Source organism: Flavobacterium bizetiae (assembly GCF_902804475.1).
Lineage (GTDB): Bacteria > Bacteroidota > Bacteroidia > Flavobacteriales > Flavobacteriaceae > Flavobacterium > Flavobacterium bizetiae.
Window position 1 is genome coordinate 1 of sequence record NZ_CADCSU010000030.1, and the last position, 42,564, is coordinate 42,564.

At 37.4% G+C, this 42,564-nt stretch carries 37 protein-coding genes and 1 rRNA gene; 20 read left to right on the forward strand and 18 right to left on the reverse strand.

Features of this window, described 5'->3' with window-relative positions; all coding sequences use genetic code 11:
* Window positions 1–122: 122 nt before the first annotated feature.
* Entirely contained in the window at window positions 123–344 is a 222-nt protein-coding gene (locus tag FLACOL7796_RS01780; RefSeq protein ID WP_173969133.1) for a helix-turn-helix domain-containing protein, read from the reverse strand.
* A gap of 522 nt (window positions 345–866) precedes the next feature.
* Between FLACOL7796_RS01780 and FLACOL7796_RS01785 the strand changes: the two genes are divergently transcribed.
* The 3 genes from FLACOL7796_RS01785 to FLACOL7796_RS01795 are packed head-to-tail and all read left to right on the forward strand — an operon-like array spanning window position 867 to window position 7,986.
* Window positions 867–3,884 (forward strand): SusC/RagA family TonB-linked outer membrane protein, encoded by a 3,018-nt coding sequence (locus FLACOL7796_RS01785; RefSeq protein WP_173969134.1) that lies wholly within the window; start codon window positions 867–869, stop codon window positions 3,882–3,884.
* A gap of 10 nt (window positions 3,885–3,894) precedes the next feature.
* A complete protein-coding gene (locus FLACOL7796_RS01790; protein ID WP_173969135.1) occupies window positions 3,895–5,301 on the forward strand; it encodes a RagB/SusD family nutrient uptake outer membrane protein in 1,407 nt (468 codons plus the stop codon).
* 27 nt (window positions 5,302–5,328) lie between these two features.
* Window positions 5,329–7,986 carry a S9 family peptidase gene (locus FLACOL7796_RS01795; protein ID WP_173969136.1) on the forward strand — a complete coding sequence of 886 codons (2,658 nt, stop codon included), beginning with the start codon at window positions 5,329–5,331 and terminating at the stop codon, window positions 7,984–7,986.
* A 446-nt stretch (window positions 7,987–8,432) separates the two neighbouring features.
* On the opposite strand, the gene FLACOL7796_RS01800 is transcribed toward FLACOL7796_RS01795, so the two are convergent.
* Window positions 8,433–9,941, reverse strand: coding sequence for a DoxX family protein (locus FLACOL7796_RS01800; RefSeq protein ID WP_173969137.1), 1,509 nt, complete (start codon window positions 9,939–9,941; stop codon window positions 8,433–8,435).
* A 389-nt stretch (window positions 9,942–10,330) separates the two neighbouring features.
* Complete coding sequence (katG, locus tag FLACOL7796_RS01805; protein ID WP_173969166.1) at window positions 10,331–12,604, reverse strand: catalase/peroxidase HPI; 2,274 nt, start codon at window positions 12,602–12,604, stop codon at window positions 10,331–10,333.
* Between the two features lie 861 nt (window positions 12,605–13,465).
* Between katG and FLACOL7796_RS01810 the strand changes: the two genes are divergently transcribed.
* The 3 genes from FLACOL7796_RS01810 (at window position 13,466) to FLACOL7796_RS24875 (ending at window position 15,223) form a co-directional block, all read left to right on the forward strand.
* Complete coding sequence (locus tag FLACOL7796_RS01810) at window positions 13,466–14,005, forward strand: NAD(P)-binding domain-containing protein (RefSeq protein WP_173969138.1); 540 nt, start codon at window positions 13,466–13,468, stop codon at window positions 14,003–14,005.
* A 322-nt stretch (window positions 14,006–14,327) separates the two neighbouring features.
* Window positions 14,328–14,657, forward strand: a complete 330-nt coding sequence (locus FLACOL7796_RS01815; RefSeq protein ID WP_173969139.1) for a YegP family protein — start codon at window positions 14,328–14,330, stop codon at window positions 14,655–14,657.
* Between the two features lie 332 nt (window positions 14,658–14,989).
* Complete coding sequence (locus FLACOL7796_RS24875; protein WP_394367903.1) at window positions 14,990–15,223, forward strand: DUF6965 family protein; 234 nt, start codon at window positions 14,990–14,992, stop codon at window positions 15,221–15,223.
* Window positions 15,224–15,484: 261 nt separating this feature from the next.
* Here FLACOL7796_RS24875 and xseB read toward each other — a convergent pair whose 3' ends face one another.
* The 3 genes from xseB to FLACOL7796_RS01830 form a co-directional block, all read right to left on the reverse strand.
* The gene (gene xseB / locus FLACOL7796_RS01820; RefSeq protein ID WP_173969140.1) at window positions 15,485–15,697 is read right to left on the reverse strand and encodes an exodeoxyribonuclease VII small subunit; all 213 of its coding nucleotides are present in this window, start codon (window positions 15,695–15,697) and stop codon (window positions 15,485–15,487) included.
* The gene (xseA, locus tag FLACOL7796_RS01825) at window positions 15,675–17,111 is read right to left on the reverse strand and encodes an exodeoxyribonuclease VII large subunit (protein ID WP_173969141.1); all 1,437 of its coding nucleotides are present in this window, start codon (window positions 17,109–17,111) and stop codon (window positions 15,675–15,677) included. The genes xseB and xseA overlap by 23 nt, the downstream gene beginning before the upstream one ends.
* A 114-nt stretch (window positions 17,112–17,225) precedes the next feature.
* Entirely contained in the window at window positions 17,226–17,483 is a 258-nt protein-coding gene (locus FLACOL7796_RS01830) for a hypothetical protein (RefSeq protein WP_173969142.1), read from the reverse strand.
* A 531-nt stretch (window positions 17,484–18,014) separates the two neighbouring features.
* On the opposite strand from FLACOL7796_RS01830, the gene FLACOL7796_RS01835 reads away from it, so the two are divergent.
* Window positions 18,015–18,467, forward strand: coding sequence for a hypothetical protein (locus FLACOL7796_RS01835; protein WP_173969143.1), 453 nt, complete (start codon window positions 18,015–18,017; stop codon window positions 18,465–18,467).
* A 349-nt stretch (window positions 18,468–18,816) separates the two neighbouring features.
* Here FLACOL7796_RS01835 and FLACOL7796_RS01840 read toward each other — a convergent pair whose 3' ends face one another.
* Complete coding sequence (locus FLACOL7796_RS01840; RefSeq protein WP_173969144.1) at window positions 18,817–19,245, reverse strand: hypothetical protein; 429 nt, start codon at window positions 19,243–19,245, stop codon at window positions 18,817–18,819.
* Window positions 19,246–19,425: 180 nt separating this feature from the next.
* Here FLACOL7796_RS01840 and FLACOL7796_RS01845 point away from each other — a divergent pair, with 180 nt between their 5' ends.
* From FLACOL7796_RS01845 to FLACOL7796_RS01875, 7 genes are all read left to right on the forward strand, one after another.
* Window positions 19,426–19,821 carry a hypothetical protein gene (locus tag FLACOL7796_RS01845; RefSeq protein WP_173969145.1) on the forward strand — a complete coding sequence of 132 codons (396 nt, stop codon included), beginning with the start codon at window positions 19,426–19,428 and terminating at the stop codon, window positions 19,819–19,821.
* A 9-nt stretch (window positions 19,822–19,830) separates the two neighbouring features.
* The gene (locus tag FLACOL7796_RS01850; RefSeq protein WP_173969146.1) at window positions 19,831–20,520 is read left to right on the forward strand and encodes a VIT1/CCC1 transporter family protein; all 690 of its coding nucleotides are present in this window, start codon (window positions 19,831–19,833) and stop codon (window positions 20,518–20,520) included.
* Between the two features lie 113 nt (window positions 20,521–20,633).
* Window positions 20,634–21,068 (forward strand): thioredoxin family protein, encoded by a 435-nt coding sequence (locus FLACOL7796_RS01855; protein ID WP_173969147.1) that lies wholly within the window; start codon window positions 20,634–20,636, stop codon window positions 21,066–21,068.
* A 40-nt stretch (window positions 21,069–21,108) separates the two neighbouring features.
* Window positions 21,109–22,002 carry an FAD:protein FMN transferase gene (locus FLACOL7796_RS01860; protein WP_173969148.1) on the forward strand — a complete coding sequence of 298 codons (894 nt, stop codon included), beginning with the start codon at window positions 21,109–21,111 and terminating at the stop codon, window positions 22,000–22,002.
* Window positions 21,999–22,232 carry a DUF4266 domain-containing protein gene (locus tag FLACOL7796_RS01865; RefSeq protein ID WP_173969149.1) on the forward strand — a complete coding sequence of 78 codons (234 nt, stop codon included), beginning with the start codon at window positions 21,999–22,001 and terminating at the stop codon, window positions 22,230–22,232. The genes FLACOL7796_RS01860 and FLACOL7796_RS01865 overlap by 4 nt, the downstream gene beginning before the upstream one ends.
* An 18-nt stretch (window positions 22,233–22,250) precedes the next feature.
* Entirely contained in the window at window positions 22,251–23,435 is a 1,185-nt protein-coding gene (locus FLACOL7796_RS01870) for a DUF3570 domain-containing protein (protein ID WP_173969150.1), read from the forward strand.
* 88 nt (window positions 23,436–23,523) lie between these two features.
* Complete coding sequence (locus FLACOL7796_RS01875; RefSeq protein WP_173969151.1) at window positions 23,524–23,997, forward strand: hypothetical protein; 474 nt, start codon at window positions 23,524–23,526, stop codon at window positions 23,995–23,997.
* A gap of 548 nt (window positions 23,998–24,545) precedes the next feature.
* On the opposite strand, the gene FLACOL7796_RS01880 is transcribed toward FLACOL7796_RS01875, so the two are convergent.
* The 5 genes from FLACOL7796_RS01880 to FLACOL7796_RS01900 all read right to left on the reverse strand — a co-directional run bounded on the left by FLACOL7796_RS01880 (window position 24,546) and on the right by FLACOL7796_RS01900 (window position 28,449).
* Window positions 24,546–24,923 carry a histidine kinase gene (locus FLACOL7796_RS01880; protein ID WP_173969152.1) on the reverse strand — a complete coding sequence of 126 codons (378 nt, stop codon included), beginning with the start codon at window positions 24,921–24,923 and terminating at the stop codon, window positions 24,546–24,548.
* 696 nt (window positions 24,924–25,619) lie between these two features.
* Window positions 25,620–27,047 (reverse strand): cryptochrome/deoxyribodipyrimidine photo-lyase family protein, encoded by a 1,428-nt coding sequence (locus FLACOL7796_RS01885; protein WP_173969153.1) that lies wholly within the window; start codon window positions 27,045–27,047, stop codon window positions 25,620–25,622.
* Window positions 27,044–27,694 (reverse strand): flavin reductase family protein, encoded by a 651-nt coding sequence (locus tag FLACOL7796_RS01890; RefSeq protein WP_232067268.1) that lies wholly within the window; start codon window positions 27,692–27,694, stop codon window positions 27,044–27,046. Before FLACOL7796_RS01890 ends, FLACOL7796_RS01885 begins: the two co-directional genes overlap by 4 nt.
* Window positions 27,695–27,717: 23 nt before the next feature.
* The gene (locus FLACOL7796_RS01895) at window positions 27,718–28,128 is read right to left on the reverse strand and encodes a DUF2452 domain-containing protein (RefSeq protein WP_317168309.1); all 411 of its coding nucleotides are present in this window, start codon (window positions 28,126–28,128) and stop codon (window positions 27,718–27,720) included.
* Window positions 28,129–28,143: 15 nt separating this feature from the next.
* Window positions 28,144–28,449, reverse strand: coding sequence for a TIGR03643 family protein (locus FLACOL7796_RS01900; protein ID WP_173969154.1), 306 nt, complete (start codon window positions 28,447–28,449; stop codon window positions 28,144–28,146).
* 521 nt (window positions 28,450–28,970) lie between these two features.
* Here FLACOL7796_RS01900 and FLACOL7796_RS01905 point away from each other — a divergent pair.
* Both FLACOL7796_RS01905 and FLACOL7796_RS01910 read left to right on the forward strand, forming a co-directional pair.
* Window positions 28,971–30,488 (forward strand): amidohydrolase family protein, encoded by a 1,518-nt coding sequence (locus FLACOL7796_RS01905; RefSeq protein WP_173969155.1) that lies wholly within the window; start codon window positions 28,971–28,973, stop codon window positions 30,486–30,488.
* Window positions 30,489–30,870: 382 nt separating this feature from the next.
* Window positions 30,871–32,139 carry a TCR/Tet family MFS transporter gene (locus tag FLACOL7796_RS01910; protein ID WP_173969156.1) on the forward strand — a complete coding sequence of 423 codons (1,269 nt, stop codon included), beginning with the start codon at window positions 30,871–30,873 and terminating at the stop codon, window positions 32,137–32,139.
* Window positions 32,140–32,421: 282 nt separating this feature from the next.
* Here FLACOL7796_RS01910 and FLACOL7796_RS01915 read toward each other — a convergent pair whose 3' ends face one another.
* Together FLACOL7796_RS01915 and rrf are read right to left on the reverse strand one after the other, a co-directional pair.
* Window positions 32,422–32,712 (reverse strand): hypothetical protein, encoded by a 291-nt coding sequence (locus FLACOL7796_RS01915; protein ID WP_173969157.1) that lies wholly within the window; start codon window positions 32,710–32,712, stop codon window positions 32,422–32,424.
* A 215-nt stretch (window positions 32,713–32,927) separates the two neighbouring features.
* Window positions 32,928–33,037 (reverse strand): 5S ribosomal RNA (gene rrf / locus FLACOL7796_RS01920).
* Between the two features lie 244 nt (window positions 33,038–33,281).
* On the opposite strand from rrf, the gene FLACOL7796_RS01925 reads away from it, so the two are divergent.
* The 4 genes from FLACOL7796_RS01925 (at window position 33,282) to FLACOL7796_RS01940 (ending at window position 37,756) form a co-directional block, all read left to right on the forward strand.
* Window positions 33,282–34,181 carry a toprim domain-containing protein gene (locus FLACOL7796_RS01925; protein ID WP_173969158.1) on the forward strand — a complete coding sequence of 300 codons (900 nt, stop codon included), beginning with the start codon at window positions 33,282–33,284 and terminating at the stop codon, window positions 34,179–34,181.
* Between the two features lie 80 nt (window positions 34,182–34,261).
* The gene (gene mobC / locus FLACOL7796_RS01930) at window positions 34,262–36,244 is read left to right on the forward strand and encodes a conjugal transfer protein MobC (protein WP_173969159.1); all 1,983 of its coding nucleotides are present in this window, start codon (window positions 34,262–34,264) and stop codon (window positions 36,242–36,244) included.
* Between the two features lie 22 nt (window positions 36,245–36,266).
* Window positions 36,267–36,665: a hypothetical protein gene (locus FLACOL7796_RS01935; protein WP_173969160.1), complete on the forward strand. Its 399-nt coding sequence runs from the start codon at window positions 36,267–36,269 to the stop codon at window positions 36,663–36,665.
* Window positions 36,650–37,756 carry a relaxase/mobilization nuclease domain-containing protein gene (locus tag FLACOL7796_RS01940; RefSeq protein ID WP_173969161.1) on the forward strand — a complete coding sequence of 369 codons (1,107 nt, stop codon included), beginning with the start codon at window positions 36,650–36,652 and terminating at the stop codon, window positions 37,754–37,756. The genes FLACOL7796_RS01935 and FLACOL7796_RS01940 overlap by 16 nt, the downstream gene beginning before the upstream one ends.
* A 177-nt stretch (window positions 37,757–37,933) precedes the next feature.
* On the opposite strand, the gene FLACOL7796_RS01945 is transcribed toward FLACOL7796_RS01940, so the two are convergent.
* From FLACOL7796_RS01945 to FLACOL7796_RS01960, 4 genes are all read right to left on the reverse strand, one after another.
* Window positions 37,934–38,380 (reverse strand): hypothetical protein, encoded by a 447-nt coding sequence (locus FLACOL7796_RS01945; protein ID WP_173969162.1) that lies wholly within the window; start codon window positions 38,378–38,380, stop codon window positions 37,934–37,936.
* A gap of 176 nt (window positions 38,381–38,556) precedes the next feature.
* Window positions 38,557–39,099 (reverse strand): YcxB family protein, encoded by a 543-nt coding sequence (locus FLACOL7796_RS01950; protein ID WP_173969163.1) that lies wholly within the window; start codon window positions 39,097–39,099, stop codon window positions 38,557–38,559.
* A gap of 241 nt (window positions 39,100–39,340) precedes the next feature.
* Window positions 39,341–41,278: an OmpA family protein gene (locus FLACOL7796_RS01955; protein WP_173969164.1), complete on the reverse strand. Its 1,938-nt coding sequence runs from the start codon at window positions 41,276–41,278 to the stop codon at window positions 39,341–39,343.
* Window positions 41,279–41,290: 12 nt separating this feature from the next.
* The gene (locus FLACOL7796_RS01960) at window positions 41,291–42,208 is read right to left on the reverse strand and encodes a PorP/SprF family type IX secretion system membrane protein (protein ID WP_173969165.1); all 918 of its coding nucleotides are present in this window, start codon (window positions 42,206–42,208) and stop codon (window positions 41,291–41,293) included.
* Between the last annotated feature and the right edge of the window lie 356 nt (window positions 42,209–42,564).

Sequence of the window (42,564 nt, forward strand, 5' to 3'; positions counted from 1 at the left end):
ATTAAGACTATATAAGCTCAACTCATTCCAAGAAAAATTGGGCTGTTTCTGCATTGGAAATTTAATTAGACACCTGAGTGAAAATTAAATAAATTAAATGTTCATACTATTTTGTAGAATTATTATATATCCAATAATTTAAAAAAATCAGACAACTTAATTTCTCTAGCCTCACAAATTCTAATCAAGGTTTTTAAACTTATATTGTAACCTTTATTATACTTGATATTTCGAACAGTTTTTTCATCAATATTATGCTCACTAGCAAATGCACTTTGAGATTTGGCTTTTGCTGCCCATTCAAGCGCGATGTAGTCAACTATAATACGATTCCTATCTTTCATAATTAACAAAGTAACTTTTTATGTTTTAAAATATTTCGGATTTAAATCCGAAATTCAAGATATTTTGTTATATTTGTATTTGAATTAATATATTTGCGATTCTTCTAATAAAAATATTTGAAGCATTCGCTTGGAGTCTCGTTTCCGAAAACTGCTAATTTTTAATCACGCGAGATGACTAAGTGTAAATGCTCACGCCTTATAGTAAAGGGCGTGGGCTCACTTATTTATTCGTGTGAAAAAGGTTCCTAGCAGTACCTCGGAAGCGAATATGGTGAGTTCCGCGTCTCTTTACTTTTTTAAGATACTCTCATCAGCTTTATTCTAAGCGTATTCCTTCATAATGTTAGTCTTCGTAATTAATAATTGTTTAACCAATAAACCTTCTTATTTATGATCTGACAAAAATGGTAGCCTATACCATAATTTTATAGTATAAAAATGGCCCTCTATCACGTCGGCAAAACTGATATAGAGGACCGTAGCTAATCTAACTATCGTTAAACTAACCAATCCAATATTATGAATAATTTTTCATTTTACAAGGATGGGAAAGCTTTTTATTGCCTATTTTTTCTGGTTTTCTTCTTGTCTTTTCCCCCTGTATCCGCAAGTTCCATAGAACGGCGTAGCCTTTCTTTTTTTCAACAACATCAAGTTCAGGGCACTATCACCGATGGTACGAGTCCTCTCCCTGGAGTTACCATTGCAATTAAAAGCAAACTTCAGTCCTCTACCATCTCGGATTTTACTGGTCAATATTCCCTTTTGGCCTCGCCCTCCGACACGCTCGTTGTTTCTTTTATGGGTTTTAAAACAGCTTTTGTTCCCGTGAATGGAAGAACAACAGTGAATGTAAAACTTGGTTTTGATACCACTACCCTGCAGGAAGTCCGGGTGAATGCCGGGTATTATTCCACCAAACAAAGCGAGCGTACCGGAAGCATTGCCGGCATTACTTCCAAGGACATTGAAATCCAGCCCGTAACCAATGTTCTGGCTGCCATGCAGGGCAGAATGGCCGGGGTAAGTATCACCCAGACCACAGGGATTCCCGGAGGTAATTTTGAGATCAAAATCCGAGGACAGAACTCCCTGCGCGCCGAAGGCAATGCCCCGCTGTATATTATAGACGGGGTACCTTATGCTTCGGATCCTATTGGTAGCGCGCAGATCTCTACCCTATTTCCCTATGCCACCGGAGCCCTAAACGGTATCAATCCCGAGCAGATCCAGAGTATTGAGGTTCTCAAAGATGCCGATGCCACTTCTATCTACGGCTCACGCGGGGCTAATGGGGTGGTATTGATCACCACCAAGAAAGGTAAAAGCGGTAAAACCAAATTTACCCTGAGCGCTTCGAGTGGTACCGGCAAGGTGACCCAGTTTGTGAAAATGATGGATACAAATCAATACCTCTCTATGCGCCGGCGTGCCTTTGCCAATGACGGCATCACTGATTATCCAGAGTCGGCCTATGACATTAACGGCACCTGGGACCAGAACCGTAATACCAACTGGCAGAAAGAACTCCTGGGTGGTACCTCTCTTTTTACAGATATGCAGGGCAGCGTCTCTGGGGGATCTGCCAATACCAATTTCTATTTAAGTGGCAACTACCACAGCGAGTCTACTGTTTTTCCGGGAGATTTTCTATACAAAAAAGGCGGAGGTCAGTTTAATATGAATCACCAGTCAGAGTATCAGAAATTCAAAATACAGTTCTCTGCCGGCTATACCCTGCAGGACAATGACCAGCCCTCCTTTGATCTCACCACAGAAGCGCGCACTATTGCCCCTAACGCGCCAGAACTTTACAATCCTGACGGCACTCTGAACTGGGCCAACAGCACCTGGCAGAATCCACTTCGTTATCTCCCTGCCAAGTTCGAATCCAAAACTCACGATTTTCTGGCCAATACCGTGCTCTCTTATGAAATTCTTCCAGGGCTTTTGCTTAAAACCAGCATGGGCTACACCAATCTGCGCCACGGGGAAACACGCCTTAATCCTTCTACTATTTATGATCCGGCCTTTCATGTTGGGAGCTCCTCCTCCAGCCTTATTTTGGGCAGTACCAGTCGTAATTCCTGGATTATCGAGCCTCAGCTCAACTGGGAAAGAGCAATAGGGAATCACAAGTTAGGGCTATTGCTGGGTGGTACTTTCCAGCAGCAGTCCACCGCGCAGCTTGTGGAATCCGGCACCGGGTTTAGTTCCAACAGCCTTATCTATAATTTAGCGGCAGCATCCAGAATAAAGATACTCACCGATAATGCCATACTGTACAAATACCAGGCTTTTTTTGGACGCCTGAATTACAATTGGAAAGAGCGCTATATCGTAAATCTTACCGCAAGGCGTGATGGCTCAAGCCGTTTTGGCCCCGGAAACCAATTTGCCACTTTTGGCGCTATTGGTGCTGGGTGGCTTTTTTCAAAAGAATCTTTTCTTACTGAATTCTCCTGGCTCTCTTTTGGCAAACTGCGAGGCAGTTATGGTACCACGGGAAGTGACCAGATTGGGGACTACCAGTTCCTGGATACCTATGCCACTTCGGGAGTATTATATGGCGGGAAAAGCGGCCTGGCGCCCTCACGGCTTTATAATCCCAACTTTGCCTGGGAGACCAATAGAAAACTCGAGCTGGCCCTGGAGAGCGGATTTTTGCAGGACAGGATCTTTTTTACAGCAGCCTGGTACCGCAACCGCTCCTCCAATCAACTCGTTGGAATTCCTATGCCCGGCACCACAGGTTTTTCTTCACTGCAATCCAACCTTGAGGCCACGGTTCAAAACGCAGGCTGGGAATTTACCCTTCGCACTGTGAATCTCAGCAAAGGGTCCTTTGGGTGGACCTCGAGTCTTAACCTTAGTTTTTCGCGCAACAAACTCCTTCGTTTCCCGGGACTTGAAGGATCAACCTATAGTGAAAAATACCGCCTTAATGCGCCTTTAAATATCACCCTTTTATATGAATATACCGGTATCGATCCCAAAACGGGTCTCTATCAGTTCCGCGATATCAATAACGATGGAAAAATTTCTTTTCCCGATGACAAGCAAATTGTTATGGACCTTAATCCCCAATACTATGGAGGACTACAAAATCAGCTTTCTTACAAGGGATGGAGCCTTGATTTTCTATTTCAGTTTGTCAAACAAAAAAATGTTAATTACCCAGTGGGGGCTACAGGGGAGATGTACAACCAGCCAGAGGTAACTCAGCATGCCTGGCAGCAGCCCGGGGACCTTAGGCCGTATCAGATCCAGACCGCCGGCTACAACTTTGATGCCCTAAGTGCAGGGAGCCTCTACAGCGAGAGTACCGCCTCAATAAGTGATGCCTCCTTTATCCGGCTTAAGAACATTTCTCTCTGGTATGATCTTCCCTTAAAACAGACCAAGTGCAGGCTGATGATTCAGGGGCAGAACCTTTTGACCTTCACCGGCTACAGAGACGGAGATCCTGAATTTACAAGCTTTGGTTCTCTTCCTCCCCTGAGGGTAATCACCGCAGGGGTTCAATTCACTTTTTAACGCAACTATCATGAAAACAATAACACTTATACCTTTTCACTTGCGAAGTACCAGTCTTGGCATTTTATGTGCAACTGCTACCCTACTGCTTGTATCTTGTGATTCCTTTGTAGAGGTGGATCTTCCAAAATCACAGCTGACCAATAAAACGGTCTTTGAGGATTACCAGACTGCTGATGCTGCCCTTGCCGATCTTTATGCTAAAATTAGAGATGCGGGACTCCTGACAGGCAACAGTTCGGGGCTTTGCAACCAACTGGGCAATTACACCGATGAACTTACCTATTTTGGAAGTGCTACAGATCCGACCCTTTATTTTTATAACAACTCATTATTAGCCACCAATACAGCCATAGCACAGCTTTGGAATTTTACCTACAATCAGATTTATGCAGCAAATGCTATACTGGAAGGAAGCAGGAATTCTTCCGGGCTCTCTACAGCCGAAAAAAAGCAACTCGCGGGGGAAGCGCTTTTTATTCGGGCATTGCTGCATTTTTATCTGGTAAATCTCTTTGGTGATCTGCCTTATGTGACCACCACCGATTACAAAACCAACAGTTCCATCGGCAAGCTTTCTGTGGAGGATATATACAGACTGGTAGAGACTGACTTGAGCGATGCGGCGCTATTATTACCTGCTACACCTTTAAATGATATGCGGGTGCGTGTCCAGAGAACGGCTGTTTTTGCCCTGCAGGCAAGGGTATACCTGTATGGGGGACGCTGGGCCGAGGCGGCCAATAGCGCCTCTGCGGCACTCAATGAAACAGGCCTGTATAGGCTAGAAGGAATCGATACGGTTTTTTTAAAGGACTCCAAAGAAACCATCTGGCAACTCCAGCCTTCCCCGGCGGGTAAAAATACCGATCAGGCCATCACTTTTATTTTCTTTACTGGGCCTCCTGCTTCGGTATCCTTAAGCCCTGCGCTTATGGATTCCTTCGGGACCGATGATCTTCGCAAAACCCACTGGACAGCACGCGTTTCAAAAGGCACTTCTGCATGGTACCATGCCTTTAAATACAAACAAAATGATGCTACTGCTTCCTCGGTAGAGTATTCCATAGTACTGCGCCTGGCCGAGCAATACCTGATCCGCGCGGAGGCCCGGGCCCATCAAGGTGATATTATCGGTAGCAGGGAAGATCTCAACGAAATCCGTCATCGCGCTGGCCTTGCAGATACCTCTGCTCTTAGCTCCGAAGAACTCCTTGATGCCATCCAGGAGGAAAGAAGATGGGAATTCTTTACCGAATACGGACACCGTTTCTTTGACCTTAAGCGCTCAGGAAACCTGGATAAGGTATTATCAGGTGTAAAATCCGGATGGAACAGCACCGATGTTCTTTTTCCCCTTCCACAGGCCGAACTGAGCCTGAATCCAAAACTGCTGCCCCAAAACAAGGGCTATTAATCTTATACCTAAACTTCACAGCGTTCTATGAATTATATCACTAAAAAACAGGCCAATTTCTCCATATCACTCTCTTTAATTTTAGCTTTAATTTGTTTTTTTATTTTTATTTTGCCATTAGTAACCTGTCCCTTATGGGGGCAGGTGGTGCAAAAAAAACAGCTCACCCAGGCAGATTATAAACTCTTTGGAGAATTACAATTAAACCAGGCAGCACCTAATGGCCGCTGGGTTAGTTTTAACATGATCTACCCCTCTGGGGAAGATACCTTATTTGTTAAGAATACCTCCAATAAAAAAACCTATAGTTTTCCCGGCGCTTCAAATGGCCAGTTCATCGCAGGGGATCGTTTTGTCTGTGAAAGCCCTAAGGGTCTTCTGCTTTTGAATCTCAATACCCAAAAACAGCAATATATCCCATCAGTTGCCCAATATGCCTATGCGCCTGATTCAGATCAGTTAATCCTCATGATAAAGTCTACGGGATCTCAGGCCGATTTGCTACTGCTGGATGCTAAGGGTACAACCACTGAGCAAATAAAAGGCGTGATGAGTTTTTCCATGAGCCCCGATGGTCATAAAGTCCTCTACAGTACCACAGAGGATGGGTATAATTCCCTGGCACTGCTAGAGCTTGCAAAGCAAAATACCCGGCGCTGGATTATCCAAAAAAGCCGCCTTGTCTTTACCACGCCAACCTGGCATAAAAAAACAAAGGCGCTGGCTTTTTTTGCCACTGATCCTCACTTGTCCTCCAGGAGCCTGCTTTTTTACTACAGGCTAGACAAGCACTTGCTCTATGAGATGAACAGCGAGAAAATGAGCGGTTTCCCTGCTGATAAAACACTCAGAAGTGATCAATACCCCATCAGCATTAGTGAGGATCTCAGCAAGGTGTTTTTTGGCATAGGGCCAAAGACAGGAGTTAGGCAAGATCCTGTTTTACCCGATACTGATTCTTCGGTGGAGCTCTGGAATGCCAATGCCAAGTGGATTTATCCCATGGAGCGCAAAAGACCGCCATTGGAGCAGCAGAGCACCCTAGCGGTATGGTTTCCCCTAACAGATCAATTGCTAGAGCTGTCCTCTTCTGAATTGCCCCAGGTAATGCTTGGGGGAAATCAGCAGTATGCAATTCTCTCCAATGCGCAGTGCTATGAGCCTCAATTTGATTTAGAGGGACCTCGCGATTTTTATATCATGGATCTAAACACCGCAAAAAAAGAACTCCTTTTGGAAAAGCAGCCCACTGTTCCCTCCCAGGTATTACCCACAGCTTCCCCAAGTGGCCATTACATTACCTACTTTAAGGACAACAATTGGTGGATTTATGATCTGCGCTGCAAAGCGCACATCAATATTAGCGCCAAACTGCCATTAATGACCAGTATAGCGGAGCCCTATGGAGTGGCCGGCTGGACACTAAAAGACAAGGAAATTATACTCTATGACCAGTATGATTTATGGCGCATCGCCCCCGATGGGTCAAAAGCTACCCGGATGACCCATGGCCGTGAGCAAAAAATACAATTCAGGATCAATCGATCCGGATTTGAGCAGGATCTTCTAACCAATTATAACGGATGGACACACACTCTCATCGAGATGGAAAAAGGCCTTTTACTCCAAGCCAAAGGCGATGATGGAAAGACTGGCTATTTCAGATGGAAGGATAATGGCAGGGTAATCCCTATAGTGTATAGGGACAGTTATCTTACTAAATTACAAGCTATAGACCATGGAAAGAGCTTTATATACCAGGATCAGAAATTCAGTGAATCTCCAAGGGTAGTGTCTCTTGAGAACAAAAAGGCCAGAACCGTTTTTCAAAGTAATCCACAACAATCCAAGTACGGCTGGGGAACCAGCGAATTGCTGTTTTATTACAATGAAAAAGGAGAAAAATTAAAGTCTCTGCTGTATTATCCGGCCCATTATAATCCTGAGAAAAAATATCCCATGATTGTGCATATTTATGAGGAGCAGGCAAGTCAGCTTCATAAATTCATCAATCCATCGATGTTGGCTGAAGACGGTTACAACCCCACTGCACTGACCAGTCAGGGCTATTTTGTGCTATGTCCAGATATTATCCGAAAAGACCAGCACGAGGGGCAATCCGCCCTGGATTTCACCATGGCCGCCACAAGGGAAGTGATTTCCAGAAATCTGGTCTATCCCGATAAAATTGGACTCATGGGACATTCCTTCGGCGGGTACCAGACTACTTACATCATTACCCAAACCGGATTGTTTGCCGCGGCAGTAGCGGGATCTGCAGTAACCGATCTTACCAGCTATTATTTCACTGTAAATTGGAAGACAGGGCGTCCCACTATGAATTATTTTCAAAAAGGACAACTCAGGATGATGCAGTCCCCTTATGAAATACCCGAACTCTACAAGGACAATTCTCCCTTGGTGTATGCCGATAGGATTACCACGCCCCTGCTCTCTTTTACAGGTAAAGAGGACAATCATGTGGATTGGCATCAGTCAGTGGAGCTTTACCTGGCCATGCGAAGGCTCGGAAAAAAACACGTCATGCTGCTCTATCCCAAAGAGCCACATTCCTTACTTAATCCCTCCAATCAAAAAGACTTATCTCTTCGGATACAGCAATGGTTTGGCTATTATCTTAAAGGCCAAACACCCGCCCCATGGATTACAGAGGCAATTAAATAAAAGACAAAAAAAAACAATGCAGTTCTTCTTTAAGAACTGCATTGCCTTTACCTGCCGGGTCCAAAAATTAATTTCTTGGACGGTACAGAACCTCTGTACAATCACCATCAAACTTATCCTTGGCGATTTGTCCCGGAGGAGCGTAACTGGCGCGGCACACTACATTGAGGTCTGTGCTACATCTCACTGGAACCGTACAAGGTCCATCAGGCCCGTCAACATATCCAATCTTAGGAATTGGAGCGGACTTGGCATTTTGCATGGAAGTGGTCAGGAAAGCTCCCGAGATACCCAAACCCAGCACTACTACAAAAGGCACTGCCTTTTTTGAAAATATAGTTTTCATAATAATAAAATTAAGTTAAACGTGATCTACTTTTTTCTACAGGTTTTCGATCTTTTTCCTGATACTGGCCAGTATACTTTTATGCGTCAGGGAGGTCCTTTTACGCTTTTTTCATTTCTTTTTCAAGCAATCCACTTATTTTATAAATAATCAATTCAGTACCAATGATAACATATAGATAACCCGAGCTCACCCACAAAGCCTGGATTTTTTTATTTTCATTTCCATATACAGGAAAACTCAGCACATAACTTTTCTTTTTCAGGTCATAAACATCAATTATAGAGGACTGTTGCCAGACTTTTTCACGCTCGTATCTTCCCGGTACTTTGGAATTGACAAACAGTAAATGTTTTTTTGTAGCGGTCATTGCATTTACCATAAAGGGAGGAGCGGCCATTTGCCTTTCGGTATTATCTTTAAGGTAAGCTACTTTTATTTTGGCCTTGGTAATTGTATCGATAGTATGTCCGGTAAATTTGAGATTGCCTTTTATATCGGCCACAATAAATTGGTTTCTATAAAAATAATTGTAGAGCAATATTTTCAGCTCTGCGTTGTACTGCAGCATACCGTCAGTATCAAATATACCGTCAATTTGTGGGGTTAAAAGCCAGGGTGCATAAGCTACTTTTGGGTCAGTGCCTGCGTAAAAAATGCCCAATATATGTGCCCTGTTAGCGCCCGTATTATTGCGAAAGGCAATGGTGGTGCTATCCACAGGTTGGGCCAGGGTGAATCTGGGCATTCCTTTTAGTTGGGTGGTGATTCTCCAGTCCTTTGTATTTCCTCTAAAAATGCAGGGCACTGTTCCATCCATCAAATAAACATATTCTTGACGTATTGCAATTCTGATCGACTGAAAACCAAGGTTCTTGTGGTCAAAATGTAACCTGATTCTTTTTTGGCGTCCTTTCAGGTCAATTGCCAGCAGATGAAGAGGATCTGTGGAATTACCCAGGTATATCACATCTCCAACTGAGCCTGCAAAATAATAGGAGTTAAATTTTAGATCTACCTGCTGCAGTTCTTTAATCGAACTTTGCGGATAACGGCGTATAAAAGGATTTTTACGATGGATAATCTCCTCGGAAGATAAAAACAGTACAACAACCAGACATACGCTTCCCACTATCAAAAAGGCTATAGAACCAGCATATAATGGCAGGCTTCTTTTCATCAGGCCATCCTGTTTTGCAATAAGCAACAGGGCAATAATGGCAAGCAGGACAAAAACAAGATTAAAGATCAAATGTACATCCCAGCTCATTTTCTCGAGTATTCCTCCGCAGGAACAAGGCACGAAAGAGCTATAATGGAGTATGATAAAAATATAGGCCGTAAACATGCTCATAAGACCCAGCGCCCCAAATAAAGCCACAGTCCTGGTTCTGGAAAACAAAAGCAGCAAAGCAATAAAAAGCTCAATACTGATCACCATCCAGGAAATCCACCAAGCATATGCGCTCAATAATGGAGATTGCGCAAGCTGTACCTGAAATCTCTCAAAATCCAAGAGCTTGCTTACCGATGCATAAACAAATAATAAGCCATAGAGCAAACAAATACAGTCTACTAAAATCCTTTTTATATGAACTGATGTTTTCATAATCTAAATTTTTAAATTACTGTTTTTCAAAGAAATAATCTTTTCTATCAGAAAATTTAGAGGTGTTTTTTTATATAATTGTTACCCAAAAGATGCCAAAAGTTTTAAAAAACGTGCCAATTTCAATTCGCATTAGCCATTAAATAAAAAATGCCTAATAGAAATTAATCTATTAAGCATTTTATTGTTGTTTAATCTTCTAATAGGATTTATCAGTCCAGTTTCTCTTTTTAATTGAATTCTCTTTCATCAAAATCCTTTTTGCCAGATCATAAAATAAGCCCGATTGTAATCGGGCTTATAGTTTACTTAATTAGAACTATAGTAGATTTTCTTGCTGAAGTCCTTTACGGGCTTTTCTAGCCAGGAAAAGCTCTGAGTCAATAGAATTAAACCAGGTCGAATCGATCCAGATTCATTACCTTGTTCCATACCGAGATAAAGTCATTTACGAATTTCTCCTTGGCATCACTACTTGCATATACCTCGGCGATGGCTCTTAATTCTGAATTAGAGCCAAAAACAAGATCTGCGCGTGTTGCCATCCATTTGGGCTGGCCGCTGTTGCGATCGTTCCCTGTGTAGAGCTCCTGATCCTCAGAGACTGCCTGCCACTGGGTATTCATATCGAGAAGGTTTACAAAAAAATCATTGGTCAGCTGGCCAGGACGATGCGTGAAGACACCATTTTTACTTCCATCAGTATTAATATCCAAAACGCGAAGCCCTCCTAAAAGAGCAGTAAGCTCAGGGGCTGTAAGGGTTAATAAATTGGCCTTATCAATTAAGAGTTCCTCTGTGGAGACTTGTGATTTTGTTTTTCTGTAATTTCTAAAGCCATCAGCCTTGGGTTCCAGATATTCAAATGATTCTATATCTGTCTGTTCCAAAGAAGCGTCCATTCGTCCAGCAAAAAAAGGCACCTCCACTACATGTCCTGCATCTTTTGCTGCTTTCTCCACCCCTGCGCAGCCGGCAAGGACGATCAAATCAGCCAATGATACTTTTTTGCCCCCGTTTTCAGAGGCATTAAATTCTCTTTGAATATGCTCCAGCTTCTCCAGAACCTTTGCCAGTTTTGCAGGATTATTAACCTGCCAGTTGCTCTGAGGAGCGAATCGTATACGAGCGCCATTGGCACCACCACGTTTATCGGATCCCCTAAAGGTAGAGGCTGATGCCCAGGCTACCCCTACAAGCTCAGAGACGCTAAGGCCTGATAAGAGTGTTTTTTCTTTTAACTGGGTAATATCCTCCTTGTCTATTAGCTCATGGTTAAGACTCGGGATAGGATCCTGCCATAGGAGTTCCTCTGCGGGAACATCCCCTCCCAGATAACGAGAGCGTGGTCCCATATCGCGATGAGTTAGTTTAAACCAAGCGCGGGCAAAGGCATCGGCAAACTCATCTGGATTTTCTAGGAATCGGCGTGATATTTTCTCATAGGCTGGATCCAATCTTAACGATAAATCAGTGGTAAGCATAGTTGGGAGATGTTTTTTTGAACTATCAAAAGCATCAGGAATAATCGCCGGGGCATCTTTGGCTACCCACTGATGAGCACCTGCCGGACTTTTGGAGAGCTCCCATTCAAATCCAAATAAATTCTCAAAGAAGTTATTACTCCACTGGGTGGGTGTTGTTGTCCAGGTAACTTCCAGTCCACTTGTAATGGCATCAGGGCCTTTTCCTGAACCAAAACCGTTCTTCCAGCCCAATCCCTGCTGCTCGATACCGGCCGCTTCGGGTTCCTTGCCTACATTATCCGAAGGGGCTGCCCCATGGGTTTTCCCAAAGGTGTGGCCACCTGCTATTAAGGCTACGGTTTCCTCATCGTTCATGGCCATACGCCCAAAGGTATCTCTAATATCTTTTGCCGCTGCAATAGGATCAGGATTCCCATCAGGGCCTTCAGGGTTAACATATATAAGTCCCATCTGCACAGCGGCTAATGGTTTTTCCAGGTTTCTGCTATGAATATGACCATCGGCATTATCATCTGAAGATACTACCCCATGATCTTTTGGTACGCCTTCAGAGCCGTCGCTATAGCGCTCATCTCCGCCAAGCCAAGTGGTTTCCGATCCCCAGTAAACAGATTCATCTGGTTCCCAGACATCGGCGCGTCCTCCTGCAAAACCAAAGGTTTTAAAGCCCATTGATTCCAAGGCAATATTTCCTGTGAGGATCATAAGATCGGCCCAGGAGATTTTCTGTCCGTACTTTTGCTTTATGGGCCAGAGCAATCTTCTGGCCTTATCCAGACTTACATTATCAGGCCAACTATTAAGAGGAGCGAAACGCTGCTGACCCGCACCTGCGCCACCACGCCCGTCATGTACGCGGTAAGTTCCCGCGCTATGCCAGGCCATACGGATAAAAAGACCTCCGTAATGGCCAAAATCTGCCGGCCACCATTCCTGGGAATCAGTCATAAGGGCATGCAGATCTTTTTTCACTGCTTCAAGATCAAGAGTTTTAAAAGCTTGCGCATAATCAAACTCTTTATTTAAAGGATTGGACAATGCTGAGTTTTGTCTGAGCATATTTACCTTTAGCTGCTTGGGCCACCAATCACGATTTTTTGTACCGCTTGCCGCTTCATTATCCATGCTCCCATTATGAAATGGGCACTTACTGATGTCGTTAGAATTATTGTCCATAGTTTTCAATTTTATTTTGATACTAATTTACAAAGGAAATTAGCAGAATGGTATCGAGATGAATCATAAATAATTCTTATTTTATAGATAAAATCTATCAAAAGGAAGTTATTTGTCCTTAGATGCTAATTTTTCTCTTCACAAAAACAATTAAAATCATGGCATTAGAGACAGTATAAGATCCATATTTAAAATTTATCCGTGTAGACTGACTGGTAACCAGAAAGCCATACTAATTTTGTAATGCGGCACTTTAAATTCTATAAGAAAATCAACATCAGTTCTTTGTATATTTACATATTATCAAGGCATCAAATTTTCTTAAAGTATTTTATATCTTTAACTTTTAAATGCCTTAGAGCTCATGGAAAAAAACTTTAAGTAAATATCCAATCATTTAAATCTTGTACTTCCTTGCCCGAAATGTTTGATTCGTTGCTGATATTAAAACAAAGGACTTGGAGGTACATTTTTTTTATGCGCGATCCAATGCTTGTTTTTTAAAAACATCCGCCTTGGCCATTTTTGCTTATTTAAATTCCCTTTGCTCATCTGTAACTCATAGGCCTGAAAGACATGATAGTTCAAAATAATTCTGCAAAACTTCCATAGCTCCTCCATGAATTAAAATTCCCTGCGTCCAAATAAAAAATTACCCAAGCAACAACTCTTTGAGAATCCAGACTTAAAAACAGGTGTTTTTACGGTAAGAAATATCGTCTAAAATTTTTAAATTAGACCTCAGGTAAAAAAACTTTCCTTTTTCATAAGTACTTACCTATAAGCTATTTGATACTTATTGAGTTATTAATAGCTCTAATTATGCAATGCTTATGATGGTAAGACTTAAAAATTAACGTTATGAAAATAGGGATAATAGGAATTGGAAACATTACTTTGGAACTAGCCACCCGCTCTGCGCTTTTTGGATATGAGGTGCTCATTAGCAATCCCCGAGGCACTAATGTTTTAAAGGAGCTCACTTGCCATATAGGCAAAGATGTCAAACTTGTCCCTATGGAGAAGGCCGCCCAAGCAGAGCTTATCATATTATTTTTAAATCGTGAGGATCTTGAAAATGCGCTCAGAGCCCTTCCCGATATGAAAGGAAAAATTATACTGCACACCAACAATCCTATTTTTAATCTCAATGAGACTCTCGATATTGGCTCAGGTCCCTCATCAAGTGACCTTGTTGCCACCCTGCTGCCGGATTGCTTTATTGTAAAGCTCTTCAATCCATTACACTGCCTAACAGGCTCCAAGTATCAAAGTAAGGATCGTACCAAGATTTTTTTTACCACAGAGAATCACAAGGTAAAAAAGAATGTCAAATCTTATCTAGACACCCTGAATTTTACCCCAATTGAGCTCACTGAGCTAAAGAAACTCAATACTTAAAAAAAGATTTACAAAAAGGGTACTTATCGCTCACTGACAAATTTAATGTGCGGATCAAAAACTTACAGCGCCTGCCCTTAGGGAAAACCAGGACTTATGAAAGAGAAAACCTCAAAGGGCTAGAAAGCCAAGGGAGCAGCCTTGATATTACCGCTAGCTGTACTGGATAATTATTCTTATTTGATCACTTTATTTGCTAGGATCCTGCCTTTTGTGCGCTTTTTTTTATCACGTTGAAATACTTGATTTTTTTTGTACATTTACCTTCCCCTTTTTTATATCAGCAACCTACCCTACAGCAATAACCTCAAATCATATTGACATGGGAAAATTTGTGATTACCAAAAAACAGTGTGGAAAGTTTCAGGTTCACCTCAAATCAAAAGCAGGACAGATTTTGCTCAGCAGTGAAGAGTACCTCACCAAGATCAGCTGTAAGAGAACCATCGAAAAATTAAGGGTCTTTGCTAAGGACGCCGGGAAATTCCAGAAAAAAACAACCGTGGACTGGCAACTGTATTTTTATCTCAAATCAGCCAGTGGAAAAGCCATAGCCACCAGTAAAAAATATTCCACGAACCTCTCTCGCGAACAGGCCATCACAAGGGTGAGGAAAATTGCACCACTTGCCCCTGTAGAAGATAGATGCTAAGATTCATGCTTTAAATAATGGAGGTCAAAAAGATAGAAATTTTGTCTTTGACCCTGCTCTATGATCCGATTGCTGTTCTGAAATTATCCTTTTAAAAAAGCCCTCACTAACAGATCAACGGGCAAAAAAGAGAACAAGCGCTATTTAAAATTTCCAATATTTTGTCTTATCACCACTTATTCTAATATTCCCTAAGGGGATTCTTTACCTATTTCTATCAATAATTCGTTCATATTCAGACCAGTGAAAACAAGTAAAAAAACAGTTCAAATCCACGGCCTTAAAGGGGTCCAATCCTTGACCAACACTGGGATTTTGTTTACTTTTGCCCTATGAGTCACGAAGAAATAAAACGCTATTTTGAAAGCACACCTCCACCCGAGCAGGTACAATGGAAACCATGGGCCAAAATTACCGATTCAAAGCTTTTCTTGGAAAGCTGCTACATCGGTATACGCAATTTTAATGGTCCACCAGAGATGTGTCCGGCCCTGTGGCATCTTAAGGATTTTTATCAGCACGTAAAGCGCAATCTTTCCGATACTACCAAAGTCAAACAAGAGTAAAAACAAGAGAGTGCAGCTCTGCCACAGGTAAAAATAATAGTAGTAAAGCAAAGAATTTAAAAAGCTTTTTTGGAAAGGGCACTAAGAATACTTCTGCATTCTAGAGGGTATAAAATATGCCCATCATCCAATCTGTTATGGGCATATTTATAGGGGTTATAGGCTTATAATTCCAATACCGGTTTAGAGCCCGATATCATATTTATATGGGAGTATATAGTAAAATAACGCATAAAAGAGTTCAATTATTATCTCCCCTCACTATTCAGAGCCTGCCGGATTTTCCATCTGGCTGATAATTTTGTTGACCTCGCTTTCGGTTGATTTGAGTTTACCCTGGCAAAAAGTAATAAGCTCAGAAGCCCTATTGACCTTTGTGGCCAGGGCGTCAACCGAAATGGTTTCATTCTCTATTTCCTTTGCAATTGCTGCAAGCTCAGCGTAAGCTGCCTCATAAGTGAGTTTCTCTTCCATTGTATTTTGTTTTTTCCCTCACGGTGGTTTTTAAAATTGTATCGGAGAATACCACATCAATGGTGTCTCCTATGTCTATTGTATCGGCATTACTGGTGATCTTCCCATTGACCCTTATTATGGCATATCCCTTTTTAAGGATATTCTCAGGGGAGATCATCCGGATACTCGCCCTGTAATGCCCCAAATATGTACCTTGATTGCGAAGATACTGATTGGTAAATGTTTTTAAATTACTGATGGTATTTTCAATATCATTGATCCTGTTGTAGAGAATAATCCTGGGTCTCCCTGCAATCTGATGCGAGATATTCACCAATTGGCGATGCTTGTGATAAAGAATTGTTTTGGAGCTGTTAATGGTGTTTTGGTTAATGGCCCCTAAGGCATCTTTATGGGCGGAGATCAGCTCCCTTGCACTATTGGAAATAGTGCTTTTTAGCCCTGAAAGATTTTGATAGTTCAAAAGAAATAACTGCTGGGATTTAATGACTATATTTTTTTGAAGCAAGAGAATACTTTGCTCAAAACTGCGGTTATGGGCAATGATAAACTCGGCTGCTTTAGTGGGAGTCTTGGTATGGGTATGGGCCATCAGATCGGTTATACTTACATTTTTCTGGTGTCCGATCCCTGTGATGATCGGAATTGGAAACTTGGCCACAGCGCGCCCTATGTTATAATTGTCAAAGATCAGAAAATCCGATTGCGCCCCTCCGCCCCTTGTGATAACCACTGCATCATAGAGAATCCCGCTTTTGTATATGTCAATTAGTTTACTAAGGAAAAGCTTGGCATTATTATCTCCCTGGACAATGGTTGGATAATCATCAATTTGAAATACATAACCAAAATCATTATGCTCAAGGGTATGCCTGAAATCCTCATGTCCGGCCGAGTTGCTCCCTGAGAGCACCGCCACTCTTTGAATCACCGCCCTAAGTTGTAGCTGATTGTTAAAGGTGATATACTGCTCTTGTTTTTTTTCAATGAAATCATTCTCATCCACAAGCCTTTTAAGGGTCGCATTGCGCTGTTGCTCCAGAATGCCCAGAGTAAAATTGGTATCAATATCCAGAACATTGAGCGAGAGGCCAAATAAGGGATGATAGTCCACACTGACCAGAACAAGTACATTGATGTTATTGGTAAAACTCTGTCCTGTATTTTTTTCAAAATCAGAAAGATGCATCGATCCTGCCCCCCAGGCCTTGCCGATGATTTTAGCCACAATGCTGTTGGATGTAGCGCCTTTCTCCACCAGCTCAAAGTAATGGATCTTTTTATCGGCCTTATAGGAATGATTGGTTATATCGGCCACCACCCAAAAAGTCTGCCCCTTAAACCGATCCGTTAGGGCATCGCTGATCTTAGCGTTGAGCTCCGAGAGTTTGATATGTTTTTGGGGTCCCATAAAAAGCTGCGAACTACATGTTCCTTATTGCGGATCCTACCGTTAATAGGATTCGATAATTGGTTATAATTAATTATACTTAAAAAAATAATTCTTATCAGTATTTCCCCGCAATTACTTCACGGGGCTAAGAAGCGAAATGGTATCGCCAAGATCATGGCTAGAGATATAGTCCAGTACAAAATCTTCGGCCTGTTTTTTACAATCCGGCGAGGTCGAAAATGAATTAAGATAAAAATCCTCATCCTGATCGGCAATGTGGATAATCTGGGTAAAGCCCTTGGAGATTAAAGTTCCTTTTAGTTTTAATACCTTAAGCTCAGATCTATTGTCAATTTCTTTTCTCACGCGCAGTTGTATTGTTTTATCCATGCTATTGGGTATTTGTTTTAAAAGCTCTAAAATAAAAGTATTAAAAATTAAAACAGAAAAATATTCTTTTTCTTTCCCTGATCATGCGCCCTGTTTTCCCTTTGTTTGAAGTTTATCCCCGATAAACTCACTCAAGAGAGAATTTCGGTGCTTGTCATTATTTAGACACCTAAATTAATAAAAATCAAAATAGCAATCACAGGGCCCTGTGATAAAAACACGAAAGATTAAGAATTTTATTGTATTTATCTAAAAAAGAGAATCATTTTCCTGATCACTCTGGTTCATGCAAAATAGTGTCTTTCATAAGAACTTTGTTCCTACTTAACTGACCCTAGCCTTTATTATCTCATTATAAAGCTTATACCTAAATTTAAAGAAATACATATTCAATAACACATAGGGAAAAATTCTAGTAATCGCGATAAAATAGTTCTTAGTCGAGACTATTGATCAATTGGTATAATAGAATACATCACTTGAATATTTGTCTATAATTTAGCCTTATAAACCACTTAAAACAATACAATTATGAGAAAATTAATTTTATGTTTTGTCTTAACAAGCATTATCTCTTACGGGCAAAAACCTGCTGTTACAAAATCAGCTGTACGCCCTGACTGGGGACCAATTAGCAGCAGTTATTTCAGATACTACTATCTGCCCGATATCGATACCTACTATGATATTGAAAAGAGTAATTTTATCTCCGTTAAAAATGGCAAATGGATCGCTGAGAAAACATTGCCTACCCGTTATAAAAACTATAATCTTTATAATGGTTACAAAGTGATTATAAATGATTATAATGGAAATGAACCTTACAGGGATCACAAATCACACCTAGCTAGGTATCCAAAAGAGAGTAAAGATAAAATACATAAAACTTTTCAGACGGTTAATGCCTCTTCTGATAAATCCACTACCGCAGAAAAAGGTACGCAAAAATCTACGCCCTCCATACCAGCTACAAAAAGAAAATAAGCGGGTATTGGTTATGTACACATATTAGGCCTAATAGCGCACCAAGATTATGGCCGCCTAAAAGAGATCAATGTGATATTAAAAATCATAAAAAGACTATGGGTGGCCAAAGTCATCGGTGAGAAATAGCACAACCAAAATTATAAATCGACAGGGCTTTTAAATAAGGAAACCACATAAAAGAACATTCCAAAGAGCACCGACTACTTTCTAATACCCTACAATTGCAAAAACAGGTAGAACTACGCGCAACAATCTCAGCTTGAAAGTATATTTTATAACAATAAGCAAATTAGGCAGCCAAGCCTTTCATGATCTCCAAGTATTTAATTATTTTATTTTTATCTACCTATTTCACGCTTTTATAAATTTCAATTTTACCAATCAGATCAAAATCTAATGGATAGTCAATAGTGTATTTATAATTTTCATCCATCAGTGTAATATTTTCTGCTTGATAAATCGAATTTCCCTGGTTTAATTTTGGATTTTTAGATAAAACAAGATAATACGGAAATGCACTTTGAAACAAATCATTAATCACAAGCAAATCAACCCCTGCTCTGTTGGTTTGCTCTACAAAACAAGAACCCGGAAAATTAAATCTATTTTGATCTATAAACCCCTTAAACTCTTCAAGCTCTGCTCCTGTAAAACAAAGTCCCTTAAGGTTAGAATTAGTAAACATCTCAAGCTTATACCATTTAAGATTTACAATTAATCTTTTAGAATTAACACCGTAGTTAAAATAAGTCAGTTGTGTATTTATAGTGTACATCTGATTGATAAATCGTTATTACTTAAAAATTTAATTAAAATCTTATATTTCCACTACTAATTTACTGTAATTTAAGACTAAAAAATAATCGGTTATTACATTTAGAATCATTCTAATGGGTATAGTTTGATAAGGAAAAGTATTTTGAAGTAATTTTATTTAGAAATATAAACTATAAAAATGAATGTTAGTGATAAAGAGGCCTTAGAGGATGCTCTTAAAAATATAGATAAAAAAATTGATCGATTTAACGATCAAAAAATAAAAGCCTTTTTTGAATCGCTGGGATTAGATCAAAGACATGATATCGCTAGTGATTACCTGAATTGGGAAAACATACTAATTGTGGTACCTAGCCGAAGCATTTTAGATCAAGTCAAGAAATACAAGTATGTGATAGCACGAATCTACTTTATTGTAAACCCAAATGCCGAGCAGATTCATATTTATGATTTTAAGGATTGGAAAAACTCAACCCGCAATAAAACTCAATTCCAAATTAGGGAATTGCTCAGAACAAATTTTGGAGGCGTTCCAAAAAACGCTGAAGATCCGGACTGGATTAAACTAATATAAAATAGAAGTATGCACATTGAAAACCATTACATCAACAGAAGCGGATGGCTAAGAGCTGCTGTTCTTGGCGCAAACGACGGGATTTTATCCACAACCAGCTTAGTTATTGGCATAGCAGCGGCAAGTGTGACAAGAGAGCCTGTTGTACTGGCCGCAGTTGCCGGTTTGGTTGCCGGTGCGCTTTCTATGGCAGCGGGTGAGTATGTATCGGTAAGTTCACAATCTGATGTTGAAACTGCTGATTTGAAAAGAGAAAAATTCGCTCTTGAAATCTTGCCGGGAGAAGAACTGGAAGAACTAACCGATATTTATATTCACAGAGGATTAAATAAAGAACTGGCCCGACAAGTTGCTATCGAATTAACGGCTCATGATGCTCTTGAAGCCCATGCGCGCGATGAACTCGGTATTAATGAAATTACCCAGGCAAATCCTCTAACTGCCGCTTTTGCATCGGCAGTTTCCTTTATTATTGGAGGCTTATTGCCTCTTTTGGTGGCTATTTTTGCTCCTCTAAAACAAATGGTATTCTATCAATATGGCTTTTCAATACTTTTTCTGGCATTCTCAGGAATATTAGCCGCAAAGGCAGGCGGATCAAAAATACTAAAAGCAGTATTGCGCATTTGCATCTGGGGTACTTTTGCCATGGCAACCTCGGCACTAGTTGGTTATCTTTTTGGTGTTCAGACTACTTAAAATATGTCCTGAATTTTATTGCATACTAATATTAATCGAATCTTAAGCAATTAAAAAAAATAAGATCCCTAACAATTCGTTATTTCGTAAGTATCTAAAAAGAACACTTCGAAATGAAACTAATTACAATGTTCCTTTTAATGACAGTACTTCCCATAAATTGGGAACCTGACTTTAATAATGCGAAAAAAATCGCAAAGCAAAAGCACGAATTAATTCTACTAAACTTCTCGGGTTCAGACTGGTGTGGGCCTTGTATTGTAACGCGCAGAGATTATCTTGAGAGTCCGGCATTCACAGAGATGGCCGATGAGAATCTTGTACTGGTTAATGCTGATTTTCCAAGAAAAAAGAAAAACATAGGAACACCCCAGCAGGTAAAGCGAAACGAGGATCTAGCTGAAATTTATAACAAAGACGGTAGTTTTCCTCTAACCTTGCTTCTTGACTCAGATGGAAAAGTTCTTAAAACCTGGCACGGAAAACCCCAAACTACACCCGATGAGTGGACTGCCGAAATAAAAGCGATCTGTGATAGCCAAAAATAACATATCAAAAAATCAAAAATATTCTGAGTCCCTAAAACTCATGGGAAACAACTTTACCATTACTGTTGTGGCCGAAAATGAGAAAACCGGGAATGAGAATATCAATCTTGCCATTGAGGAGATCAGACGCATTGAAAAACTACTGACCACTTATAAAGCCGACAGCCAAACCAATCTCATTAACGAAAATGCGGGAATTAAAGCGGTAAGAGTAGATCACGAAGTTTTTAATCTTATCGAAAGATGTATTGGAATTTCCAGAATTACACAAGGAGCTTTTGATATTTCATACGGCAGCATCGATAAAAGCCTTTGGAATTTTGACAAATCAATGACCCAATTACCTGATGCCAAAACGGCGCTCAAAATGGTACACCTTATCAATTACCGCAATATCATTTTAGATAAAGAAAACACAAGCGTATTTTTAAAAGAAAAAGGAATGCGAATTGGTTTTGGCGGAATCGGAAAAGGCTATGCCGCTGAGATGGCCAAACAAGTATTGCTAAAAAACAATGTGCAGAGCGGTATTATCAATGCCAGCGGAGATCTCTCTGCCTGGGGATTACAGCCTGATGGAAAAAAATGGACCATTGGTGTGGCAAATCCAGATGCTCCAAATGCAGCATTCTCCTATATGGAAATATCCAATAAAGCAGTGGCAACATCCGGCAATTATGAAAAGTTTGTCACCATTGAGGGAAAAAAGTATTCCCATACCATTGACCCAAAAACAGGACTCCCGATAACCGGAATAAAAAGCGTGACCATTATGGCGTCAAATGCAGAATTTGCAGATGCAATGGCTACTCCAATTGCCGTTATGGGTATTAAGGCTGGCTTGTTTTTAATAGATCAGATACCAGATCTATATTGCATAATAATAGATGATAACAACAAAATTTACACTTCAAAAAACATCAACCTGAAATGAAAAAGCCAAAACAAAAAGCGCTCCTATTATTGTGTAGCATTGCTTTTACAGGCATTCTACTCTCCTCCTGTACATCGGTAAAAGAATACCAGAAAGGAAAAATCAACGATTCTGAAATGGTGCTCTCCAACAGGAAAATCGAAAAAACAGAACTCAGTTTTCAATCCTACCGAGAGGGAGCTTCCGGAGCCAATTCAGGAAAAAGCGGCGGTGGCTGCGGCTGTAACTAATTTTCATAGAATTCAAAAATGAAAAGAATATTCATAACAGGACTTGCTTTACTGGGATTGTTTCAACTAAGAGCGCAAAATGTTACTACTGATTCTACCAGTTATAAAAGCAAAAAATTAAAACTAGAAGAGGTAAATTTGGTCTCGAGTTATTACAAACAAAACGGGGATAATTCAGCTGTTACAGGCGGAATTGGTTCTGAGCATTTAACCGATATTGCCAATACCATCGATGTTAAACTGGTCAAGTATGGAGAGACAGGAATCAAGCATACCTTTGATATTGAAGCCGGTATTGATCATTATACCTCTGCATCTTCAGATATGATTGACCTGAGCGCCAACTCATCTGCTTCGTCTTCCGATAATCGTTTCTATCCTTCTTTGACCTATATCAGAGAGAACGAAGACATGGGTCGAACTATTGGAATTGGAGTTTCATCATCAACAGAGTTTGATTATCAGTCTTTTGGAGGAAATATTAGTTTCTCGCAAAAAACCAAAGACAGAAACGGAGAATTTACCGCTAAATTCCAAACCTTTATCGATCAGTTAAAATTAATTGAACCCGTTGAGCTTCGTGCCCCGGGAAGTGGAGGTTATGATAGTGCCAATAGAAATACTTTTGCCGGAACTTTGAGTTATTCTCAGGTGGTAAACAAAAACCTTCAGGTACTGCTTGTAGGAGACGTTATCAGCCAAAACGGATATTTAAGCCTTCCTTTTCACAGGGTTTATTTTACAGACGGATCTGTACATCAGGAGAAAATGCCCGATACAAGACTTAAAATTCCACTGGGAATAAGAGCCAGCTATTTCTTAGGGGATAATGTGATCATTAGAGCTTACTACAGGTATTACACTGATGACTGGAGTCTCAAAGCGCATACTGCTGATCTTGAAATCCCTGTAAAATTAACACAGGTGTTTTCGATAAGTCCCTTTTACAGGTATTATACCCAGAGTGGAACCAAGTATTTTAAACCTTACGGTGAACACACAGCAGCCTATGAGTACTATACTAGTAATTATGATTTGTCTAAGTTTGACAGCAGTTTCTTTGGGATGGGAATGAAATTCACGCCCCTTAACGGAATATTTGGCCTGAAACACTGGAATACTCTAGAGATTCGTTACGGTCATTATACCCGAACAACCAATATGACCTCGGATATTATCAGCATTAACATCAAATACAAATAACACATAATCAGCAAGTTATGCGTTGTTAAAAATTTAGGCATGTTTCTTGATTTATTATTAGCATCGTTAAGAATTAAAAACTGAAATTATGAAAACCTTAAAATATTTTTTGATCGGAGTTCTGTTCCTTTCTTTTAGTTACTCTCAAGCTCAGGTATCTGTCAATGTTAACATAGGTACGCCACCGTCATGGGGACCGGCTGGTTATACAGATGTTCGATATTACTATCTGCCGGATCTGGAAACTTATTATGATGTAAATACATCAAACTATGTTTATCTGAATAACGGAAGATGGGTCAGAACCAGATCACTGCCATCTGCTTACAGAAACTATGATCTTTACAGCGAATACAAAGTCGTCTTGACGGATTATAGAGGAGAGAGACCTTATGAGAATTTTAAAACCCATAGAGTAAAATATGGGAAAGGTTATAAAGGCAAGCCTCAAAAAACAATTGGTCAAAAGCCCGGTAAAGGAAACAATAAACAAGGCAAAGACAATACCCACCACGATAATGGAAACCATAATGGACATGGTAAAGGAAATGGGAAACATTAATCCAAAAGAGGCTCAAAAAGAGTCTCTTTTTTTATGTTACACTTAAATATCCATAGCTTTAATTGCAATTTGCAATTCTGGGATTATTTAGTGCACTACACTGAAAAGAATATTTACTCTGTGGATATAAGGCAGAAGGATTATCGGTTACTTCCAGGGGTGCTAGCGACTGCCCGTTGTAACTTGGCATGGTTACCTGCTCTTTAGATCTATTTCCATGTGCTACATTTTTGGCCACTGCATTTCCATTAAAACTATAATCAATCATTGCATCAAGTAATCTGTAAATACCATAATAATCATATGCATCATAGGAGCTTTGCGTATTGGGAAGATTATGCTCTGCCGTGTATTTAAATGTAGGAAAAACTGAATTTTTTATTAAATAAAAACCAAAGGATTACTGAGATATTTTAATGCTAATTTGAAATAGTCTTGAAAGTGACTATACTTCTTACATTAACATAAACAAAAATCAGTTTATCAAGTCAAGTCCTAAAATCTTAAACAAATACAAAATTATTTTGTGACTTCCAGCACCAAATCATCTATACAACAGGTCGCCTCTTTAAACAAATAAACTTCGATAATTCTTCTGTCGAAGCATTCAGGGATTCGGCAGATTGAATAATCAAAAGTAAAATTTCTCTGGATTCCTCATTTCCAAGATTTACATCTTCGCATAACAATTTTGAAAGACCTAGAATATTGGCAACGGACTTTCTAACCTTGTGAGAAATTGCAAACATCATCTGCTCTAAACCACTGTTAAATTCTTCCATGTTCAACTCTTTTTCTGTTTCTCTAATGTTCAAATTTACAGTAGCACTTTTTAAATCTTTAGTACATTTTTCCAGTTCTTCGTGATTAAAAATAAGTTCTTGCTTCGCTTTTTTTAACTTATCCAATATAATATCCTTATCCATAATTTACCATTAAAAAAGTTTGATTAAAAGTATAACTTTTAAAACTACTTTGCACACCTAAACCTACACAAAATCAATCATATACTCAATGTTGAGTCTTTTATCTTGATTTTTTTTCTACTTGATCTTGCGGAAAGCAATTTTGTTTGATCTTATAAAATTTGCACTAATTCTATATCTCACTTTTTTACATTTTAAAATAGAATTCTTTTGTATCATTTTACATAAAATTACTCTTATCTAAATGAAGTTTATTATCTCTGAGATGAAACTAATCTAGTGGTACAAAACCCTTAAAAATTTACACTTTTGAAGATTTAACTACTAGGGCTATCCCTTGTTTGAATGCATTTTGCAAGGTAGTTTACTTAGCCTAAGCTTACGTCGGGCAAAAGTTTTAGATGCATTACTAACTGGGAGATATTCAAGGTTTGCTTATTTTAAAATCCATTACAGCTACAAGCATTCTAACTAGTAAGCCACTAATTAAGTATAAGCAGCAAAAGCTTTCTAAATGGATCAACAGTCTTTTGGGCTTTTTTAATTGTAGTACACATCATTACCTTTGTTGAAGAATTACGTCCTAGATAAAAATCATTTCTATATTGCTTTTGCATGTACCAGTGGACTATTTTACTTCATTGCCGATTTTTCCTGTTTTTTTTCTCCATGCCAATAGTCTTTGGCAGTTTTTTTTTAACTACTTACATTTTTTTGTTTATTTCTAAAACTCCATACAATATCACTGGCCTGTTTTCTAGTTTCTTCTATGTCCACTATAGGCCCTGGATAATCTTTACCTATTTCACATTTGTAAAACTGTTGCTCAATGAGATTTAATTTCCAGGGTTCATGAATTAATTCTAGTGGAATATCAGCTAGTTCAGGAAGCCATTTTTTTATAAAAACACCTTCTGGATCGTGTTGGATTGAATTCTTTACAGGATTATAAATTCTAATGGTATTGCCTGTTGTTGTACCGGCCTGCATCTGAATCTGTGGATAATGAATTCCGGGTTCATAATCTAAAAACTGTCTTGCCAGAAAATGAAGTTCTCTCCAGTCCTGCCAGAGATTAAAAGTGAAAAAGGAAACCAGCATGGCGCGCATCCTAAAATTGATATAACCTGTTTGAACTAAACATCGCATGCAGGCATCAATAATAGGAACCCCGGTTTTTCCTTCCTGCCAGGCTTTTATATAGGTTTCGTTTTTGGGTTTTAATAAGGAATCGTAATCTTTGTTTATATTTTCAAATTCAATTTGACAGTCACTTTCAAATTTTTGTATAAAATGGCAATGCCAGTGTAGTCTGGAAACAAAATTAAGCATGGCTCTTTTGTTGGGAGATGTTTCATAAAACTCATTGGTATATTGATACACCATTCGCATACTGATATTTCCGTAAGTTAAATAAGGAGATAACCGGCTGCAGCCTTTTCGGCTTAAATCGGGTTTGGAAATATGTTTGCTGTAATTTAGGTGTCTTTCTTTTGCAAAGCTTTCTAAATATCGCCAGGCCCAATATTCGCCACCTTGTTGAAAATTTTTATTTCTCTGTGTAATTTCATTAGAAAGTACTTTTCCTTTTAGTTTTTGATAAAAATCAAGATCTAAATTTTCAAATTTAAAAGCATTCAATTCAATCATTTTAGGAATTGCGCGCATTGTTTGCTCCCAGCGCTTATCCCAATCTTGTTTTGATCGCAGCTTTCTAATTACACCATGCAACTGGGATTGTTTCCATCGAATGTTATGATCATCAAAAAAAGATTGCATGGCAATATCGCGGTCAAAAGTGATCTTATTGCCAACTTCCTGATGCGAAAACACTGTTTGAACATCATAAAGATTGTACAGGTACTCAAAAACAGTCTGAACTTCGTTATGAAAATAATAGATCTTTGCAGCCAATGGCTCTAATTTAGACTGCATCTCTTCTAAGGATTCATAGATAAAGCGCCAGTGACGTACATCAGAATCAGCATAAGCCATTACTGATGGCTCAAAAAAATAAACCAAAAGAACAGGAATGTTTTGCTGTTGCGCCAGAAAAAGCGGTTCGTGATCTGTAAAACGCAGATCACGTTTGAACCATATAATATTTATCTTCTTTTTGTTCAACTCTTCAGTAATGATGTAATTTCCTTATCGGGTTTTGCATAACTTAACCTGTCTAATTGTATGGTTTTATGATAGCTGTCCAAACCCGAACACGTGAGGGTACCTGCTTTTTCCAAATTAACAAAACCATCTTCACTCAAACAGTCCTCGGGAATAAAAATCTCGACTATTTCCCCGATAATCATAGTGGTATTATTGATTGAGATATCTATTTTTTCTTTAAATTCAATGCCTAATTGTATGCTGCTCTCCAGTACAAAAGGAGCTGGAAAGTTATTTTTATATTCCGCCCTGAGCCCTGCAGCATCAAATTCTGAGATTTCTCTGCTATATCTGGCTGATGTCTGATGTGCTTTCTTGTACATCACCTCGTTGATATGATTAATAGTAAAGAATCCTGTATCTATAATATTTCTCATAGTGTCACGCTCTGGCGGACTTGGGCGAAAAATCATCCCTATTAATGGAGGATTAGCGCCAATATGAAAAAAAGAACTAAAAATGGATAAATTGGTGTTTCCCCGGCTATCAGAAGTTCCTGCCAATGCCACACTTTTAAAACCGCCTAAACTATTAATTAAGTGCACGGTAGTCTGCTTTTCCATTTTTTGCAGATCACTGGTGTTAAAATTTATTTTGTTTTCCACTATCTTGAAGTTTTATTAAAAAATCAATTTTTTAAATCAATGAGAATCCATTTTTTATCACTGTTAAGTCTAAAAGTACCAACATATTCCTTATTCCATTCTTTGGGTCCTATTAGTGAGAGAAAATTAGAATCGTCTGTGTCTTTGTATAAGTGATATATTTCACCAACAATGGGTTCAAAAGAAAATCTGGCATTGTATACCAATTCATTCCACTGGAATTCCTGGATTAAGTCCTGGTATTGCATTTTTAGTTCATTGAATTTACTTTCAAATTCTTTGTTTACCTTATTTATGCCCATGTTTTTCCAGCCTGCTAAGTCATCTGTTTTTATTACCGGTGCGCCAAGACTTGTAGCATATGGCAATAGCCGTACATTATAACCGTGCTCGTTAGAAAATACGACATTATCGGGTTTATCTTTTTTTATCATATTGAAATATTTTTTTTAACGCTTGGAAATTTTATTATTTGAAACTGCTCTTTGCCTGGTGCATTTAAACCTGTCAATTCCTTGGGTTCTCCTCACGGCGTGTTTTGTTTTACAATTTTCAACGCGAATGCGCCATAATTTATAACTGCTGAATTTTAGCTCTTTTTTCATTAAAGCTTTCACATCGGCTTCAGATAAATTAAATTGAAATTTTATCGCATCAAAAGGTGTTCGGTCTTCCCATGCCATTTCTATAATTCTATCGATCTGAATTTCATTCAATACACCATTATCGATTTTTACAATAATTGACTTTATCATATATTTTGTTTAACAGTTGTCAGATAAGATTAAACAAAAGTAGTGCTTTTATAGTTAAGAGAGAATTGATAATAGATTAAATCTGAAACCAATAGATGTAATATTAAAAGATGGTAAGAAATTCTATTTTATCAATTGATAAAAAATTAAGGCCACAATTCTATATTCGAAGAATTCCAGCTTATAAGTACTTAAAAGGGATAAAAAATATTTGATTTTCAAGTAAATAGGCTCATGTAAATGAATTAATGGAAAAACTTCTAATACCAAAGCTAAAGAAGAAATTTTCTGCTATGAATAGTCCCTGGGAAACAAACTATATATTAATGCTTTTTTTAGAGAAGAATTTATCAGGCCCATCGCACGATTAGATCACCTGTTGCTAAAAATTATAAGCCGGTCTGATTGTCTATATATTTTTCATACCTAAAATGATACATTTCGTACCTAATGCTTGATTATACGCTGAATTCAGATGTTTTTAAATTTATTTTGCCTGCTGAATCTAAATTAAATACTTTATGAAAAAACTATGGTTTTCAAGATTGCTAAAAGTTACACTAATATTGTTTGCTACTTTTATCGGTGCTTTTATATGGGCAGATAATGAATTAAATAAAGTCTTGGGTAAGTCCACAAAAGTTATAAATATTTCTTCCATACTCAGCCCCTGTAAAACAACTCAAATAAAAAACGTTAATATCCTTTCTGAGGACTGCAGCTATTTTCTAAAAAATCAAGATGTAACGATAAAAAACGGCCTTATCACTCAAGTAGGAGAAAATCAACTACGGGATAGCACAGCTACAATTATTGATGGTACAAATAAGTTTCTGATTCCCGGTCTTGTTGATAGTCATGTTCATTTAAAAGAAAGTAAAAATGATTTGTTCTTATATCTGCTTAATGGTGTTACCTATGTTAGAGAAATGGCCGGTAGTCCTTTGATTTTAGAATGGAGAAAATCAATACAGAAAAAGGGGATTGGACCCAGAATGTTTGTTGCATCTCCTTCCATATTTAGCGAGAGTGGATTAGCCGGTTATTATTATTCCTGGACAAGACAGGCCATTAATTATTCAAATGCAAATACTGCTGAAAAAGCAATATCGGAGATAAGTGAACAGGGCTACGATGCGGTTAAAATGTATGGTTTTGTAAATGCAGAAATGTTCAAAACAACTATAGCGATTGCCAAGAAGCATAATATTAAAGTTATTGGTCACATACCCTTAGTCAACTTAGAAACTTTTTATCAATCAGGTCAGGGTGAGGTCGCGCATATTGAAGAAATAACGATAAAAACTATTGATGAATTTGGAAAATCAATATCTAAAAACCCGCAAGAGTACCTTAAATTTTTAAAAATGCATTCAGATCAAATTGCAAAAAGACTCAAAGAAAATAAAATTAGTGTTACATCAACGCTTTGGTTAGCTGAGAGTTTTCCCAAGCAAAGGTTTGCTTTAAAATCCAAGCTCCAAGATATAAAACTACAATATGTAAACCCAAAAATTATGGAAGGAACCATACTTTATAAACTGGGATGGCTGCCCGGTACAAATGGATATGAATATGACGGGGAAAATACTTATGCCGCCAAGAAATTATCACAGACCTTTTGGAATACCTATGTCCAGGCAATTCATATAATGATAAAAGCATTAGTGGATCATAAAGTTACCATTATGGCTGGAACAGATAGTAATGTAGCAAGTGTTGTGCCCGGATTTTCACTTCATGATGAATTAGAATCTTTGTCTAAAGCTGGGATGACTAACTCGCAAGTCCTATATTCAGCAACTGTTGCACCGGGTAATTGGATGAAAAGTAATACAGGGAAAATAAAAATAGGATATCATTCTGATTTAGTGCTATTGGCAGGAAATCCATTAGAAGATATCAAAAATACGAAGACAATCCAATATGTGTTTTTTGATCAATACACAATCAATAAAATTCAAATTAAAACTATTTTAAAAGCTATAGAAGATGCAAATAATGAAAACAGAAATATAAAAATTGACCAATATTTATAATTTACAAAAGATCACTTAAGATCTTTGAAAACTGATATGTCGCGTTTAATTTATTACATATTGTGCTATGCAATCTATTAAATAATCGTATCCCGATTCTATTAATCCAACTATGGTAAATGATATCAAATTGCCACCTGCCCCATTAATAAGCTCATAGTTAATAGGTATGTTTTTAAATAAGAAAAATAAACCCACTGTCTTTGTTAATCTTTTATCCAAATTAGCTATCTGATGGATAGTTCTTCTTTTTATTTTCAAAGGCACGATGATATTACTCTAATACTTAGAGCATGACTCTTATCAAATTATTCTCTATTTGATTGAAAGTCTAAAAAAAATACTATTTTAGGCATATTAAATTGACAATTATAGCAAATACATGACTTCTAGCAAAAACGCAGCATTACGTTTTATTTTCATTACATTATTATTAGATGTTATTGGTCTGAGTATAGTTGTTCCTGTATTGCCTAGATTAATTGAGCAACTTATTGATGGAAATATTAGTAGGGCTTCACAATGGAGTGGATGGTTGCTTTTTGCCTACGCAATTATGCAATTTATTTGTGCCCCCATAGTGGGTAATTTGAGTGATAAATATGGACGAAGACCAGTTTTGTTATTGTCTTTGTTAGGTTTTGGAATTGATTATATTTTTCTTTGGTTAGCCCCAACAATATGGTGGTTATTTCTGGGCCGAATTATTGCCGGAATGTTCGGAGCAAGTATTACAACTGCCAGTGCTTACATTGCCGATATTAGCACTAATGAGAATAGAGCCAAAAATTTTGGAATGATAGGAGCTGCTTTTGGATTAGGCTATATAATAGGTCCGGTGCTGGGTGGTTTGTTAAGTGAATTAGGGGCAAGGATTCCGTTCATTGCCGCTGCAATTTTAACATTTCTCAATGCAATATATGGCTATTTCACTTTACCTGAATCCTTACCTGTAGAGAATAGACGTCCCTTTGAATGGAAAAGATCCAATCCATTAGGCTCTTTAGTTCAATTAAAAAAGCACAAGAATGTGTCGGGTGGATTAATTATTACCTTTATTTTACTCTATATCGCCGATCATGCCGTGATGAGTACATGGTCTTTTATCAATATTGAAAAATTTGGTTGGAGCAATGCCCTTATAGGGCTCTCCTTAACGGTGGCTGGTATAATGGTTGTTATAGTGCAAGCAGGTTTGATTCGCATCATTAATCCTAAATTAGGAAATGAAAAAAGCATTTTTGCCGGATTGGTTTTATATACCGTATCGCTTTTATTGTTTGCTTTTGCATCTCAAAGCTGGATGATGTTTATTTTTTTAATTCCGTACTGTTTGGGGGGCATAACAGGTCCATCACTACGATCGATTATTTCCAGAAACGTACCTCAAAATCAACAGGGAGAATTACAGGGATCCTTAACCAGCTTAATGAGTGTAACTTCTATAATTGGACCACTTTTGATGACTAATTTATTTACCTGGTTCACCGGTCCTGGCGCCAGAATTCAATTTGCGGGTGCACCTTTTTTACTTGGCGCGGTGCTGATGATGATAAGTGTGTTTATTGCAGTAAATAGTTTTAAAAAAACTATTCCATCAGAGAAGATAATCAGTAACGATATTAGCCTGTTAGATCCAAAGGATATCTAGATTGAGATATTTCCTTTAAACTTATCTAAATTGCAAAAAAAGAAAAGCTCTAGTGGTAGAATTGTATTACAAAGGGAAAAAGAGAACTTTTTCTAATATCTTGTTGGCTCAAATCATCTAATAAAGGAGAAATACTTTGTTCTAGATTCAGTCCGTAGCTTAAAAGCATTTGATCAATTTTACTCTCGACAATATAAAGATAGTTTATACTAAAACAAAATTATACTTCTTCATTATAAAATATCTGCTAGATCAGAAAGCTCCAATTAATCGTCTTATACATTAGTTATAAAAAAACTCACTATTAGCTATAATTAATCCCCTTAGAGTGATAAAACTTTTATCATTGGATGAATCTAAAAATATTAAACCTATATCATTTAATCTTATCAAAGCTTCCAAAACCTGTGCTTGATCTTCTCGTTTCTTAGCAATAAGTTCTCCATTGGAATAAAGATCATTTGAAATACAACTTAGTTTGGCAGTTAAATCTTCCAAACTAAAACTCTTATTATAATTCTGGGCAAGAATATTAAGTATTGTTTCAAATAAATTAAAAGTCTTACTCTGCATACAAAAACTTTTTATTAAAGTTAAAAATAGTACATCAGAATAACAAATATCTAACTCATTTTAAACAAGTTTTAATTTATATTTTTTTTTAAAATATAAGAAACGAAGAATCACAAAAGAAACGTGATCAACCCCGGTAGCTATCGGGGCTCCCAGATCATTTCAATATTTTCGAAAACAAAAAACCTAAATTTTACCAAACGGGGTTTTCAGAAGAAAGACAACGACATACTTTCCACATAACTGCAGTACTATTTTGCGCAAGCGGGCTTAACTACTCTGTTCGAGATGGGAAGAAGTGAGGCCCGCCGCAAGAATCATTTTGTCGTTAGTTACTTTGGCAACTTTTTAATTGTTAATTATCAATTATAATTAGTTTACATACAAAATTTACTATTGCTGTATCACCATATCTTTATTGTTTAACCTATAATATTCTTATTCACTCAGAGATGGGGTGTTACTTATACTGGTAACCTGGTTAAAAAATAATCAGGATTGGAAAAACTATATTGATTTTTTACTTTCGTAAGTGTAAACCTGAATGATGAACTTGATATAATGTGATTATGGATTTCAGTGAAAAAGGTCCTTCTCTTGAAGAAGTAAAGGCAATGGATATGGTATCTTATTTATCAGTCTTAGGGTATGAACCCTCAAAAATATCCAACGATGAATATTGGTACCTCTCACCTTTACGAAATGAAAGGACTGCTTCTTTTAAAATCAACCGAAGTATTAACCGTTGGTATGATCACGGGATGGGAAAAGGAGGTAGTCTCATTGACTTTGGCATGCAATATTTTAACTGCTCCTTTGGAGATTTTTTAATTGGGCATTGCAGAAATATTCCTTTGCAGCATTCCATTATTGCGTTTCGAAATAGTTCAGAAAAAAAACAATCAAAAATTATCATTTTAAAAGAAGAGCCCCTTCAATCTCCTGCACTCCTTCAATATCTAAAGCAAAGAAAAATCTCTCTAAGAATTGCACATGAATATTGCTCAGAGGTAAGTTATGGCATTAATGACCATCGCTATTATGGTATTGGATTTAAAAATGACCTTGGTGGATTTGAGATCCGAAACCCCTATTTTAAAGCCAGTAGCTCTCCTAAAGGAATTACGACTTGCCAAAATAATGATAAAAAAGTGCTGGTCTTTGAAGGATTTATGGACTTTTTATCCTACAAATCCATAAGAGATCAGTTTAGAAACAAAAACGAAAGTTTTCTAGTTCTAAATTCTCTTTCTTTTCTGGAAAAAGCCCGTCCTTTCATGGAAAAACACCAAACGGTAAGCCTTTATTTGGACCGAGATCAACCAGGTAAAAAATTAACGCAAATGGCCCTTAACTGGGGCAATAAATACAAAGATCAAAGTTCGCTCTACAAAGACTACAAAGATGTAAATGAGTGGATTGTTAAATCTAAAACTCATGAAAAACTAGGCCGTGGCTTAAAACCATAAGGAGCTCAAATAATTATTATCTCTTGAGGAGAAATAGTATCATAATTGCAAACCTGTTTTAATCTCTAAAAACTATTGCTATGCAAACCGGAGAAAACGAACAGGCCCTGAGAAAGATACTTGATATGACAAGACTCATAAGTATCCTACTTTTAGGCCTGCATTTTTATTACTATAGTTATAAGGCATTTGTAAATTGGCATCTGGTAAACCAACTGGGTGATAAAATCCTTGCCAATATTACTCTGACAGGGTTATTTGATAACTTTCATCGCTCCAAAACTATAGCTCTTGTCTTTTTGATGATTTCACTTCTGGGAACTAAAGGACGAAAAAATGAAAAACTTACCTTTAAAAGTGCTATTCTCTGGCTTTTATCTGGTTTGCTACTTTTTTTCATGAGCTATTTTTTACTGCTTTTAAAAATAAATATTAACTGCGCGGCAATCATCTACATTAGTATAACGGCAACAGGCTTTATTTTTATTCTAACAGGAGGTACTCTCTTGTCGCGTATTATAATTAAAAGATTTTCTCAAGGAGATATCTTCAACAGTGAAAATGAGACTTTTCCTCAAGAAGAAAGACTCTTGGAAAATGAATATTCAATTAATCTTCCAGCCCAATACTATCTAAAGAAGAGTATTAGAAAGAGCTGGATTAATATTATCAATCCCTTTCGTGGACTCTTGGTACTGGGTACACCCGGTTCAGGTAAATCCTATTTTGTGATACGTCATGTCATTACCCAGCATATCCGAAAAGGTTTTTGCATGTTTATCTATGATTTTAAATTTGACGATCTGACCACCATTGCCTACAATACCTGGCTCAAAACAAAAGCATTATCCTCTCCTGCTACAGCATTCTATAGTATCAATTTCGATGATTTGAGCCGATCACACCGCTGTAATCCGTTAGTTCCTTTAGCCATGACCGATATTACTGATTCGGCGGAATCAGCACGGACAATTCTTCTGGGGCTCAATAGAGAATGGATCAAACGTCAAGGTGACTTTTTTGTAGAATCTCCTATTAACTTTTTAACGGCAATCATTTGGTACCTCAGAAAATACAAAGACGGAGAATTCTGTACCCTGCCTCATGTCATCGAGCTCATGCAGACGGATTATGACGACCTTTTTACCTTGCTTAGAACTGAGAAAGAAATCGAGGTTCTTATTAATCCTTTTATCAATGCCTATCTCAATGATGTGATGGAGCAATTAGAGGGACAAATAGCCTCAGCCAAAGTGGCGATGGCCAGACTTTCCTCGCCCCAACTCTACTATGTTTTGTCAGGAAATGATTTTACTTTGGATATCAATAATCCCCAGGAGCCCAAAATCATTTGTATGGGAAACAATCCGCAGAAAATTCAAATATATGGCGCTGTGCTATCACTTTATGTAAATCGTTTATTAAAACTAGTCAATCAGAAAGGAAAGCAAAAAAGCAGTCTTGTCTTTGATGAATTTCCTACTATTTATCTCAATAACATAGATAATGTTATTGCCACCGCCAGAAGCAATAAAGTGGCGACATGTCTGGGGGTACAGGACTTTAGCCAGCTCAGAAAAGATTATGGACGAGAACAAGCTGATGTAATTATGAACCTGGCCGGAAATATCATAAGCGGGCAGGTCACCGGGGACACAGCCAAACAATTATCAGAGCGATTTGGAAAAATTATGCAGGACCGGGAAAGCTTTTCAATAAACAGCAATGATACCTCTGTCAGCCGCTCAAAACAGTTGGAACTTGCAGTACCCTCTTCTAAAGTATCTTCTTTAAGTTCAGGTAATTTTGTGGGAATGGTAGCAGATGATCCAGATTGCAAAATAGAACTCAAAACATTCCATAGTGAGATTTTAAATGATCATAATGCGCTACAGAAGGAAATCAATAGCTATCAGGACATTCCTATTGTATGCAAATTAAACAATGAAATTGTCCAGCGCAATTATCTTCAAATCAAACAAGACATCCAAAATATAATTCACTACGAAATGGATCGTCTTATTAGTGATCCTGAACTCTCTTATCTGATAGTGAGAAAATAAGTTTAACCTAAAAAAAAGTGCGATGAAAACACAGACTAAAAAATCCGGTAAATATTTTTATGTTTATATAGGACTGCCTTTAGAGAAATATACAAACATGGAACAGGAGTATAAAAAAAGTACCTGTCGTAGCTTGAGTGAATACTTTCGGAACCTACTTACCAACAAACCTGTGACAATTCGCCACAGGAATCAATCCTTAGAAGATTTGATCGAAGAAATAGCATCTCTGAATGATCATATGAACCAAATGAGAACCAATGCATATCACATTTTAGAAAAACTAAAAGATCAACAGCAAATTAATGAATTTACCTCATTATTGACAGGATTTGAAACTTCCATAGGACATCTAAGTGAGAGAATTAATCAAATAAAAATACAAATTGAAAAAATCGTTGAAAAATGGTCACAATCATAAAAATCGGATCCTCAATAAACAGAACCATAAATTATAATGAGAACAAAGTTAAAACAGGTCATGCACAATGTATTGAGGCAGGCAATTACCCTGTTGATCTCAATAAGTTAACCCTGAGCATTAAAAAAAAACGTTTTAATAAAATAACGTCGTTAAACCAGAATATAAAGCGAAATGCGATGCATATCACTTTAAATTTTTCTCCACTTGAGCATCATTCAAAAGAGACTCTTATAGCAATTGCCAATACCTATATGCAGAGAATCGGCTTTGCCAGGCAACCTTATTTAATATATGAACACTACGATGCAGCACACCAGCATCTACATGTCGTGACCACCTATATTAAAAATGATGGTAACAGAATGGCAATTTATAATTTAGCTTTTCGCAAATCTGAACCAGCAAGAGAGCAAATTGAGGAACGCTTTGGGCTGATAAAGGCAAGAGAACAAAAGCCATATAATAAATTTGATTTGAATTCAATTCCCGTAAAAAGAATCAAATATGGAGAAACCGAATCAAAAAAAGCTATAAATATTGTGCTTAATTACATATTGAATCAATACAGTTACACCAATTTTAAAGAACTAAACGCCATTTTATCTCAATACAATCTTACTGCAAATAGAGGTCGTGAAAATTCGAAAACATTTCAAAAGAGAGGATTATTGTATCAAATTTTAAATAAAAACGGAAAACCTATTGGAGTTCCAATTAAGGCCAGTGATCTTGACAATCAACCTACTTTGACTTTTTTAGAAGAAAAATTTAAAAGTAATATGCTAAAAAATGCAGATCAGCAGATCCGAATAAAGAAAATTGTGGATTTGTATTTGTTAAGATCAATCTCCTTAAAACATTTCACTAACACATTACTTAACCATGGTATTATTGTCTTAAAAAAAGACCTATCTAAAGGTGATGAAGAGATAACTTACATAGACTCCAAAACAAAGTGTGCCATCAGTGGCGACATACCCCAAAAATTTATTGAAAAAGAAATAAATCAGGCTATTGACTCACAACTAAGTAAAAAGAAGATAAAGAGCAATCTGAATAATAAAAATATAAAGGTAAAGATCATCTAATTTCTCCCATTTTATCAGTTATTATAAATACAAACAAGCCAATCTGAACGTCAATAGCAATTAATTTCAAGTTTATATTCATATAAAAAAAAGCAGGATATCTTAAAATAAGATTCCTGCTTTTTTTTACTCCAACTACAACTACTTAATTGAAAACCGAATTATAAAAAACCTAACTTACATTAAAAAAAATAACGCTTTATAGAAACTATTAAACTGTGTCGAAATTATATTGGAAGCGGGAAAGCTTATTTGCGGCTTTTCCGGTCTTACCTCTTTACCCTGAAAATATAATTTTAACTCTTTTATAATCTCAAATCTTGTCTTTGAACTGTCTAGTAAAATCAAACTTTTGACTTCCTGTAAAAAAGATAAACTGTCATGAAGCTGCTTATTAAATAAACAAACCAAGACATTCGATCCTTTTTTCTCTAATTGCAAAAATTCTACAAGTTCAGACTTATCATAGACCACAAAAATAGAGCGGTCAAACTCTGTTGATTCATTTTCATTTTGATACAAAAAAGGATTTTCAAAAAAATCAAATTCACTTTTGAACCTTCTTTTAAACATCTTTAAGAAAACTCCTTTATTATCACGCACTAAAATTCTTTCTTTCTCCATCTTTAATTTCTCTAAATGTATCAGAATGTAGCTGGTTTATTTTCAGCAAACTGAACTACAACACTAATAATCAATTACTTTAAATATTTTGGCAAAGATACTTTAGTCAATCCTAACCCAGTGACACAATAAGGTTTAAAACAAACAGATTAAGGTTTTTTTTTAATCATTCAGGACTAAACCTTTGTAACAGGAGTGACATTACTTTGAACAAAAGCAATTAACTCGTCCATTTTTCGGTCATTATTATCTTTATTAGAAATAGAGATAATATAGCGGTTTGTGTCTTTGATATAAAGAAAAAAGAAATCTTTGGTCAGTATCGCTTTTTCAATCTGACTCCATTTATGAACAATTTCTCCCATGGGTGAATGAACGCAAATATTTGAATTGGTGAAACTGAATTTGTATTTTTTGCAAAATCTATCGTGTTTCAGTATTCTTTTAGTGAATTGAAAAATGCCTCTGCTTATTGCATTTACCAATGAATACTGAAATGAAAAAAATAGTATAATCAGCACGAGATTGCGCACCAGCCATATGATATAATCGATATCATCGTTGAGATCGAAAAAATCAAAAAAAACAGCGAAGAGTAAAGCAATTCCCGAAAAAATGATCACCCGGTCTTTGTACAGGTTTTTAAAGTACATTTTATTCAACTTTCGGATCTCGCCTATATTTAACTCAAACTCCAGATCAAAACTAGAAGCATTCATATTGTGGATTTTATTTGTAATTGGATCATTCTAAGTATTACAGTCCATTTATTTTAAAAAAAAACAGCTCTGTAACAACAAATTCAAAATTAATTCAATCACTCTTTTTCCATTTCCTAATAAAGACATTAAAGTATCAAGATAAGGCCAAATTCTAAAATTTACACTATTCAGAGGTAATAAGACCAATATACTCCGCAGCTTTCCCTAAATTGCCATAACTTAATTTAACTTACAAAAACTATAAATTTAAAATAATAAACTCACTTCTTCTGTTCATTTGATGTTCTTCTTCGGTACAAGGTACGCCATCAGAACAACGATTTACAAGTTGTGTTTCTCCGTAACCTTTTCCGGTTAAGCGGTTTTTAGCCACACCGTTTTTAACAAGCCAGTCAATGGTCGATTTGGCTCTTCTGTTCGATAAAGCCTGATTGTAGGCATGTGTAGCCCTGCTATCAGTATGAGAACGAATATCGAGTTTCATTGTTGGGTTGTTATTCAGAACGTCAAGGATTTTCTCTAAATCCAGTGCTGCTTCCATTCTAATGTTGGATTTATCCAGATCGAAATAAATCATTTTTATACCAAAACATTTTCCAAGATCATCACCAATGGTAACCTTACAGGTTGATTTTTCCAAAGCAATCGGAAGACTTGTTTTACCGGTTAGTTTGCCAATAATTACACTTACTTCCCTGGTGGTATATTCTTCTTTTTCAGCCCTAACGTTATAGGTTTTTCCACATTCCACCACAAAACTATAATATCCGTTTGCGTCAGAAATTGTAGTGTTTTTGATGGTGGTTCCTTCATAGAGCGTAACTTTTGTTCTGGCTAAAACAGCGCCTGTTTGCGCATCTGTAATGATTCCGTTTAACTCCTGAATGCATTGCAGTTTTCTGGTTTCCAAAAATTTATAGATATCATCAGATCCTTGTCCGCCATCTTTGTTAGAACTAAAATAACCATGTCTGGAAACCGGATCAATAATATAGGCAAAATCATCTTTTGGAGAATTGATATCACCCCCTACATTCTGAATACTGCTAATGGTTCCGTTGTCTTCAACTTTCCCCACAAAAACATCGAGTCCGCCAAGTCCGGGATGACCGTCTGAGGCAAAATAAATTTCGTTTTCGCTGGTGACATACGGAAAAGTTTCTTTCCCTTCAGTATTAATAGTGTTGCCTAAATTCTGTGGCGGACCATAACTATCTCCATTAATACTTACTTTATAAATATCCGATTGTCCTATTGTTCCGGGCATATCAGAAGCAAAATATAAGGTTTTCTCATCAGGACTCAGCGCAGGATGTCCTACACTATAATTGTCGCTGTTAAAAGGAAGTTCGATAATATTCGTCCATTTTCCATTATTGTCTAATGTGGCTTTGTAGATTTTAATGAGTGTAATTTTCTCTTCATCTTTTCCTTTTTTGCCGTTTACATAATTGTTTCGGGTAAAATAAACCGTTTTTCCGTCTTTGGTGAAAGCCGGAGAAGATTCATGAAACTTGGTATTGATAGAGGTTTTAAACTTATTTACTTTCGCACTAGAGCCCGTTGCAGGATCTACATCGGCAAAATACAAATTGGTAAAATATTCACCCGTCCATTTGTGTTTTCTTTGAGAGAAATTCCCGGTATCCCTGGCCGATGCAAAATAGAGTTTGTTGTCGTAAACAAAGCTTCCGTAATCTGAATATTTGGAATTGATTCCGGCATTTTCAATTGTATAACGTCCTGAATTGGCTTTGATCTCATCAAGATAATTGACATCTTCCTTATATAACTTTCCCCTGTTATCATTTTTGTATTTGGCATTAAACTCTCCCAGAATTTTATTGGCTTTATCCATTTGTCCGGTTGATTTTAAGGATTGTGCATACCTGTAATAATACTCTGGTTCCGGACTTGTATTCATGGCGAATAACTCGCCGTACCATTTGGCAGCGCCATCAAAATTAGAATTAAAGTAATAGGAATTCCCCAGTTTCTTGAACATATCCTCGGATTTGTATCCTTTATCGGCTACGCGCTCATAGGTTTTAATAGCGTCGATATAGGCATAATTGTCGTATTTTTTATCTCCGGCAGCTACCTTGGAATCCTGGGCATAACTGTTAAATGAAAAAACAATTATAAAGGTCAGGCAAAGAAGTATATAACTTTTCATAATCATTTATTTTTAGAAGAAACGAGGAGTTGTCATTCTGCCATTGTTTTTGAAGAATTCATAACGCAGGAATATTTCATGAGATCCTGAATTATAATTGTTCAGGTGAGTGGTTTCACGATCGTAACCATAACCTAAATAAAGTCCGTCTGTGATCTGGAAACCGACCATGGCGCTCAGTGAAGCGCTCCATCTGTAAGCCAGTCCCACTGTAAATCTGTCAACAAACATAAAGTTTGCCGAAATATCAACCTGAAGCGGAGCTCCTTCAACCATTTTAGCCAGCACGGCAGGTTTGAATTTATAATATTGGTATTTATCGAGATTAAAAACATACCCTCCCATTAAATAATAATTGATTTTCTCTTTGTAGATGGCTATGTCGTTGTCATCGTATCTATTGGTTTCAATAAAATTAGGAACCGAAAGTCCTATGTAAGCCTTTTCTGAATGCCAATACACCCCGGCGCCCACATTAGGAGAAAACTTATTATCGAGATCCTGAAACTGTGGATCGCCCTGATCGGCAGGATTTAGTTTGTTGATGTCCAGATTAAATATATTGGCAGTTCCTTTTATACCGAAGGAGAGCTTAAAATCAGCCGAAGTCTGCACAGTATAGGAAATATCTGCTGATATATTATTCTCGTTGGTTGGGCCAATTTTGTCATTTACAAGAGAAAGTCCAACTCCTAAATTGCTGTTATTAATGGGAGTATTAATCGAAAAACTGCTGGTTTCCGGAGCTCCGTCGAGCCCGACCCATTGTGTGCGGTACAATCCAAAAATACTTAAAACACCTCGTGATCCTGCGTAAGCCGGATTGATATTTATAGTGTTGTACATATACTGGGTATATTGAGCATCCTGCTGGGCAGCAATTTTCAATGTAACAAACAATAAAATTGAAAGAAGTAATTTTGTTTTCATACGATATGCATTATCCAATTAAATGAAATTCTATTAACACTCTAAAAATTTTCCTAGGTAATACAGTAAAAAGGACTTTTGCTTAGGCAGTTATATAAAGACAAAGTTTAGTGTGATATTCTTGCTTGTAAATTCATACAATATATCACTTGCATAATTTGGGCTTATTGCAATCTTTAAGAAAAAAAGAAAGTGATTGATTTAAAAAAAGGCTTAAAAAAACTAAATTATTTTCTCTTTATTTAGAGAAAATAATTACCATCACATCACAAATATACTCACTATCAATTTATTAACAAATAAAAAGAGACTTTTTTTAAAAAAACTTTAAATTTTCAAGATATAGTGAATAGCAT

Bases quoted from the DNA above. Each gene is read 5' to 3' on its own strand.
- FLACOL7796_RS01780 (WP_173969133.1), bottom strand. From the start codon at position 344: ATGAAAGATAGGAATCGTATTATAGTTGACTACATCGCGCTTGAATGG.
- FLACOL7796_RS01785 (WP_173969134.1), top strand. From the start codon at position 867: ATGAATAATTTTTCATTTTACAAGGATGGGAAAGCTTTTTATTGCCTA.
- FLACOL7796_RS01790 (WP_173969135.1), top strand. From the start codon at position 3,895: ATGAAAACAATAACACTTATACCTTTTCACTTGCGAAGTACCAGTCTT.
- FLACOL7796_RS01795 (WP_173969136.1), top strand. From the start codon at position 5,329: ATGAATTATATCACTAAAAAACAGGCCAATTTCTCCATATCACTCTCT.
- FLACOL7796_RS01800 (WP_173969137.1), bottom strand. From the start codon at position 9,941: ATGAAAACATCAGTTCATATAAAAAGGATTTTAGTAGACTGTATTTGT.
- katG (WP_173969166.1), bottom strand. From the start codon at position 12,604: ATGGACAATAATTCTAACGACATCAGTAAGTGCCCATTTCATAATGGG.
- FLACOL7796_RS01810 (WP_173969138.1), top strand. From the start codon at position 13,466: ATGAAAATAGGGATAATAGGAATTGGAAACATTACTTTGGAACTAGCC.
- FLACOL7796_RS01815 (WP_173969139.1), top strand. From the start codon at position 14,328: ATGGGAAAATTTGTGATTACCAAAAAACAGTGTGGAAAGTTTCAGGTT.
- FLACOL7796_RS24875 (WP_394367903.1), top strand. From the start codon at position 14,990: ATGAGTCACGAAGAAATAAAACGCTATTTTGAAAGCACACCTCCACCC.
- xseB (WP_173969140.1), bottom strand. From the start codon at position 15,697: ATGGAAGAGAAACTCACTTATGAGGCAGCTTACGCTGAGCTTGCAGCA.
- xseA (WP_173969141.1), bottom strand. From the start codon at position 17,111: ATGGGACCCCAAAAACATATCAAACTCTCGGAGCTCAACGCTAAGATC.
- FLACOL7796_RS01830 (WP_173969142.1), bottom strand. From the start codon at position 17,483: ATGGATAAAACAATACAACTGCGCGTGAGAAAAGAAATTGACAATAGA.
- FLACOL7796_RS01835 (WP_173969143.1), top strand. From the start codon at position 18,015: ATGAGAAAATTAATTTTATGTTTTGTCTTAACAAGCATTATCTCTTAC.
- FLACOL7796_RS01840 (WP_173969144.1), bottom strand. From the start codon at position 19,245: ATGTACACTATAAATACACAACTGACTTATTTTAACTACGGTGTTAAT.
- FLACOL7796_RS01845 (WP_173969145.1), top strand. From the start codon at position 19,426: ATGAATGTTAGTGATAAAGAGGCCTTAGAGGATGCTCTTAAAAATATA.
- FLACOL7796_RS01850 (WP_173969146.1), top strand. From the start codon at position 19,831: ATGCACATTGAAAACCATTACATCAACAGAAGCGGATGGCTAAGAGCT.
- FLACOL7796_RS01855 (WP_173969147.1), top strand. From the start codon at position 20,634: ATGAAACTAATTACAATGTTCCTTTTAATGACAGTACTTCCCATAAAT.
- FLACOL7796_RS01860 (WP_173969148.1), top strand. From the start codon at position 21,109: ATGGGAAACAACTTTACCATTACTGTTGTGGCCGAAAATGAGAAAACC.
- FLACOL7796_RS01865 (WP_173969149.1), top strand. From the start codon at position 21,999: ATGAAAAAGCCAAAACAAAAAGCGCTCCTATTATTGTGTAGCATTGCT.
- FLACOL7796_RS01870 (WP_173969150.1), top strand. From the start codon at position 22,251: ATGAAAAGAATATTCATAACAGGACTTGCTTTACTGGGATTGTTTCAA.
- FLACOL7796_RS01875 (WP_173969151.1), top strand. From the start codon at position 23,524: ATGAAAACCTTAAAATATTTTTTGATCGGAGTTCTGTTCCTTTCTTTT.
- FLACOL7796_RS01880 (WP_173969152.1), bottom strand. From the start codon at position 24,923: ATGGATAAGGATATTATATTGGATAAGTTAAAAAAAGCGAAGCAAGAA.
- FLACOL7796_RS01895 (WP_317168309.1), bottom strand. From the start codon at position 28,128: ATGATAAAAAAAGATAAACCCGATAATGTCGTATTTTCTAACGAGCAC.
- FLACOL7796_RS01900 (WP_173969154.1), bottom strand. From the start codon at position 28,449: ATGATAAAGTCAATTATTGTAAAAATCGATAATGGTGTATTGAATGAA.
- FLACOL7796_RS01905 (WP_173969155.1), top strand. From the start codon at position 28,971: ATGAAAAAACTATGGTTTTCAAGATTGCTAAAAGTTACACTAATATTG.
- FLACOL7796_RS01910 (WP_173969156.1), top strand. From the start codon at position 30,871: ATGACTTCTAGCAAAAACGCAGCATTACGTTTTATTTTCATTACATTA.
- FLACOL7796_RS01915 (WP_173969157.1), bottom strand. From the start codon at position 32,712: ATGCAGAGTAAGACTTTTAATTTATTTGAAACAATACTTAATATTCTT.
- FLACOL7796_RS01925 (WP_173969158.1), top strand. From the start codon at position 33,282: ATGGATTTCAGTGAAAAAGGTCCTTCTCTTGAAGAAGTAAAGGCAATG.
- mobC (WP_173969159.1), top strand. From the start codon at position 34,262: ATGCAAACCGGAGAAAACGAACAGGCCCTGAGAAAGATACTTGATATG.
- FLACOL7796_RS01935 (WP_173969160.1), top strand. From the start codon at position 36,267: ATGAAAACACAGACTAAAAAATCCGGTAAATATTTTTATGTTTATATA.
- FLACOL7796_RS01940 (WP_173969161.1), top strand. From the start codon at position 36,650: ATGGTCACAATCATAAAAATCGGATCCTCAATAAACAGAACCATAAAT.
- FLACOL7796_RS01945 (WP_173969162.1), bottom strand. From the start codon at position 38,380: ATGGAGAAAGAAAGAATTTTAGTGCGTGATAATAAAGGAGTTTTCTTA.
- FLACOL7796_RS01950 (WP_173969163.1), bottom strand. From the start codon at position 39,099: ATGAATGCTTCTAGTTTTGATCTGGAGTTTGAGTTAAATATAGGCGAG.
- FLACOL7796_RS01955 (WP_173969164.1), bottom strand. From the start codon at position 41,278: ATGAAAAGTTATATACTTCTTTGCCTGACCTTTATAATTGTTTTTTCA.
- FLACOL7796_RS01960 (WP_173969165.1), bottom strand. From the start codon at position 42,208: ATGAAAACAAAATTACTTCTTTCAATTTTATTGTTTGTTACATTGAAA.